Annotated in this window: 52 protein-coding genes, 1 tRNA gene and 2 pseudogenes (1 of these 55 only partly in view); 30 read left to right on the top strand and 25 right to left on the bottom strand. The window is 71.6% G+C overall.

Annotated elements, in window-relative coordinates:
- Together ABT342_RS19960 and ABT342_RS19955 are read right to left on the bottom strand one after the other, a co-directional pair.
- Positions 1–600, bottom strand: partial view of an ATP-binding cassette domain-containing protein gene (locus ABT342_RS19960; protein WP_351575206.1) — the 5' portion only. It extends 1794 nt beyond the left edge of the window; only the first 600 of its 2394 coding nucleotides appear in the window; it begins with the start codon at positions 598–600; its stop codon lies beyond the left edge, outside the window.
- Between the two features lie 127 nt (positions 601–727).
- Complete coding sequence (locus ABT342_RS19955) at positions 728–1813, bottom strand: branched-chain amino acid aminotransferase (protein WP_351575203.1); 1086 nt, start codon at positions 1811–1813, stop codon at positions 728–730.
- 225 nt (positions 1814–2038) lie between these two features.
- On the opposite strand from ABT342_RS19955, the gene acpS reads away from it, so the two are divergent.
- The gene (gene acpS / locus ABT342_RS19950; RefSeq protein WP_351575200.1) at positions 2039–2710 is read left to right on the top strand and encodes a holo-ACP synthase; all 672 of its coding nucleotides are present in this window, start codon (positions 2039–2041) and stop codon (positions 2708–2710) included.
- An 83-nt stretch (positions 2711–2793) separates the two neighbouring features.
- Here the strand turns inward: acpS and ABT342_RS19945 are convergent, their stop codons facing one another.
- Entirely contained in the window at positions 2794–2949 is a 156-nt protein-coding gene (locus ABT342_RS19945) for a hypothetical protein (protein WP_351575197.1), read from the bottom strand.
- A 24-nt stretch (positions 2950–2973) separates the two neighbouring features.
- Between ABT342_RS19945 and ABT342_RS19940 the strand changes: the two genes are divergently transcribed.
- The 13 genes from ABT342_RS19940 to ABT342_RS19880 all read left to right on the top strand — a co-directional run bounded on the left by ABT342_RS19940 (position 2974) and on the right by ABT342_RS19880 (position 16218).
- On the top strand, positions 2974–4020 hold the full coding sequence (locus tag ABT342_RS19940; protein WP_351575194.1) for a DUF6421 family protein: 1047 nt from the start codon (positions 2974–2976) through the stop codon (positions 4018–4020).
- Positions 4013–5101, top strand: coding sequence for a branched-chain amino acid aminotransferase (locus tag ABT342_RS19935; protein WP_351575192.1), 1089 nt, complete (start codon positions 4013–4015; stop codon positions 5099–5101). Before ABT342_RS19940 ends, ABT342_RS19935 begins: the two co-directional genes overlap by 8 nt.
- Positions 5102–5116: 15 nt before the next feature.
- Positions 5117–5707, top strand: a complete 591-nt coding sequence (locus ABT342_RS19930) for a type 2 periplasmic-binding domain-containing protein (RefSeq protein WP_351575189.1) — start codon at positions 5117–5119, stop codon at positions 5705–5707.
- On the top strand, positions 5704–6936 hold the full coding sequence (locus tag ABT342_RS19925) for an MFS transporter (RefSeq protein WP_351575186.1): 1233 nt from the start codon (positions 5704–5706) through the stop codon (positions 6934–6936). Before ABT342_RS19930 ends, ABT342_RS19925 begins: the two co-directional genes overlap by 4 nt.
- Complete coding sequence (locus tag ABT342_RS19920; protein ID WP_351575183.1) at positions 6933–8075, top strand: GNAT family N-acetyltransferase; 1143 nt, start codon at positions 6933–6935, stop codon at positions 8073–8075. The genes ABT342_RS19925 and ABT342_RS19920 overlap by 4 nt, the downstream gene beginning before the upstream one ends.
- Complete coding sequence (locus ABT342_RS19915) at positions 8069–9292, top strand: ATP-grasp domain-containing protein (protein ID WP_351575180.1); 1224 nt, start codon at positions 8069–8071, stop codon at positions 9290–9292. Before ABT342_RS19920 ends, ABT342_RS19915 begins: the two co-directional genes overlap by 7 nt.
- Entirely contained in the window at positions 9289–10392 is a 1104-nt protein-coding gene (locus ABT342_RS19910; protein WP_351575177.1) for a branched-chain amino acid aminotransferase, read from the top strand. Before ABT342_RS19915 ends, ABT342_RS19910 begins: the two co-directional genes overlap by 4 nt.
- Positions 10393–10460: 68 nt before the next feature.
- Positions 10461–10748, top strand: a complete 288-nt coding sequence (locus ABT342_RS19905; protein ID WP_351575174.1) for a 4Fe-4S dicluster domain-containing protein — start codon at positions 10461–10463, stop codon at positions 10746–10748.
- A gap of 62 nt (positions 10749–10810) precedes the next feature.
- Positions 10811–12346 carry a coproporphyrinogen-III oxidase family protein gene (locus ABT342_RS19900; RefSeq protein ID WP_351575171.1) on the top strand — a complete coding sequence of 512 codons (1536 nt, stop codon included), beginning with the start codon at positions 10811–10813 and terminating at the stop codon, positions 12344–12346.
- A 1-nt stretch (position 12347) separates the two neighbouring features.
- Entirely contained in the window at positions 12348–12635 is a 288-nt protein-coding gene (locus ABT342_RS19895) for an acyl carrier protein (RefSeq protein ID WP_351575168.1), read from the top strand.
- A gap of 7 nt (positions 12636–12642) precedes the next feature.
- The gene (locus tag ABT342_RS19890) at positions 12643–13263 is read left to right on the top strand and encodes an RBBP9/YdeN family alpha/beta hydrolase (RefSeq protein WP_351575165.1); all 621 of its coding nucleotides are present in this window, start codon (positions 12643–12645) and stop codon (positions 13261–13263) included.
- A complete protein-coding gene (locus ABT342_RS19885) occupies positions 13260–14846 on the top strand; it encodes an amino acid adenylation domain-containing protein (RefSeq protein ID WP_351575162.1) in 1587 nt (528 codons plus the stop codon). The genes ABT342_RS19890 and ABT342_RS19885 overlap by 4 nt, the downstream gene beginning before the upstream one ends.
- On the top strand, positions 14836–16218 hold the full coding sequence (locus ABT342_RS19880) for a S8 family serine peptidase (RefSeq protein WP_351575159.1): 1383 nt from the start codon (positions 14836–14838) through the stop codon (positions 16216–16218). The genes ABT342_RS19885 and ABT342_RS19880 overlap by 11 nt, the downstream gene beginning before the upstream one ends.
- On the opposite strand, the gene ABT342_RS19875 is transcribed toward ABT342_RS19880, so the two are convergent.
- The 4 genes from ABT342_RS19875 to ABT342_RS19860 all read right to left on the bottom strand — a co-directional run bounded on the left by ABT342_RS19875 (position 16215) and on the right by ABT342_RS19860 (position 22899).
- Positions 16215–17042, bottom strand: a complete 828-nt coding sequence (locus ABT342_RS19875; protein ID WP_351575157.1) for an MOSC domain-containing protein — start codon at positions 17040–17042, stop codon at positions 16215–16217. The genes ABT342_RS19880 and ABT342_RS19875 overlap by 4 nt on opposite strands.
- Positions 17043–17058: 16 nt before the next feature.
- The gene (locus ABT342_RS19870) at positions 17059–17727 is read right to left on the bottom strand and encodes an O-methyltransferase (RefSeq protein ID WP_351575155.1); all 669 of its coding nucleotides are present in this window, start codon (positions 17725–17727) and stop codon (positions 17059–17061) included.
- Between the two features lie 173 nt (positions 17728–17900).
- Entirely contained in the window at positions 17901–20906 is a 3006-nt protein-coding gene (locus ABT342_RS19865) for a helix-turn-helix transcriptional regulator (RefSeq protein ID WP_351575153.1), read from the bottom strand.
- 193 nt (positions 20907–21099) lie between these two features.
- Positions 21100–22899: a S8 family peptidase gene (locus ABT342_RS19860; protein WP_351575151.1), complete on the bottom strand. Its 1800-nt coding sequence runs from the start codon at positions 22897–22899 to the stop codon at positions 21100–21102.
- A gap of 506 nt (positions 22900–23405) precedes the next feature.
- On the opposite strand from ABT342_RS19860, the gene ABT342_RS19855 reads away from it, so the two are divergent.
- On the top strand, positions 23406–23825 hold the full coding sequence (locus tag ABT342_RS19855; protein WP_351575149.1) for a DoxX family protein: 420 nt from the start codon (positions 23406–23408) through the stop codon (positions 23823–23825).
- A gap of 193 nt (positions 23826–24018) precedes the next feature.
- Here ABT342_RS19855 and ABT342_RS19850 read toward each other — a convergent pair whose 3' ends face one another.
- Positions 24019–25005, bottom strand: coding sequence for a helix-turn-helix domain-containing protein (locus tag ABT342_RS19850; protein ID WP_351575146.1), 987 nt, complete (start codon positions 25003–25005; stop codon positions 24019–24021).
- A 59-nt stretch (positions 25006–25064) separates the two neighbouring features.
- On the opposite strand from ABT342_RS19850, the gene ABT342_RS19845 reads away from it, so the two are divergent.
- Complete coding sequence (locus tag ABT342_RS19845; RefSeq protein ID WP_351575143.1) at positions 25065–26258, top strand: MFS transporter; 1194 nt, start codon at positions 25065–25067, stop codon at positions 26256–26258.
- A 121-nt stretch (positions 26259–26379) separates the two neighbouring features.
- On the opposite strand, the gene ABT342_RS19840 is transcribed toward ABT342_RS19845, so the two are convergent.
- A complete protein-coding gene (locus ABT342_RS19840; protein ID WP_351575140.1) occupies positions 26380–26829 on the bottom strand; it encodes an SRPBCC domain-containing protein in 450 nt (149 codons plus the stop codon).
- A 311-nt stretch (positions 26830–27140) separates the two neighbouring features.
- Between ABT342_RS19840 and ABT342_RS19835 the strand changes: the two genes are divergently transcribed.
- The 4 genes and pseudogenes from ABT342_RS19835 to ABT342_RS19820 all read left to right on the top strand — a co-directional run bounded on the left by ABT342_RS19835 (position 27141) and on the right by ABT342_RS19820 (position 31414).
- A complete protein-coding gene (locus ABT342_RS19835; protein ID WP_351575276.1) occupies positions 27141–28316 on the top strand; it encodes a cytochrome P450 in 1176 nt (391 codons plus the stop codon).
- Between the two features lie 24 nt (positions 28317–28340).
- The gene (locus ABT342_RS19830; RefSeq protein WP_351575137.1) at positions 28341–29060 is read left to right on the top strand and encodes a (Fe-S)-binding protein; all 720 of its coding nucleotides are present in this window, start codon (positions 28341–28343) and stop codon (positions 29058–29060) included.
- Positions 29057–30463, top strand: a pseudogene (locus ABT342_RS19825) (lactate utilization protein B); the annotation flags it as partial. The gene ABT342_RS19830 and the pseudogene ABT342_RS19825, both read left to right, overlap by 4 nt.
- Before the next feature lie 135 nt (positions 30464–30598).
- Positions 30599–31414: a LutC/YkgG family protein gene (locus ABT342_RS19820; protein WP_351575274.1), complete on the top strand. Its 816-nt coding sequence runs from the start codon at positions 30599–30601 to the stop codon at positions 31412–31414.
- On the opposite strand, the gene ABT342_RS19815 is transcribed toward ABT342_RS19820, so the two are convergent.
- Entirely contained in the window at positions 31404–31895 is a 492-nt protein-coding gene (locus ABT342_RS19815; RefSeq protein WP_351575135.1) for a DUF309 domain-containing protein, read from the bottom strand. The two genes, ABT342_RS19820 and ABT342_RS19815, sit on opposite strands and share 11 nt — an antisense overlap.
- 186 nt (positions 31896–32081) lie before the next feature.
- Between ABT342_RS19815 and ABT342_RS19810 the strand changes: the two genes are divergently transcribed.
- The 4 genes and pseudogenes from ABT342_RS19810 to ABT342_RS19795 all read left to right on the top strand — a co-directional run bounded on the left by ABT342_RS19810 (position 32082) and on the right by ABT342_RS19795 (position 36273).
- A tRNA-Pro gene (locus tag ABT342_RS19810) sits at positions 32082–32155 on the top strand.
- Positions 32156–32475: 320 nt separating this feature from the next.
- Positions 32476–33228, top strand: a pseudogene (locus ABT342_RS19805) (ABC transporter ATP-binding protein); the annotation flags it as partial.
- On the top strand, positions 33225–34202 hold the full coding sequence (locus ABT342_RS19800) for an iron-siderophore ABC transporter substrate-binding protein (RefSeq protein WP_351575132.1): 978 nt from the start codon (positions 33225–33227) through the stop codon (positions 34200–34202). The pseudogene ABT342_RS19805 and the gene ABT342_RS19800, both read left to right, overlap by 4 nt.
- A gap of 4 nt (positions 34203–34206) precedes the next feature.
- The gene (locus ABT342_RS19795) at positions 34207–36273 is read left to right on the top strand and encodes an iron ABC transporter permease (RefSeq protein WP_351575129.1); all 2067 of its coding nucleotides are present in this window, start codon (positions 34207–34209) and stop codon (positions 36271–36273) included.
- A gap of 89 nt (positions 36274–36362) precedes the next feature.
- Here the strand turns inward: ABT342_RS19795 and fusA are convergent, their stop codons facing one another.
- From fusA to ABT342_RS19760, 7 genes are all read right to left on the bottom strand, one after another.
- Complete coding sequence (gene fusA / locus ABT342_RS19790; protein WP_502965581.1) at positions 36363–38486, bottom strand: elongation factor G; 2124 nt, start codon at positions 38484–38486, stop codon at positions 36363–36365.
- 447 nt (positions 38487–38933) lie between these two features.
- On the bottom strand, positions 38934–40031 hold the full coding sequence (locus ABT342_RS19785) for a baeRF2 domain-containing protein (RefSeq protein ID WP_351575127.1): 1098 nt from the start codon (positions 40029–40031) through the stop codon (positions 38934–38936).
- A 169-nt stretch (positions 40032–40200) separates the two neighbouring features.
- The gene (gene frdD, locus ABT342_RS19780) at positions 40201–40557 is read right to left on the bottom strand and encodes a fumarate reductase subunit FrdD (RefSeq protein ID WP_351575125.1); all 357 of its coding nucleotides are present in this window, start codon (positions 40555–40557) and stop codon (positions 40201–40203) included.
- A 4-nt stretch (positions 40558–40561) separates the two neighbouring features.
- Positions 40562–40948 (bottom strand): succinate dehydrogenase/fumarate reductase transmembrane subunit, encoded by a 387-nt coding sequence (locus ABT342_RS19775; RefSeq protein ID WP_351575122.1) that lies wholly within the window; start codon positions 40946–40948, stop codon positions 40562–40564.
- On the bottom strand, positions 40945–41694 hold the full coding sequence (sdhB, locus tag ABT342_RS19770; protein WP_351575119.1) for a succinate dehydrogenase iron-sulfur subunit: 750 nt from the start codon (positions 41692–41694) through the stop codon (positions 40945–40947). The genes ABT342_RS19775 and sdhB overlap by 4 nt, the downstream gene beginning before the upstream one ends.
- A 2-nt stretch (positions 41695–41696) precedes the next feature.
- Entirely contained in the window at positions 41697–43445 is a 1749-nt protein-coding gene (gene frdA / locus ABT342_RS19765; RefSeq protein WP_351575116.1) for a fumarate reductase (quinol) flavoprotein subunit, read from the bottom strand.
- 10 nt (positions 43446–43455) lie between these two features.
- Positions 43456–43713, bottom strand: coding sequence for a hypothetical protein (locus ABT342_RS19760; RefSeq protein WP_351575113.1), 258 nt, complete (start codon positions 43711–43713; stop codon positions 43456–43458).
- Positions 43714–43849: 136 nt separating this feature from the next.
- Here ABT342_RS19760 and ABT342_RS19755 point away from each other — a divergent pair, with 136 nt between their 5' ends.
- Entirely contained in the window at positions 43850–44140 is a 291-nt protein-coding gene (locus ABT342_RS19755) for a DUF1876 domain-containing protein (RefSeq protein ID WP_351575110.1), read from the top strand.
- A 76-nt stretch (positions 44141–44216) separates the two neighbouring features.
- On the opposite strand, the gene ABT342_RS19750 is transcribed toward ABT342_RS19755, so the two are convergent.
- The 3 genes from ABT342_RS19750 to ABT342_RS19740 form a co-directional block, all read right to left on the bottom strand.
- Positions 44217–44678, bottom strand: a complete 462-nt coding sequence (locus tag ABT342_RS19750; RefSeq protein WP_351575270.1) for a Crp/Fnr family transcriptional regulator — start codon at positions 44676–44678, stop codon at positions 44217–44219.
- A gap of 152 nt (positions 44679–44830) precedes the next feature.
- Positions 44831–45697 (bottom strand): DUF8017 domain-containing protein, encoded by an 867-nt coding sequence (locus ABT342_RS19745; RefSeq protein ID WP_351575107.1) that lies wholly within the window; start codon positions 45695–45697, stop codon positions 44831–44833.
- A 165-nt stretch (positions 45698–45862) separates the two neighbouring features.
- Positions 45863–46303 (bottom strand): rho GDP-dissociation inhibitor, encoded by a 441-nt coding sequence (locus ABT342_RS19740; RefSeq protein WP_351575104.1) that lies wholly within the window; start codon positions 46301–46303, stop codon positions 45863–45865.
- Between the two features lie 113 nt (positions 46304–46416).
- Here ABT342_RS19740 and ABT342_RS19735 point away from each other — a divergent pair, with 113 nt between their 5' ends.
- From ABT342_RS19735 to ABT342_RS19725, 3 genes are all read left to right on the top strand, one after another.
- On the top strand, positions 46417–46821 hold the full coding sequence (locus ABT342_RS19735) for an STAS domain-containing protein (RefSeq protein WP_351575102.1): 405 nt from the start codon (positions 46417–46419) through the stop codon (positions 46819–46821).
- 2 nt (positions 46822–46823) lie between these two features.
- Positions 46824–47435, top strand: a complete 612-nt coding sequence (locus tag ABT342_RS19730) for an ATP-binding protein (RefSeq protein WP_351575099.1) — start codon at positions 46824–46826, stop codon at positions 47433–47435.
- Positions 47436–47526: 91 nt separating this feature from the next.
- The gene (locus ABT342_RS19725) at positions 47527–50508 is read left to right on the top strand and encodes a hybrid sensor histidine kinase/response regulator (RefSeq protein WP_351575096.1); all 2982 of its coding nucleotides are present in this window, start codon (positions 47527–47529) and stop codon (positions 50506–50508) included.
- A gap of 140 nt (positions 50509–50648) precedes the next feature.
- On the opposite strand, the gene ABT342_RS19720 is transcribed toward ABT342_RS19725, so the two are convergent.
- Together ABT342_RS19720 and ABT342_RS19715 are read right to left on the bottom strand one after the other, a co-directional pair.
- On the bottom strand, positions 50649–53156 hold the full coding sequence (locus ABT342_RS19720) for a SpoIIE family protein phosphatase (RefSeq protein ID WP_351575093.1): 2508 nt from the start codon (positions 53154–53156) through the stop codon (positions 50649–50651).
- Between the two features lie 47 nt (positions 53157–53203).
- The gene (locus tag ABT342_RS19715) at positions 53204–53389 is read right to left on the bottom strand and encodes a DUF6381 family protein (RefSeq protein ID WP_351575090.1); all 186 of its coding nucleotides are present in this window, start codon (positions 53387–53389) and stop codon (positions 53204–53206) included.
- 150 nt (positions 53390–53539) lie between these two features.
- Here ABT342_RS19715 and ABT342_RS19710 point away from each other — a divergent pair, with 150 nt between their 5' ends.
- Both ABT342_RS19710 and ABT342_RS19705 read left to right on the top strand, forming a co-directional pair.
- On the top strand, positions 53540–53965 hold the full coding sequence (locus tag ABT342_RS19710) for a CBS domain-containing protein (protein WP_351575087.1): 426 nt from the start codon (positions 53540–53542) through the stop codon (positions 53963–53965).
- 32 nt (positions 53966–53997) lie between these two features.
- Complete coding sequence (locus ABT342_RS19705; RefSeq protein WP_351575084.1) at positions 53998–54321, top strand: plasmid stabilization protein; 324 nt, start codon at positions 53998–54000, stop codon at positions 54319–54321.
- 49 nt (positions 54322–54370) lie between these two features.
- Here the strand turns inward: ABT342_RS19705 and ABT342_RS19700 are convergent, their stop codons facing one another.
- The 3 genes from ABT342_RS19700 to ABT342_RS19690 all read right to left on the bottom strand — a co-directional run bounded on the left by ABT342_RS19700 (position 54371) and on the right by ABT342_RS19690 (position 56262).
- Positions 54371–55255, bottom strand: a complete 885-nt coding sequence (locus tag ABT342_RS19700) for a SigB/SigF/SigG family RNA polymerase sigma factor (protein ID WP_351575081.1) — start codon at positions 55253–55255, stop codon at positions 54371–54373.
- Positions 55256–55389: 134 nt separating this feature from the next.
- Positions 55390–55584: a hypothetical protein gene (locus ABT342_RS19695; protein WP_351575078.1), complete on the bottom strand. Its 195-nt coding sequence runs from the start codon at positions 55582–55584 to the stop codon at positions 55390–55392.
- A 255-nt stretch (positions 55585–55839) separates the two neighbouring features.
- Positions 55840–56262 (bottom strand): DUF350 domain-containing protein, encoded by a 423-nt coding sequence (locus ABT342_RS19690; RefSeq protein ID WP_351575075.1) that lies wholly within the window; start codon positions 56260–56262, stop codon positions 55840–55842.
- Between the last annotated feature and the right edge of the window lie 83 nt (positions 56263–56345).

Below are 56345 nucleotides of genomic sequence, written 5' to 3'. Positions count from 1 at the left end.
GTCGTCGTAGAGCTGGGTGAGGTCGATGTCGGAGACCGCGCCACGGCCCTCGCAGCGGTTGCACATGCCGCCGGTGCGCTCGTACGTCGCCTTCTGGGCCTTGGTCTTGGCGCCGCGCTCGACCGTGATCGCGCCGCTCGCCCTCACCGAGGCGGTGTTGAAGGAGTACGCGCTGGGCGGGCCGATGTGCGGCTTGCCGAGCCGGCTGAAGAGGATGCGCAGCATCGCGTTGGCGTCGGTCGCGGTGCCGACCGTGGAGCGGGGGTCGCCGCCCATCCGCTGCTGGTCGACGCTGATCGCGGTCGTCAGCCCGTCGAGCACGTCGACCTCGGGCCTCGCCATCGTCGGCATGAAGCCCTGGACGAAGGTGCTGTACGTCTCGTTGATCAGCCGCTGCGACTCCGCGGCGATCGTGTCGAACACCAGCGAACTCTTGCCCGAGCCGGAGACGCCGGTGAACACCGTCAGCCGGCGCTTCGGGATCTCGATGCTGACGTCCTTGAGGTTGTTCACACGGGCGCCGTGCACGCGGATCAGAGCGTGGCTGTCGGCGTCGTGCGGCGCGGACGACTGTGTATCCGTGCTGGTGGCCCTGCTCATCGTGTCTCCATCTGTCAGCGGGCCGCCTTCGCGGTCTCCGTGGCGTCGCCCGGTCCGATTCAACCAGCAGTCGAGGCGGACCGACGCGACGAAGCCCCGCCGGACCGTGCGGGCTCGTAGGGGGTGTTCAGACGAGGCGGCGCATCCAGTCGTACGGGTCCGCGGCCCGGCCGTACTGGATGTCGATCAGCCGGCGGCGCAGCCGCATGGCCACCGAGTCCTCGGCACCGGACCGCGGTGAGACCGCCTCCCCGCCGTCCCAGGCCAGTCGGCCGACCGGGGTGACGACGGCCCCCGTGCCGCAGGCGAACACCTCGGTGACGGCTCCGGAAGCGACGCCGTTCTGCCACTCCGTGATCTCCACGGGGCGCTCCTCGATGTCCAGCCCCAGGTCCTTGGCCAGGGTGAGGATCGAGGCACGGGTGACTCCCTCGAGAATCGTTCCGAGCTCCGGAGTGACCAGCCGGCCGTCGGCGGTGACGAAATACAGGTTCATCCCGCCGAGTTCCTCGATGTAGCTGCCCTCGGCGGCGTCGAGGAAGCAGACCTGTTCGCAGTCGTGCTCGGCGGCCTCCACCATCGGGGCCAGGCTCGCGGCGTAGTTGCCGCCGCACTTCGCCGCTCCGGTGCCGCCGCGCGCGGCCCGGGTGTAGGCCGACGAGAGCCAGATCGACACCGGCTTGACCCCACCGGAGAAGTAGGCGCCGACCGGACACGCGATGAGCATGTACGTGACCTCATGGGCCGGCCGCACGCCGAGGAACGGCTCGGAGGCGAACATGAAGGGCCGCAGGTACAGGCTCTGTTCGTCCTGGTCCGGCACCCAGACCGCGTCGGCGCGCACCAGTGCCTCCACCGAGGCCAGGAAGTCCGGCGCCGGCAGCTCGGGCAGGGCGAGGCGCCGGGCGGAACGGACGAACCGCTCCGCGTTGGCCTCCGGCCGGAACGTCCAGATCGACCCGTCGGCGTGACGGTACGCCTTCATCCCCTCGAAGATCTCCTGCGCGTAGTGCAGGACCGCCGCCGCCGGGTGCAGCGAGATCTCGGCGAACGGGACGACCGCCGGGTCCTGCCAGCCGCCGTCCTTCGTCCACACGGCGCGGGCCATGTGGTCGGTGAAGTACTTGCCGAATCCGGGGTCCGCCAGGACATCGGCCCGTCGCTCCGGGCTCGCCGGACTGGGGTTCGGCTGAATCGGGAACAGCAGGCTCATCGCAGGGTTCCTCTCGGTCGGCCGCGTTGCCCAGCGGGTGCCGTCAACGAGCCTCAGGGGTAAGGGAGATCGCGTCGTCGATGTGCGTGAGGGAGCACGGGGCCCGGACTCATGACTACCTGACGCGCACCGGGGTCGCCAGGAAAGCACCGGTTCGCGTCGTCGTGTCATCGGCGTTTCGACAACATATCGGCCGGGACGGGAGCCGGGCAACGATGTCCGATCATGACGGCGCCGACCTGCCGGACACGCCGACCGGGCGGGCCGCGACCGCGCCGGGCGGGGCCGTCCGGGGCCACCTGGCACGATCTGCGGGCGAAGGGCGACCCCACCAGGAGGGGCGCCGCCCACCGGGAGGACGTCGAGGAAATGGTGGATCCGCTCAGTGCAACGCCGCCTGACGGCAGTGCCGGTGAAGAGCTCGGCAGAACCGTCGAAGCCGCCGCGGAACGACTGGTGGGCCGACTCGTGGTGAGTGTGGGAACCGATCTGGTCGACATCGACGAGATACGGACGGTGCTGGCGAGGCAGCCCCGCTTCGCCCATCGCGTCTTCACCGCCCGCGAGCGCGCCTACTGCCAGATCCCGGACGACCCGGCCGAACGGTTCGCCGCCCGCTTCGCGGCCAAGGAAGCGGTGCTCAAGGCGCTGGGAGTGGGGATCGAAGGCGCCGCTCTGACGGACATCGAGGTGGTACGCCTCGACTCCGGCCGCCCCCGGCTGGAACTGACGGGGCGCGCCGCCGCGCGCGCCGAGGCGGCGGGCATCCGGTCGTGGCTGCTCACGATGAGTCACAGCCGCCATCTGGCCCACGCCTTCGTGGCCGGACTCGCCGAATGCTCCCATCCGAAGGCCTGCGGATCACGGACGGATGATACGAACACGCCCTCGGCGTAAGCCTGTTCGTCCTGCTAAGCTCCGGGCGCTTTGAGGGGCACCCCGAGGCAACCAACATCGCTGTGGGTGCGTCATCTCAGGTGTCAGTACTCCAGGGGGGAGGACGCGTGCACCCACGCGCCGTCGCACATGTCTTGGAATTCGAGCGTCACATCGTTCCCGTCGTCGACCGGATCCGGGCCGCACAGGTTCGTGGAGAGGTCCAAGGGCTGACCACCGAAGTCGATGAGCTCTGTCATGCGATCACACGACTCGACAGCCTCATGCCGGAACGTCAGATCCGGGCGACCATCGACGACCTGAACGCCTGGTCGAGGTCCGGATTCGTGGGCGGTCCGCAATTCGACGCGACCCGGGACACCGTTCCGGCTCCGGAGGACGGACGGCCCGCCGCCTTCGTCGGGCCCGTGACCCTGCCCAACAGTGATCGCCGAGGCGCCTTCCTCGAAGCCTTCACGGTCGTCAGGCAGGAGACGGACCACCTGGCCGACCTCCAGGCCGCCTATCCCCACCCGAAGGCGGTGTTCCAGTCGACCAGGCTGCTGTCCGCCTCACAGGGACTGCGGGAGGGGAACTGCGTCGTCTTCTTCCCCGAGAACATCCCGACCGCGCACCCGTGCACGCACCAGAACTTCGCCTGGTTCTTCTTCAACCGGCACGTGGGCATCTACGCCCACACCCTGGCCATCACGGCCGAACTGTGCGGTGCCGGCACGCCTTTCGCCGGAGAGTCGCGCCTGCGATCCGCGGACGTGGACCCCGAGGACGTGTACCAGGCCCGGTGCATCTGGGGCTACATGCACGACTACTTCCACCACACCGGGCCCCGGCCGCTCGACCAGAACCTGGCACTGAAGACGAAATGGCGCCCAGGGCTCTTGGAGGAGCTCAAGGTCGACATGAAGTCGGCGATCGCGTGCCATGAGGAGCAGGTCCCCTACGGCGACATCATCTTCGAGTACATCATGCTCGAACGGCTGTTCCGCTATCCGGCCCAGCCGGAGCCGCTGCGCAACTTCGACGCCGGTACCGGCTTCGCCCTGGGCACCTGGCTCGCCGACCACGGGCTGCTCACCGTCGACGAGCAGGGGCGGCGCAGGCTGGGCAGCAAGTCCGACATCGTGGCGTCGGTCCGTGAACTCGTCCAGCTGATCGAGGAGATCGAGACGATCTCCGAGGACGACACCTACCGCAGCAGTGCCGAGGACTTCCTGTACAGCACCTTATTGCTGAAGCCCGAGACCAAGGGCCACAGGTACGGCGGGCCGCGCGCACCCCTGAGCCTGTGGGGTGCCACCGTACATGTCTGACGTCCTCACACAGGCCCTCAAGGATCCCGGGTTCTGTCAGTTCCACACCGACCGCACCGTCGTCGTCGACTGGGACGCGGAGACGGGATGGTCCGGCGGGTCCCTGGAGCCCTACGGTTCGACCGTCATGGACCCCGCCTCTCTCGTCTTCCACTACGGACAGGCGATCTTCGAGGGCCTCAAGGCCTACCGGCAGCCGGACGGTTCGGCGGCGCTGTTCCGGCCGGCGGATCACGCCCGGCGGATGCGGCGATCGGCCTGGCGACTGGCCATGACCGAGATGCCGGCCGACCTCTTCACGCGTGCGTGCGCCGACCTCGCCGCCGCCGAGGACCACTGGATCCCCGGGGCACTCGGGCAGAGCCTCTACATACGGCCGATCATGCTCGCCACCGAGCCCCAGCTCGGACTGCGTGCCTCGCACCGCTACCGCTGCACCTTCCTGGCCTATCCCGCCGACCCCTGCTTCGGACGCGACTTCCGCCCCATCTCCGTCATGGCCGCGAAGGACATGGTGCGCGCGGTGCGCGGCGGAACGGGGGAGGCGAAGTGCGCAGGTAACTACGCAGCCAGCTTGCTGGCCAGGGGAGAGGCCGTCGCCGACGGCTACGACGAGGTGCTGTGGCTCGACGGCGTCGAGCGGCGGTGGGTCGAGGAACTCAGCGGCATGAACGTCTTCTTCGTCTGGCGTGACGCGGACGGCGTCAGGCTCACCACCCCGCCGTGCCAGGGAACCATCGTCCGGGGGATCACCCGCGACTCACTGCTCACGCTGGCCCGGGATCTCGGCCTTCCCGTCGCGGAGGAACCCACCGCGATCGACGACGCCGTCGAAGGGGCCCGGTCCGGCCGGCTGGTCGAGATGTTCGCCTGTGGCACGGCCGCCGTGGTGGTGCCCGTGGGGCGGGTGGCCTTCGACGGACGGGACCGGACCATCGGTGACGGCGGCGAGGGCCCGGTGACGGCACGCCTGAGGCAAGCACTGATCGAGGTCCAGCACGGCGTCCGGCCGGACGAGCACGGCTGGCTCATGCCCGTCCCGGGGGACGGTGCGACCGCACGTACGACCACCGAACGATAGCGAGGGGACACGCTCGTGCATGCCAGCAGTCGCGCGACCACAGGCCACGACCGAACGCCGGTGTCGCGCGTCACGACGATTCACACCCTGGGACCCGCCGGGACCAACCTGGAGAAGGCCGCCCACCACTGGTTCGAGGAGCAACGGCGCGACGGCAGAGTCGTCCTGCACACCGAGGTCGAGGACGGGCTCGACGTGATGCGGTTCGACGGCACCGAAGCCATCCTGGCCTGCGCCGTCTACCCGCGCCTCCATGACCTCGTGTTCGGGAATCTGGACCGGCTGGCGATGGTCGACACGTTCATTCTCGACACGTACGACATGGTGCTGGCCAGCCGGCCCGAGCAGGACTCCATCGCCACCATCGTCACTCACCCCGCCCCGAGCTGCCTGGTGACGTCACGGGGCGAGATCTCCTTCGCCAGCAGCAATTCCCACGCCGCGGCGCTGTGCGCCTCCGGGCTCTACGACTCCTGCGTGACCACCGACCAGGCGGCGCGGTCCGAGGGGCTGCGCGTCGTCGAGAACTTCGGACCGGTCCCCATGGTGTTCACCGTGCACGCGGGCAGGCCCGGACCGGGCCCCGCCCTCGGGGAGGCCCGATGACGCAAGCCGAACAACCGACCGCCCCTCGGCGCCTCCCTCCCGCCTTCCGGGTCCTCGCGCTGAGCGAGGCCATCTCCGCGGCGGGCTCTCAGTTCACGCTGATCGCGGTGCCCTTCCTCGCCGCGACCGCGCTGGACGCCACGCCGTCCGAGGTGGCGCTGTTGTCCGGCGCCCAGTTCATTCCGGCGCTGATCGTCACCCCGATCGCCGGGAAGCTGGCCGACGTCCGCGACCGGGCCTTTCTCCTCTACGCCTCCCACTACGGGCGCTGCCTGCTGCTGATCGCCGTCGTCGGGCTGGCCGCCGCGTCACTGCTGAACTACGAGATCCTCTTCGCGGCGTCCATGCTCCTGGGAGCCTGTACCGCACTCTTCGACACGGCGCTGCTGGCCTACATCCCCGACACCGTCGAAGCCGAGGAGCTGACCCGTGCCAACGGACAGCTGGCAGCGGTCTACGCCGTCGCCCAGACCGCGGGCCCCGCGGCCGGCGGCCTGATCATCTCCGGGATCGGACCGGTCCTGGCGCTGTGCATCGATGCCGTCTCCTACGCCGGTGGCGGCACCGCGCTGCGGCTTCGGCGGCAACCGTCGCGCCACCGGGCGAGCAAGCAGTCCGCGGGCATCATGGAGGGCTTCTCGGCCGTCGTCCGGTCCGACGCGCTACGACGCCTGGTGAGCGCCGGTTCCCTGTTCAACCTGGCCGAACAGGTCGCCCTGAGCGTCCTGTTCATCGCCGTGGTGAAGGAGGCCGACCGCTCCGTCGCGGTCATCGGCTTCGGCTTCAGCGCCGCCGGAATCGGCAGCCTCATCGGCGCCTGGGCGTCGCGCCGGTACGGCGGCGGCGACCGTGCCCGGTCCTGGGTGTGGGCGCTGGCCCTGTCCCAGGCGGCCCTGCTGGCGGCTCTGTGGTCGTTCACCCTCGTCAGCTGGGGCGAGCCGCTGTTCCTGCTGACGATGCTGGTGTACGGCGGGACGCTCGCGTACTACAACGTCCATTCCCTGACCCGGCGCCAGATCCTGGCTCCGGAGGGAATGCTGGGACGCGTCAACGCCGCCTACCGGACGATCGCCTTCGGCACCATCCCCGTGGGTGCCGGCGTGGCCGCGCTCCTGCTGACGCTCACCACCGCCCCGATGGCGGCGACGCTGGTCGCGGGGCTGAGCGTCGTCGCCACCTGGATCCTGGCCACCGGAACCTACTCGACCGTCAAGCAGGAGAGCGCATGAGCCCCCCAGAGACCGGCCTCGTCGTGCGGGAACACCGAGAACTCGACTTCCTCGACGAGGACACCGCGTGGCTCGACCGCCCCGGTTTCTACAGCTCCCGGCGATGGACCAGGTCACAGGAGGGTGACCGCGGCTTCGACACGCGGTACCTCACGTCGCACGACCGGGAATCCGGCAGGCTCCTCGGGCTCGTGCCCTACCACCGTCTGTCCGGCGGCGACAGCAATCCGCTGTACAACGAGGCGACCGTCCTCGCCGGTGCCTCCGGAGTCCAGGTGCTGGCAGGGTCCCGCACCGGCTACGACAACAGGATCCTGCTGCACCCCGACTGCACGCCGTCCGAGCGCGCCGCAATGCTGGCGGCGTTCACCGAACGTCTGCTGGAGCGCGCCCGTGAGGCCGGTGCCGGCCATGTGACGTGGTGGTACCTGCCGGTCGAGGACACCCAGGAGCTCGTCCGCCTGACCGGCTACGCGACGGCGACGACGCCCTGCCTCCCGTCGGCGGTCATCGAGCTGAAGGGTGGACTGTTCGACGAGCACGTGGCCGGCCTCACCGCGTCGCGGCGTTCCCTCGTCCGGCGCGACCTGCGACGGCTGAGCGCGGCGGGCTACCGGTCCCGTACGATCCCGGCCGAGCTCGACACGATCGAACGCTACGCACCGCTCGTCGTCCAGGTGCAGGTCCGCCATGGCGAGGACCTGAGTCACGAAGGAGCGGTCCGCTACCTGCGGCGCTGCCTGAGCTTCGGCCTCGGGCGCGACGCGATCGTCACCGAAGTCCTCGACGCGCGCGATCAGTTGGTGGCGTTCAGCCTCGGCATCGTCGACGGCGGGACCCTGCATCTGAGGGTCTTCGGCTGCGACTACGCGTCGGGCCACGGCCGTTCGGGGGAGTACTTCGAGGCCACGGTCTACGGACCCATGCGCCACGCCCTCAGCCGGGGACTGGGCGCGGTGCACCTGGGGGTCACCTCGTACCGGGCGAAATCGCTGCGCGGGGCCAGGCTCCGGGAGCGCCGGGTCGTCGTGGTGGCTCCCTCGTCCCGGGAACTGCCGGCGCTCGGCGCCGACTGGGGGTTCCTCGGGGACGACGAGCGGTTCCTGGGCGGCCGGCCGCCGGAGGTCGCCCCGTGCTGATCATCGTCCAGCCCCTCTCGGCCGGGGTCCAGCTGGCCCTCCGGGCCGTCGAATCCGGCCATCGCTGTCTCATCCCCACGCAGTTCCCCGAACTGCTGCCCGCCGAGGTCCACGCGTCCGCCCGTGTCGTCGACTGGCACCCGGACCACGGCGTGCCCGCCCTCCTGCACCACACCGAGCAGGCGAGGACCGCACCGGCCGGGGTGGTCGCCGGGTTCGAGTACATCGTCCCCGAAGCGGCGGACCTCGCGCGGGCTCTGGGACTGCCGGCGCTGAGCCGGGCCACGGCGCTCGCCGTGCGGCAGAAGGACGTCATGCGTGGCCGGTGCGCCGAGCGGGGCATCGCCGTCCCGGGCTCGGCCCTGGTGACCTCCGGATCGAGGGGCGAGCCTCCCTTCCCCTTCCCGGTGGTCGTCAAGCCCGTCGACTGCGGCGGCAGCCTGATGGTGAGCCTGGCCCGCGATCCCGAGGAGTACGCCCGCGCGTGCGCGGAGATCCACCGGGCCGATGAGGTGAAGTTCCACAACAACCCGCGACGGACGGCACTCGTCGAAGAGTTCGTCGAGGGACCCGAGTTCTCCGTCGAGGGCTGGGTCGACGACGCCGGGGTGCACGTGGCCAGCATCACGACGAAGTTCGTGTCGCAGCCGCCCCAGTTCTTCGAGATGGGCCACATCGCCACGGCCCCGGAGCAGTCGCCGTACGGCCGCCTTCTGGCGGACTTCACCCACCGCGTGATCGACGCCTTCGACATCGACGTCGGACCGTTCCACGTGGAGGCGCGCCTCGACCGGGGCGGCCGGCCCGTGCTGATCGAGGTCGGCGCCCGCCTCGCCGGCGACTGCATCCCCGAACTGATCCATGCCGGGCCCGGTGTGGATCTCTATCTGGCGGCCATCGCCGCCGCCTGCGGCGAGCGGTACGAGGAGGGGGAGTCCTCCCCGCAGAGCGCCGGTGTGGCGTTCGTCACCACCGACCGGCCGGGTGAGTTCGCCGGGAGCGTGTCCGGCCTCGAACCCCACCTCGGGACGCCCGAGTTCCAGAGCCTCGTCTGGGAGGCCGACAAGGGAATGACGCTCGATCCGGACGACATCTTCACCAACCGGGTCGCCCAGGTCCACTTCAGGGGTGATCTCGCCCGGGTCGACGAGCTCGTCGGCGCGGTACTCCGGGAGGCCGAGGTCGATATCACGGACAAGGAAGGCATCCGAGCATGAGCAAGGACAACGAGCTGGTCGTCAAGCCCACGACCGCCCCCCGCCCGAAGCCGGAAGCGGATACACCACTGGTTCTCGGCCGCCACTTCACCGACCACGCGTTCTCCATGCGATGGACCAAGCGGCGCGCGTGGCAGGGCCTGACGATCGCCGACCGCAACGAACTCCCCGCCCTCCGGCCCACATCGGCGGCGCTGAACTACGGGCAGACGGTGATCGAAGGCATCAAGGCCTACCGCATGAACGACGGGGGCATCGCGGTGTACCGCCCCGACAGCCACGTCAAGCGGCTGAACAACGGTGCCCGCAGGCTGGCCCTCCCACAGCTCGACTTCGACCGGGTGTGGGGCGCCCTTCGCCGGCTGGTGGACCTGGACCGCGACTGGATTCCCGAAGGTCCGGGCGCGGCGCTGTACCTCCGTCTGGTCCTGGCCGGCAACGGAGGGACCCTGGACCTGGCCCCGGCGGACGAGTGCCTGTTCTACGCCCTGGCCGGCCCGGTGGGCAGCGCCGCCGAGCAGGGCGACCGATCCGCCCGGTCCATGGTCGTGGACGGCTACGCCACGGCCTGGCCGGGGGGAACCGGAAGCGTCAGGGCCGCCGGGAACTACGGGCCGAACGTCGTTCCGGGCGAGATCGCCGCGAACTACGGCTATGACCAGGTCCTCTGGCTCGACGCGGAGCACCAGCGCTTCGTCAAGCAGCTCGGGACCATGAACGTCTTCTTCGTCATCGACGGTGTCCTGACCACACCGCCCCTCGACCCCGGCATCCTTCCCGGCGTCACCCGCGACTCGGTCATCAAGCTCGCGCGGGACGCCGGGGTGACCGTCGACGAACGCCCGGTCGAGCTGGCCGAGGTACTCAAGGGCATCGACGACGGCCGGGTCACCGAATGCTTCGGCACAGCCACCGAAACGGGGATCACCGCGGTCTGCGAGATCGGACACAAGGGCCAGGAGCACAGGATTCCCGGCAGTACACCCGGTCCGGTGACGGCTCGTTACCGCGACCTCCTCGACGGGCTCCACCGCGGGGACGCCCCGGACCGCTTCGGCTGGATGCGGCGCCTGACCGAGGTGTCCCCGGTGCATGCGTGACCGCGTACCCCCGCCCGGAATCCGGGCGGGGGAAAGCATCGCCACAGACGTCAGGAGGAATCAAGGACATGGCTTACGTCGTCACCGACGAGTGCATCGGCTGCAAGTACACGGACTGTGTGGATGTCTGCCCGGTCAGCTGCTTCCACGAGGGTCCGGAGATGCTCTACATCAACCCTGAGGAGTGCATCGACTGCAACGCGTGCGTCACGGAATGCCCGCCCGAGGCCATCTGGGCCGACATCGATCTGCCCGAGGACAAGTTCCAGTGGATCGCGATCAACGGAGAGATGAGCCAGAAGTACCCCGTCATCGACGTCAGCAGGGGCCACAAGGGGGAACCGGCCGACGGATGACCTCCGTCCACCGGCCCGTCTGTCCAACCGGTCCGTCCAATCGGAAAGTTGGGATGTAAGGCATGACGACACAGATCGAGAATTCGTTCATGCTCGGGCTCGACTCGAACTTCTACCTGAAGGACGATTTCGAGAGCCCCGAGAAGCGCACCAACGTCACCTGGTTCTACCCCAAGATCTGCGCCTTCCAGGACGCGCTCAAGACCGAGGAGGAGAAGGCCGAGTACTTCTCCTTCCTCGACCGGCAGAGCCACCCGCGGCAGACCGACATCCTCCTGTACTTCCACATCCCCTTCTGCGAGGCGTTCTGCAACTTCTGCGCATGCTTCAAGGAGTCCGCGGCGAAGTACCAGGGCGAGCGGCAGAAGCGGTTCGTCCGGGCCATGGTGCGGGAGATCGAGCGCAACGCGCGGTCGAAGTACTTCGAGGGCACGAAGATCAAGTACGTCCAGTTCGGCGGCGGGACGCCGTCGGCGCTGGAGCAGGAATCCATGAGCACCATTCTCGAAGCGGTGCACCGCGAGTTCGACCTCAGCGAGGTCAGCGGCATATCCCTGGAGGGCAGCCCGCTCGGCCTCTGCCAGGACGGCTACATCGAGATGCTCAAGTCGCTCGGGATCACCCGTATCTCGTTCGGCGTGCAGACGCTCGACGAGGACATCAGGCGGAAGCTGACCATCAAGGCCACAGTCGACCAGGTCCATCAGACCGCCGAGAACATCCGCAAGGCGGGGATCCGCACCTTCGCCCTGGACCTCATGTACAACCTGCCCGGCCAGACGGAGGAGGTCCTCGCCCGGGACGTCGAGGGGATCTGTGCCGAGCTGCGGCCCAGCTTCGTCCAGACGTACCGCTTCAACCAGTGGGAAGGGACGCGCCTCGACCAGCAGATCCGCTCCGGCAAGGCGGGCGACGTCAAGCCGTCGGGAAGCATCGAGCGGACCCAGTACCGCCAGATCAAGGAGAGTCTCGCCGCCTACGGCTACGACAAGCAGCTCCTGATCAACTTCTTCACGCACCTCGACGACCCCGGCGAGATCGGGCTGGACCACGCCTGCGGCGGGAACGGCTACCGGGCGAGCTACACCCTGGGCATCGGGCCGGCGGCCGAGAACTACATGGGTGAACGCAGCTACCGGAACCACACCAGCGTGGACCGCTGGATGCAGGACGTCGAGGCCGGCATCCTCCCCATCGAGCAGGGGCGCATCTGCAGCGAGGACGAGGTCGAGAACCGCGTCATGGTCTTCTTCCCCGTGTTCGGCAGCGTCCGCAAGGCGGATGTCGCCAATCTGGAGAAGTACCGCCGGGAGATCGACTGGATGGTCGAGCGCGGCTACGCCGTCGAGACCGACGAGGAGATCAGCCTGACCGAGGTCGGGCGGGAGAACGCGGGCAACATCGCCTTCCTCTTCTACTCCGACGAGGAGAAGGCACGGGCGCGCCGCACGATGTACCTCTCGCTGAAGAACAAGCGCAACCCGTTCCACCAGGACGAGATGAACATCCCGCGGACCCCGGTCTTCCTGCAGACCCGGAAGGCGGAACCGGCTGAGGCGCCCGCGGCCGAGAAGCCCGCGACGCCGGAGAGGAGCTGAGTTGAGCACGGCCGGCGAGAAGACCCGCGGGGACATCGAGGAAGATCTGCGCAAGATCATCGCCGAGATCTTCCCGAACCGTCAGGTCGATCTGACCTCCGCGACACCCCTGTTCAACGGGGGGCTCTCACTGAACTCGACCCAGATGATCGAACTCACCCTGGCCTTCGAGACCTTCTACGACATCGAACTCGAACCGGAGTTGCTGACCGTGGAGAACTTCGCCACCCTGGGCTCGTTGGCCGAGCTGCTGGAGGATCAGCTGGGCGACGAGATGTACACGGTCTGACGGCGCCATGACCTTCGAAGCAGACGCACACGACGCTCACGACGGACGCGACGTGCGGATCGTGCTGATCCACGGGAACGCCGGAGCGACCATCGACGGGATCTGGTTCCCCTATCTCAAGAGGGAGCTCGAGAGCCGCGGCCACCACGTGGTGGCCAAGACCTTTCCGGATCCGATCAAAGGGCGTATGCGGTACTGGCTGCCGTTCCTCACGGACGTGATCTGCCCGGACGAAAGGACCGTCATCGTCGGGCACTCCTCCGGGGCGCTGGCGGCGTTCCGCTATGCCGAGTCGGCGCCCCTGCTCGGCACCTTCGCCATCGCCGGGCACCACACCGACTGCGGTTTCGAGCTGGAACGCCGCAGCGGATTCTTCGACAGCCCGTGGGACTGGGACGTCATCAAGCGGAATCAGCGATTCATCGTCCAGTTCCACTCGAAGGACGACCCATGGGTCCCGGTGGAGGTCGCCGAGGAGCTCCACCGGCTCACCGACAGCCGGTTCACCCTCATGGAGGGAATGGGGCACTTCGGTTCCTACGACCAGCAGATGGAGACCTTCCCCGAGCTCCTGGAGGCGGTGTGCCACGAACTCGACGGGCCACGGGGTCGGGAAGGAGGCCGATGACCGACGCGACTCCCCGGTCCCCCCGGCTGGTGGACGAGGTCCTCGAACGGCGCCACGACAGTGACGCCGTGGCCGTGGTCGACCTGGCCACCGGTGAACAGGTCTCGTACCGGACCCTGGCCAGGCGGACCCAGACCCTGACGGACCTCCTGGCTCGTCAGGGGGTCGGCAGACACGGGACCGTGGCCATGGTCATGGACAAGTCCGTCGACTCCGTGGTGTGCATGTGGGCCGCTCTCCGGCTCGGCGCCCGGTACGTACCCATCGACGAGTCGCTGCCGCCGGCCCGGGTCGCGCTGCTGCTCGGCACGTGCCGTCCGGCAGCGACCGTGGTCCACCCCCGCCACCTCGGCCTGATCGCCGGCGCACCCGCCGGCACGGTGGTGACCGCTCTGCGGGACGCCCCGGAGGACGCGGTCGGCGAGCTCTGGGACCCCGAGGCCGAAACCGACCACGTCCGGCCGGCGGACGGCGATCGCCACCCGGACGACCACGCGTACGTCATCTTCACCTCGGGCTCGACCGGCGGTCCCAAAGGCGTCGTCATCAGCCACCGCAGCGTGTGCGCACTGCTCGCAGGCGTACAAGAGGTGGTCGGTTTCGACGAGGGCATGCGCTACCTGAACGTGGCGCCGCTCTTCTTCGACGCGTCGGTCGTCGACCTCTACTCGACGTTCCTCGTCGGGGGCAGCGTGCACCTGCTGCCACGCCTCACGATGCCGACCCAGATCACCCGGGCCTGCGAGGAACGGCGGATCAGCGACACCCTGCTGGTGCCCTCGGTCATCCGGATGCTCGTCGGGCGGTTCAGCGACATCGACCGCCGCGACCTGAGCGCGCTGCGGCGCGTGTGGTTCGGAGGCGAGTCGTGCCCGGTCTCGCTGCTCCGGGCCCTGGACAAGAAGCTGCCGGGGCTCACCTTCGTCCACGGCTACGGACCGACCGAGACCACGCACAGTGCGACGCTCTACCTCACCGACGACCTCGCGTCCCACGACGAGGAGTTCCTGCCCATCGGCACGCCCCTTCCGGCCGTCGACGTCCTGGTCGTGGACGACCGTCTGAGCCCCGTCCCCGAGGGCGAGGTGGGCGAGCTGCTCATCGGGGGAGCACAGGTGATGGAGGGGTACTGCGGCGACGCGGCACGGACCGAGCAGGTGCTGGTGACGATACCGGGCGCGACCGGAGGCCCGTACTACCGCTCGGGCGACCTGGTACGCGGCCGGAGCGACGGCCGGCTCATGTTCGTGGGCCGGCGCGACGACGCCCTGAAGATCAACGGAAACCTGGTCCATCTCTCCGAGGTCGAGGCGGCGGCACTGTCCGTCGCGTGGGTGACGGACTGCTGCGCGGTGCCGACCGAGCACCCCATCACCGGCAAGGCCATCACCCTGTTCGTGCTCGGCGGGTCCGGCAGGGGACCGGAACTGCTGAGCGCGCTGGCCGAGGTGCTGCCCCCGTACATGCTCCCTTCGGAGGTCGTCGTGATGTCCGGGGGAGAGGTGGGCCTGACTCCCTCGGGCAAGCTCGACCGGAAGCGCCTGCGCGCACGGGTGGAAGGACAGCGCCGTAGTGATCGATGACGAGGTCTCCCTGTTCTCCCGGCACGGCGTGCTGACCGTCGTTCCCCGTTCGGCGTCCGGGCAGTGTCTGGGCGCCGAACCGGCCAAGCTGCTCCAGCACGGCGTCGACGCGTTCCTTCCCGCACCCGGCGCCGTCGACCGGCTGGTCGACGCGTTCACCCGCGAAGGCCTGCTCGTCGAGGCGCACACCGAGGTCGGTCTCACGGTCAGTGGCGAGCACACTCTGCTCGCCGAGGTCTTCGGCCATTCCGTCGCACCGGTACGCAACAAGTACATCAGGGAGTCGCAACGGTACGACCTGATCGCGCGGGGCCCGCTGCGCTCCCGGGTGTGCCCGGAACTGATCGCGGAGGTCTCACCGCCGCGCTCGGGCTTCGAGCTGGCCGCGACCCCGACCCCTACCGCGAGCGCTGTGGCACCGGAGCTCGACGCGGGGCACTATCTCCGGCTGCCCGACGACGTGGTGCGCCTGTCGGGGGCGGATCGTCTGCACGCCGCCGGGATCCGAGGCGAGGGCGTGAAGGTGGTGATGGTCGACACGGGACTGTACGACCACCCGCACCACCGGAGCCACGCGTACGCGACGACGGTGGTCCCCGCCCTGTCGCTGCTCGACCCCGGGGCCGACGAACGGGGACACGGCACGGCCATGTCGGCACTGCTGCTGGCCGTCGCACCGCGCGTCGACCTCACCCTGGTCAAGATGGCCAACGAGGGATTCTCCTTCCCCGTCGCCGCGTTCCAGCGAGCCGTGCGGCTCGGGCCCGATGTCATTTCCTGCAGCTGGGGCACGATGCGGTCCGAACCCCACCTCCATCTCGAGGTGGCGAACGCCCTGCGCCGTGGCATCACCGTGCTCTTCGCCGCCGGGAACGGCTCGACCGACCGGCCCACCGCGATGTTCCAGTCCGTCGCCACGCCCGGCGCCCTCACCGTCGGCGGGGTCCACGTGGGCCCGCACGGCGAGCTCAGGGCGTCCGACCTCGCCTCCAGCTACCGGTCGGCCGTCTTCCCCGGCCGGGCGGTTCCCGATGTGTCCGGCCCGTGCGGCATGCTCCCCCATGGCAACTACATCGTGTTCCCGACCCAACCCGGCTGCCTGTTCGACCGGAGGAACAGCAGCTACGACGGCACCGCACCCGACGACGGCTGGCTGGTGTCGAGCGGAACATCGGGCGCGACGGCCTACGCCGCCGGAGTGGTGGCCCTGGCCGTCCAGCAGGGCGTGGGCAGAGGCGCGTCGATCGAACCGGCCCTGCTGGCCGCGAGCTGCGTGCCGGTGAGGGAAGGCCGTTCCCTCACCGGAGACGAGTGCGGCGGTACGAGCCCGAACCCGGCGGTCGGCCACGGTCTGCTCACGGCCAGGACCTAGAACTCCGCTCGGCTCCATGCCGTGACGGTCACCTCGTCGCCGACGGACATCTTTCCGGGGCTGAGGACGGCGAACTTCGAACCGAACGCGATGCCGCCTTCGGCGGCTCGCCGGTAGGTGGCCAGCGTGCGCAAGGGTTCCGGGCCGTCTCTTGTGCCCGACTCCTGGTCGACCATGGTGACGGCGCAGCGGATCGCCGGCTTGGCGTAGCCGAGTTCGGCCGCACCGATGGTGAGGCGGTGGGCGCTGTCCTCGGTGTGCGGATCGTCCCAGCCGTCGACGACGATGTTGGCGCGAAAGCGGTTCGCGGGGACGGGCGGGGCGCCGCGGGCGGCCAGTCTTGAGTCGAGCAGGTCCAAGGTGGCGCGGGAGACGACATGGAGCGGGCAGCTGTCGGCGTAGCCGGAGGTCCCGGGGGTCCTGCCGTCGGTCACACGGTCGTGTTCCGGGGGCACGCGCACCAGGCGGCTGGGCGTACGGAGTACGTCCGAGAACCACGCAGCCGAAAGGTCGCCCTGGTCGATGCCCCGGTACGGGTCGCCGAACAGGTCCACCGCCCGGCGGGCACCCGAGGTGTCCACGTCGATCGTGAGCGGTTCGGTGCCGGGGGAGTGGAGGGTGAGCCGTCGCCCGTCCGGGTCGAGGGCGGGCCGGATCAGGGCCAGGCGGGGGTCGCGGCGCTGGGTGCGGAACACGCCCTGCTCGCTGACGACCATGAAGCTGCGGTCGTGGGCGAGGCCGGCGGGCGTCAGCAGGGTCTCGGACACCGACGTACCGGCGCAGCCCTTGACGGGGTAGTACGACAACTCGACGACGCGGGCCATCGGGCGGGGCCCCGCGTCAGTCGGTGACAAGGGCGAGGGTGAAGCCGTCGTGGCCCTTGGCGCCGACGGTCTGCACCGTGGTGGCGGTCAGCCGCGGGTGAGCGGCGATGAGTTCGGTGAAGCGGCGCACGCCCTGGACCCGGGGATCGCTGCTGTTCGGGTCGGTGACAGCGCCGTCGCGGACGACGTTGTCGCCGACGATGACGCTGCCGGGGCGGGTCAGCTTCAGGGCCCACTCCAGGTAGTCGGGGTTGGAGGGCTTGTCCGCGTCGATGAAGACGAGGTCGAACGGACCCACGCCCTCCTCCGCGATCCGGGGCAGCGAGTCGACGGCCTTGCCGACCCGGACGTCGACGACGTGCTCAAGTCCGGCGCGCGCGATGTTGGCAGCGGCCACGGTGGCGTACTCCTCATCGGCCTCCAGGGTCACCAGGCGGCCGCCTTCCGGGAGGGCCCGGGCGAGCCAGATGGTGCTGTAGCCGCCGAGGGTGCCGATCTCCAGGATCGTGCGGGCGTTTCGGAGCCGGGCGATCAGGTGCAGTAACTTGCCCTGATTGGGGGCGACCTGATGCGACGGGAGTCCGGCCGCGTCACTCTCCCTGGCGGCTGCGAGCAGGGGGCCGTCCTCCTGCACGAGGAGCTCGTTGAAGTAGTCGTCGACCGCTGTCCAGAGGGGCAGGGACACAGTGGGATTCCTTCCGACGCTCATTGAGTTCCGAGAGGGAACCTACTAGGGGCTGTCGGTGGGCAGTCAACGGCTTTCTGGTGCGGAACGATGGGTGCGTGGCGCGCGTGGCCGACGACACCCGCGGAATCGCGCAGGCCGCGGCGGTCGCCGGTGCTTTCCGTTCGCCGACGTCAGGCGTTGAGCGCCGTCGCCAGCTGGGCGCGGGAACGGACGTCCAGCTTCTGGTAGATGCGGGTCAGCCGGGCCTCGACCGTCTTCACGCTGAGGTACAGCTTGGCCGCCGCCTCCTGGTTGCTGGCCCCTTGGCCGACCAGGCGCGCGAGGCGCAGCTCCGCCTCGGTGAGCTGGGCGAGGGCGGCGCCGCCACGGGCCGGGGCGGGATCGGCCGCGGCGGGCGGGGCCTCCGTGACGAGGCCCAGCCAGGGGGCGGCCCCTGCCTGTTCGAAGACCGCGGCCGCGGAGCTCAGGGCCTGCTGAGCGGCCGAACGTCTGCGGCGGCGGCGTTCCACGCGGGCGAGCGCGATGAGGGCGCGCCCGTGTTCCAGGGGCAGGCCCGCGTCGGCGAACCGCCCGGCGGTCCGGGTCAGCAGCTCCGCCGCCTCCCCGGGCCGTCCTTGCGCCGCCAGATACAGGGCGTGCGCCCGGTCGCAGCCGAGCAGCACGGTCGTACGGCCGAGGCGCTCCGCGACCGGACGCACCTCGGCGAGCAGGGCCGTGGCCTCCTCCGGGGCGTCGTTCGCGAGCAGCGCCTCGGCGAGCTCCTCGTGCCAGCGCAGCATGGACGGGTCGACGGCCGACTGCGCCTCCTCCCCGGTCCGTACCCGGCGCAGGGTCTCCAGCGCGTTCGCCACGTCTCCCGTGAGCAGTTGGACCCGGCCGAGCGCGTACAGACTGCGGGAGAGGAAGACGCGGTCGCCCTCCTCCTCGGAGGCCTGCGCGCTGCGCCGGGCGTAGCTCGCCGCCCGCGCGAAACTGCCGCCCGCGGTCTCCGCGAGCGCCAGCGCGTACCAGGCGGGCCCGGGGGAGAGGCCGGCCTCCAGCGTCAGGGCGAGCGACCGTCCGGCGTGGTCGAGCGCCACGGCGCACTGGCCCTGCCGGCCGTCTATCTCGGCGAGGGTGCGGTACAGCTCGATCGCGTCCTCGACCGTGCCGCGCCGCTCCACCAGCGGCAACAGGGCGCTGAGCTGGTCGCGGGCGTCGGTGAGCCGGTCGTCGAACAGGGCGTGACGGATCGTCAGGATCTGTGCGGCGTTGCGGATGCCGAGTGGCCGCTCGGCCATCTCCAGGGCGCGGGCCTCGGTCAGCACCCGCTCCGCATCGGGCGAACCGAGCACGCGGTCCATCCGCGCCTGGACGGTCAGCGCCCTGGCTGCCGTCATCCGGTCGCCCACGGAGGCGGCGAGCGCGGCGGACGCGACGGCGGCGGCCCGGGACCGTTTCGGATCGCCGTCGGCCAGCACGTACTTGACCGCCAGCCGCAGCTGTACGGCCGCCCGCAGCGCCGTGTGGCCCTCGGAGTCCTCCATCGCGTGGACGTAGCTCTCGTCGAGGCCGGTCAGCCCCTGCCCGGCGGTGTCCAGCACCGCGAGCCGGGCCCGGACCCGGTCGGCCGGGGAGGCGTCCCGGGCCAGCAGATCGGTGGCGGCGCGCATCGCGAGGTCGGCGCGGGCCGCGCGGGCGGCCTCCTCGGCGGCCTCGACCAGCCGGGCGATGCGCCGGTCGCCGTGCCGGCCGGGGGTGGACTCGGCGGCCAGCAGGGCGAGTTCGGCGGCCAGGGTGCTGTTCCCGCGGCGCCGCGCGGCTTCGGCGGCCGCCGTGACCTCGGCGGCCAGCTCCTCGTCGGGGACGTCCGTGGCCAGCGCGCGGTGGCGGACCTCTTCGACGGGGTCGTCCACGACCCGTGCGAGCGCCACGTGCCCCTCGCTGCGCGCGGTCCAGCACGCGTCGTGCACCAGCGTCGACGGCAGCACACCGGCCGTGAAGGCCACCGTGCCGTCCTCGGTGAGCGAGATCAGCCCCGCCCGCTCGGCGGCGGCGAGCTCCGCCTCCGCGGTGGGGCGGCCCGCACGGCGGATCAGCGACGCGGTCGGCCGCAGCGCCAGCGCGGCCAGCAGCAGCGTTCCGCGTACGTCGGGGGCGACCGCGCCGAGCAGCTGGCGGGCGACGTCCCTGGCGCGGCCCGACAGGGACAGCGCCTCGGCGTGGTGCACGGGGGTCCGCGCGTCGGCGATCGACCGGCCGACGGCGAGCGCGAGCCGCGGGTTGCCGCCGCTGGCCTTGTGGATACGTCCGGCCATCCGGGACGGGAGCCGGTGGTGGATGAGGAGCTCGGCGACCTCGTCGGCGTGCAGCGGCGCCACGTTCAGCACGTCCGCCTCGGACGGCACCCACAGGGGCTCCGGGGCGGCCGGGTCCGGGGTCTCGACCGCGATGACCCGCAGGTTCTCCGGGGCCAGGTGCAGGGCGAAGCGCAGCAGTCCGGCGCTGTCGTCGTCGATGAGCTGCACGCCGTCGACGACGAGCAGAACGGGGCCGCGCGCGGCGACGGCACGCAGGATCCGGGCGAGGCCGAGCCGCAGGGCGATGGGGTCCCATCCGTGTTCCGGTACGGGCGCCTCCCGGCACAGCATGGCGACGGCGGCGCGCTGCGGACCGGGGAGCGCGTCGAGAACGCTGTACGGGGCGGGGCCGCCGGGAGCGTCATCCTGTGCAGCGGGGTCGCCGGGGCTCGGCTGCGGCGTGCCGCGGTCGCGAGGGGCACCGGGGGCACCGGAGTCGCCGGGGTGGGCCTGGCCGCTGTGCGCGGCACCTTCGGGCTCGCCGACGTCGCGCACGGGGGAGTCGTGGGGACCGGCCGCGGTGCGGGCGGGGCCGCCGGGAGCCAACCGTTCGCCCTGCGCGGCGGCCCGGGGCCATGACACCAGGGCCGAGATCGAGGCGACCAGCGCGGCCGCCGCCGCGCCCGGGATGGTGCGGTCGGCGGGGAGGACGGTGAGCCGGAGGACGGTGTCGCCGCGGGACTCGGCCTGGGCGGCGGCGGCGAGGGCGACCTCGGTCTTGCCGATGCCGACGGGGCCGGTGAGCAGGGCGCGGCCTCGGGTGTGCAGGACTCGTTCGAGCCGGCTGATGAGCTCGGCCCGGCCGACCGGCCCAGGGGAGTACGCCGCGGATGTCACGTACCCACCACCACCTTCCGGCGTGCGCGGGCCCCCTGCCCGTTCGAGCAGAGGATACGAAGCCACTCGGCGCGGTCCAGGTACCGCGTCCAGGATACGGACAGGTCTGGACCTGGACCGCCGACGGGGCGCGCCCGTGGCATATGCCATGAACGCGCCCCTGACCAGCGGTAATACCAGCTTGACGGCCGTCTCAGAAGGTGAGACTCCAGGAGTTGATGTAGCCGGTGTCACCCGAGGCCACGTCGCGGACCTGAAGCTTCCACGTTCCGTTGGCGACCTCGCTCGACGCGTCGACCGTGTACGTCGCGAGGACGTTGTCGGCGCTGTCCGAGCCGGAGGACGCCTTGAGGTTGCGTACGGTGCCGTCCGGGGCGATCAGGTCGATGACGAGGTCACCGCGCCAGGTGTGCTTGATGTCCACGTCGACCTTGAGGGCGGCGGGGGCGTTGCCGGTGCGGCCGGTGACGGCGATCGAGGACGAAACGGTGGTGTTGTCCCTGATCGTGACGTCGGTCCCGTTCGTGAACGTCGTCCCCCCCGGGGTGGTGCCGGTGACGGCGTTCACGGTCTTCGCCGCATCGGCGATACCCGCGCCGCAGCCGCCGGAGCAGGTGCCGGGCAGCGGACGGGCGTTGGTCTTGATCGCGGACTCGATCTCGGCCGGGGTCAGCGCGGGCTTGGCGGACTCCAGCAGCGCGGCGAGGCCGGCGATGTGCGGGGCGGCCATCGAAGTGCCCTGGTAGGGCTGGTAGTTCTCGGCCGACTGCACGGTGGCGCCGGAGTTCAGCGTGGAGAGGATGCCGTTCTCGGGCGTGGTGACGGTGCCGGGCGTGTCCGTGCCGCGACGGGTCTCGCCGCCGGGCGCGGCGACATCGACGATGCTGCCGTAGTTCGAGTAGAAGGAACGGTTCCCCTCACGGCTCGACGACGCCACGTTGATGATGTTGGCGCAGTTGGCGGGAGTGAACCCGGACGCGTTGGCGTTGCTGTTGCCCGCCGCGACGACCACGGTCGTGCCGCGCGACACGGCGCCGTTGATGGCGTTCTGGTACACGCTCGGGCAGGTGGAGCTCGCGCCGCCCAGGCTCAGGTTGATGACCTTCGCCGGGGTCGCGTTCGCCGGGACGCCCGGAACGCTGCCGCCGGACGCCCAGGTGATCGCGTCGGCGATGTCCGCGGACGAACCGCCGCACTTGCCGAGCACGCGCACCGGCTGGATCTTCGCACCGTACGCGATGCCGGCGACGCCCTTGCTGTTGTGGGTCGTCGCGGCGATCGTGCCCGCCACGTGCGTGCCGTGCCAGGAGGAGTCACCCGCGGTGGAACCGGGGCCGCACTCGCCGTCGGTGGCGTTCCAGTCGCCCTCGTCCTTGGCGTCGGCGTCGCGGCCGTTGCCGTCGCGGGCGTCGGCGGACGTCGAGATGAAGTCGTAGCCGGAGACGACGTTTCCGGCCAGGTCCGTGTGGGCGGCGTACCCGGTGTCGATGACGGCGACCGTCACACCGCTGCCGGTGGTCTTGTCCCAGGCGCCCGGGACGTTCATCCCGCCGGTGGCCTCGAACAGGTCCCACTGCTTGGTGTACTCGGTGTCGTTCGGGGTGACCGCCATCGCGTAGGCGCGGATGTCGGGCTCGACGGACGCCACCGACGGGTCGGCGCGGAAGGCGGCCATGACCTCGGTGACGTCCTTCTTGGACGCCGCGTCGCCCAGGTCGACCAGGGCGGCGCCGCCGGCGAGCCGGCGCTCGAAGAGGAGGCTCTCGCCCGTCTCGGCGCCCTTGGCCTTGGCGTCGCCCGCGGCGGCCGCGTTGGAACTGGCCTCGGCCGTCTTGGACTTGTAGGTGACGATGACCTTCTCGACCGGCGCGGTGGGCAGCGCGTTCATGGACTGCGCGGCCGGGGCGGGGGTCGGGGAGGGGTTCGCCGGGGCGGCGGCGAGCGCCACGGCGGATGTGGCTGCGACGCCGAGGATCGTGGCGGTCGCGGCCACGACGGATATGAGTCTCCGTCCGGAACCGTTCAAGGTGGTTGATCCCTTTCAACTGATGTGGGGGTCCGGCGGCAGCGCGCGGGAACCGCGGTCGCGATGTGGGGTGTCGCGACCGCGGTTCCCCGGGCCGGGTGTGCCCGTGCGCCGCCCCCGGCTGACGGCCCCTGGTCAAGGGCCGTCACCGGACGAAATCCAGCGTTTACATGCACCTGACAGCTACAGGCCGGAGGCTGGAATTCGCCGGTGCGGCAGACAGTAGGGAACGCGGAGATGAACCCGATACGGGGAAAACCCTTGTCGCCCCCCGCGTCGGGAGGCGAGGGGCGACAAGGGGACGGGCGAGGGGGCCGGCGCGGCCGCGGGTGACCGCGGGTAGTACGCGGAGGAGGAGCTTACCGTCACACGCGTGTGACCCTGCGTGGCGACGTTGCGCCATCGACGGCCCTCACGCCGGGAGGAGTGGGAAAATAGAAGCGAATTCCCAACCCCGACTCAGGGAGGCCGGGATGGATGTCCTGGTGCTCGTCGGACGCATCCTCTTCGCCCTGGTGTTCCTCGTCTCGGCCGTGGGGCACCTCACCCAGCGCGAGGCGATGGGCGGGTACGCCGCGTCCAAGGGCGTCCCCGCACCGGTCCTGGCGACCGTCTTCAGCGGACTGCTGCTCCTGGTGGGAGGGCTCAGCGTGGCGCTCGGAGTCTGGGCGGACGTGGGCGCCCTGCTGCTGGCCGTCTTCTGCTTCCCGACCGCGATCGTCATGCACGACTTCTGGAAGGTGGGCGAACCCCAGACCCGTCAGACGGAACAGGTGATGTTCCTGAAGGACCTGGCGCTGGGCGGAGCCGCGCTCGCCCTGTTCGCGTTCTTCGCGTACGTGGGCGACGACCTCGGCCTGACGATAACCGGCCCGCTCTTCACCATCAGCTGAGCCGCGTCGACCGTGTCGGCTGTGTCGCGTGGGCCGAGCCCGTGGGCTGAACCGCATCGGCCGAGTTGCGTGGGCCGAGCCGCGTCGGCTGCGTCGCGTCGGCCGACACGACACGCGCCGAGCCGTGTCGGCTGTGTCGCGTGGGCCGAGCCCCGCGGGCCGAGCCGCATCGGCCGGTCGTGGCCGAATCGCGTCAGCCGACGCGCGGGTCCCCGGCCTCCAGCAGGACGTCCCCGGCGTCCGTGCGGTAGTACAGCACCGACCGCCCGGCCCGACGCCGCTCGATCAGCCCCGCGTCGTACAGCACCTTGAGGTGGCGTCCCACCGAGCCCAGCCCCTGGCCGGTCAGCGCCACCAGCTGTGTCGTGCTCTTCGGAGTGCCGAGCAGGACGAGGACGCCCGCCCGCGCGGGCCCGAGCAGCCGCCCCAGGGACTCGGGCACCGACGTCCGGTCCGCGTCGGCCAGCGTGCCCGAGCAGGGGAACACCACGGCATAGCGGTGCGGGGCGTCCCAGGAGACCCAGCCGGTGCCCGGGGTGACCGGGACGAACAGCAGCCGCGCCCCCGCCGAGATCTCCCGGGGCGGATGGTCGTAGGTGTTGATCTGGAGCCGGCTGCCGCCCAGCCAGCGCAGCTTTCCCGGCCGGAGGGTCTCCAGCGCCGCCGCCCAGCCGCCCCGGCTCAACTGCTCCGTCCGCGCGAGGACATCGGCCTCGATGATCCGCCGCCGCCGGGGCCAGTACGGCAGCACCGTCTGTCCCCACACCCACTCCAGCAGACCGGCCGCCCGCTCCGGCAGATCGGACCGGTCGCGCAGCGCGGCGGGCAGCGGACCGCCGAGCGCCACCTCCACATCGGCGCGCGCCGCCTCGGCGGGGGTGTCCCGTATCCGCGCCAGCTCGTCATCGAACGCCGGATCGCCCTCGCCCGACGGCGTCGGGGTCAGGAAGTCCGCGTTCCAGCGCGGCGCGAGAGCGGACCGTATGAGCAGCGCCGTCAGCGGATCGGCGGCCAGCCGCGCCCGGTAGGCGGGCAGATGGGCGTCGAGCCACGCGCGCTCACCGGGATGCCCGGCCGCGCCCCGCTCCAGCGCCTTCAGACTGGCGATCGCCTCGGCCAGCGGCGACACCACGAACCGGCTGCCCGCGAGGGTGTCCGCGCCGACCTGCCACCACCCCATGGTTTCGCCTCCCCGCGAAACAGTAACGCCCGCGCGGCATCGCCCCCGAGCCTCTCGCCATGCGCACCTACCGAGAACTGTTCCAGGCGCCGGAGTTCACCCCGCTCTTCCTGAACACCACCGTGCAGATCGCCGCCTCGACCGTGAGCGGGCTGGCCATGGGCAGCCTGATCTACGCCTCCACCGGCTCCCCGCTGCTCTCGGCCCTCGCCATGTTCGGGCCGTCCCTCGCCCAGGTGATCGGCGCGGCGACCCTGCTGTCGGCGGCCGACCGGGTTCCGCCGCGCGCCGCGCTGACCGCAATGGCACTGCTGTTCGGCCTCGGCACCGCCGCCCTGGCCCTCCCCGGCCTGCCGGTCTGGGCGGCCTTCGCGATCCTCCTCGGCCTGGGATCGGTCGCCGCCGTGGGCGGGGGAGTGCGCGGCGGACTCCTGAACGAGATCCTCACGACCGACGGCTATCTGCTCGGCCGCTCCGTCCTCAACATGGCCGTCGGCACCATGCAGATCTGCGGATTCGCGATCGGCGGTGTGCTCGTGACCCAGCTCTCGCCGCGCGGCACCCTGCTCACCGCCGCCGTTCTGTACGGCGCCGCCGCGGCGATCGCCCGGTTCGGCCTCGGCCGGCGGGCGCCGCGCGGCACCGGACGGCCCTCCGTCGCCGAGACCTGGCGGAACAACGCCCTGCTCTGGTCGTCCGGGCCACGGCGCTACGTCTATCTCGCCCTGTGGGTCCCCAACGGCCTGATCGTCGGCTGCGAGGCCCTCTTCATCCCGTACGCGCCGACGCACGCCGGGCTCCTCCTGGCGTTCGCCGCGTTCGGCATGCTGATCGGCGACACGGCGGTCGGGCGGTTCGTCCCGCAGCGGTGGCGGGCGCGGATCGGCGCACCGCTGAGGCTGCTGCTCGCCGTTCCGTACCTGCTCTTCGCCCTGCGGCCGGGGCTGCCGCTGGCCGTGGCGGCCGTGGTGCTCGCCTCGGTGGGATACGCGGCGAGCCTGCTGCTCCAGGAACGGCTGATGGCGCTCACCCCGGACGAGTTGAGCGGGCACGCGCTCGGGCTGCACGGCTCCGGCATGCTCGCGATGCAGGGCGTCGGCGCCGCCCTCGCGGGCGGTCTCGCCCAGTACACGTCGCCCGCGACGGCGATGGCCGTGATGGCGGCGGCGTCCGTCGCGGTCACGCTCGCACTGGCGCCGGGACTGCGTCCGGGGGCCGTCGCCGAGGCTCCCGTCGGCGCACCGGTCCGCTGAGCCGGGCGGCACGTATCGTTCCCGGCGGAGGTCGGCGGAGGTCGGCGGAGGTCGGCGGAGGTCGGCGGAGGTCGGCGGAGGTCGGCGGAGGTCGGCGGAGGTCGGCGGAGGCAGCAGGGGGTCAGGCCGCCCCCGGGCAGTCCGGGAGCTCCGGAAAGCGCAGCGGCTCCCCCGTCTCGACCAGGCTCTTCAGGCTGGACAGCAGCATCGGCCAGCGCGGTTTGACGATCTTGAGGAACTCGCCCTCCGGGTCCAGCCCGCCGTGCACCACGTTCAGATGCGTGACCTCACCCATCGGTTCGAGCTCGAAGGACACGACGGACATCCGGCCCCCGTTCGGATCCGGCTCGTCGGTCTGGTGCCAGTCGTAGACCAGGTGCTGCCCCGGCACCGCCTGCTGGACGCTGCCCTCGCCGTCCGGCGACCGGGTGGTCAGGGGCGAGCCCGCCTGCCAGTCGGTCTCGAACGTCATCCCGAAACGCCAGCGCGGAACCATCGCCGGATCGGTCAGCGCGGTCCACACCTCCCGGGGTGTGGCGCGCAGGTACAGGTCAAAGTCAAGACTCGTCATCGAGGCTCCAGCGGCGGCCGCGTTCGTCGGTGCCTCAGCGTGCCACGGCGAGCCGGGACGTATCCCGTCCCGGCGCGGGACATGCCGAAGTGATCACGCGTCCAGTCGGACGCGCCGGACGGGCCGCGCCCTTCCCCGGGGCGGCGGGCCTCGGGCACGATGGCCGGACGCCCCCCGCCCCGTACCTGACGCGCCAGTCCAGGAGGCACCGCGTGGAGCCGACCGACCACGACAGCTTCGCCGGCTCCGGCACCGCCGCCGGCGTCGCCCGATTCGCCGCTCTCGACGCGCTCCAGCGCGACCCCTACCCGCTGTACGCACGGGCCCGGGAGACCGAAGGGCTCCTGTACGTCCCCGAACTCGCCGCCTGGCTCGTCGCCCGTGACGAGGACGTACGCGAAGTGCTGCTGCGCGCGGACGACTTCTCGTCCGCGCAGGCGCTGCGGCCCGACGCCGTTCCGTCACCCGCCGCACTGGCCGTGCTCTCGCGCGGCTTCGGCCAACGCCCCACCGTCGTCTCCACGGACGGCGCCGCCCACCGGCGGCTGCGCGCCCCGCTCAACCGCGCGCTGTCCGCCGCCCGGATCGCCGCCCTCGTCCCGTACGCCGCCGAGTGCGCCGCGGCCCTCGTCGACGGCTTCGCCGCGGACGGCTCCACCGAGCTGATGGGGGCGTACGCCCGCAAGCTCCCCGGCGCGGTCATCGGGAAGCTGATCGGGCTCGACCCGCAGGACGTCCCGGCCGCCGTGCACGGCAGCCACCGCACCGAAGAGCTGCTGTTCCGCCCGCTGACGGAGGAGGAGCAGGTCGCCGCCGCGCACGACGTCGTCGCGCTGCAGCAGCTCCTCGACCACTACGTACGCGAGCGGCGCGCGGACCCCCGCGACGACCTCGTGTCCGGCCTCGTCGCCGCCCTGGCTCCCGGCACCGGCGAGCTCACGCTCGACCAGCGCCATGAACTCGTGTCCAACCTGCAGAACTTCCTCATCGCCGGGCACCTGACGACGAGCGCCCTCATCGGCACCACCCTGTTCCATCTGCTGAGCCACCGCTCCCAGTGGGAGCTCGTCCGCCGCAAGCCGGAGTTCGTCGCGGCGGCGGTCGAGGAGGCCGTCCGCTACGACACCGCGGTCCAGGGCTTCAGGCGCACCACCACCCGGCCCGTCACCGTCGCCGGCACCGAACTGCCCGCCGGGGCGACCGTCTTCGTCGCGTACGGATCGGCGGGCCGCGACGAGCGGCGCCACGAGCGGGCCGACGAGTTCGACATCACCCGCACGGCCCCGAGCAGGCACGTCTCCTTCGGACACGGACCCCATGGCTGCCCCGGCTCGCTGCTCGCCCGCGAGCAGCTCCGGCTGAGCGTCGAGCTGCTCGGCAGCAGGCTCCCGGAGCTGCGACTCGCCGACGACACGGACGGCGCGCGGACCATCATGCGCCCGACGCTGATCCACCGCTCGCCCGAGGCCCTCCACCTGGTGTGGTGATCCGGCGGGGCATATCCTCCGCCCATGCGCGTCGCCCTCTTCGTCACCTGCGTCAACGACGCCGTCTACCCGTCCACAGGCGTGGCCACCGTCCGCCTCCTGGAACGGCTGGGGGTGGAGGTCGACTTCCCCGCCGGGCAGACCTGCTGCGGACAGCCCCAGTTCAACACCGGCTACCGGCGCGAGGCCGAGCCCCTGGTGCGGCGCACGATCCGGGTCTTCGAGGGCTACGAGTACGTCGTCACCCCCTCCGGCTCGTGCGCCGCGATGGTCCGCCACCACTATCCGCGCCTGGGCGGCGCCCCGGCCGCCTCGCTGGCGTCGCGTACGTACGAACTGACGGAGTTCCTCGTCGACGTCCTTGGCGTCACCGACGTCGGCGCGTACTTTCCGCACAAGGTCACCTATCACCCGTCCTGCCACGGACTGAGGCTCCTCGGACTCGGGGAGCGGCCGCGCAGGCTCCTGGAGGCGGTCAAGGGCCTGGAGCTGCTGGAGCTGCCGGGCGCCGAGGAATGCTGCGGCTTCGGCGGCACCTTCGCCGTCAAGAACGCGGACGTGTCGACCGCCATGGGCCGGGACAAGGTACGCGGCGCGGTGTCGACCGGGGCCGAGGTGCTGTGCGGCGCCGACAACTCCTGCCTGATGCACATCGGCGGCATCCTGCGCCGTGAGGAAGCTCCCCTGCGCGCACTCCACATCGCCGAGATCCTCGGCAGCACCGAAGAGGAGCCCCTCGTATGAGCGGTACGTATCTCGGCATGCCGTCCTTCCCGGCGGCGGCGCGCGAGGCGGTGCACAACCCGACCCTGCGGGCCAATCTGCGGCATGCCACGCACACCATCCGCGACAAGCGGGCCAAGGCCGTGGCCGAACTCGACGACTGGGCGCTGCTGCGCGAGGCCGGAAAGCAGATCAAGGACCGCACGCTCCGTCATCTGGATGCGTATCTGCTGCAGTTGGAGGAGCGCGTCACGGCGGCGGGCGGCACCGTGCACTGGGCGGCCGACGCCGCCGAGGCCAACCGGATCGTCGCGGACCTGGTGAAGGCCACGGGAGAGCGCGAGGTCGTCAAGGTCAAGTCCATGGCCACCCAGGAGATCGGCCTCAACGAGGCCCTGGAGGCCGAGGGCATCGCCGCGTACGAGACCGACCTCGCCGAGCTCATCGTGCAGCTCGGCGAGGACCGGCCCTCCCACATCCTGGTCCCCGCCATCCACCGCAACCGCGGCGAGATCCGCGACATCTTCCGGGACCGGATGGGCGACTGGGGGCGGCCCGCGCCGGACGGGCTCACCGACACACCCGGCGACCTGGCGGAGGCGGCGCGCCTCCACCTCCGCGAGAAGTTCCTGCGGGCGAAAGTCGCCGTCTCCGGCGCCAACTTCATGGTTGCCGAGACCGGCACGCTCGTCGTCTTCGAGTCGGAGGGCAACGGCCGGATGTGCCTGACCCTGCCCGAGACGCTGATCTCCGTCGTCGGCATCGAGAAGGTCCTGCCCACCTGGCGCGACCTGGAGGTCTTCCTCCAGACCCTGCCGCGCTCCTCGACCGCCGAGCGGATGAACCCGTACACGACGATGTGGACGGGCACGACGGAGGACGACGGCCCGCGCGCCTTCCACCTCGTCCTCCTCGACAACGGCCGCACCCGCACCCTCGCCGACGAGACCGGCCGCCAGGCGCTGCGCTGCATCCGCTGCTCGGCCTGTCTGAACGTCTGCCCCGTGTACGAGCGGGCCGGCGGCCACGCCTACGGCTCCGTCTACCCCGGCCCGATCGGCGCGATCCTCACCCCCCAGCTGCGCGGCACGTCGAGCGAGATCGACGCGTCGCTGCCGTACGCCTCGTCGCTGTGCGGGGCCTGCTACGACGTGTGCCCGGTCGCCATCGACATCCCCGAGGTGCTGGTCCACCTCCGGGAGAAGGTCGCCGAGCGGGGCGGCAAGGGCCACCGCCTGGAGAAGGCCGCGATCAGGGCCGCGGGCTGGGTCCTGGACCACCCCGCGGCCCTCGCGGCGGGCGAACGCCTCGTGTCGAGGACCCGCCGGTTCCACCCGGCCGGCCTTCCCGGCGCGGGCGCCTGGACCGAGGGCCGGGACCTGCCCGCGTTCCCGCCGGAGCCCTTCCGCGACTGGTGGAAGAAGCACCACGCCCCCACCGGGTCCGCGCACCGGGACCCCGGGCCCGCGCGACCGGCCGCGGGCGCCGGGCCCGCAAGCGGCGCCACCGGGCCGGTCGTCGGTCCGGATGCCCTCGCGGCCGTCGAGGCGTCCGGCGACGTGCCGGGTGTGGGAGAGGGCGGCTCCGGGGCCGACGGCCTCGGGCACGTCCAGGCGTCCGGCGAGGCCGGCTCCGGGGCGGCCCCCGAGGCCGGTGGGCTCGGGCACGTCGATACGCCTGGTACCGCGAGCGCGACGGGTGCTGACCGGGTCGGTGCGGAGGGCGCCGGGGCCGGAGCCGGGGCAGCGGGAGCCCGGGAGCGGATCCTCGGGCGGGTGCGGGATGCCGTCGCCGGGGCGGCGCCCGTGCCCGAGGTGAGGCGGGACTACCGGGAGACGCACACGGCCGACGACCCGGCCGCGGTGCTCGACCTGCTGCACGAGAACCTCGCCGACTACCGGGCGATCGTGCACCGCACGGACGCCGCCGGGCTGCCGGGCCTGCTGGCGCGGCTGCTGGCCGGGCGCGGGGCGAGGAGCGTGCTCGTGCCGCCCGGTCTCCCGGCCGGCTGGCTGACGGAGGCGGACGTCACCCGGGTGGACGACCGCGCCGAGTCCACCGCCCACGAGCTCGACGCCGTCGACAGCGTGGTCACCGGATGCGCGATCGCCGTCGCCGAGACGGGCACGATCGTGCTGGACGGCGGCGCCGGTCAGGGCCGCCGCCGGATCAGTCTCATCCCGGACCATCACATCTGCGTGGTCCGGGCCCCGGAGCAGGTCGTCGCCTCGGTACCGCAGGCGCTGCCCCGGCTCGACCCGGCCCGCCCGCTCACCTGGATCTCCGGACCGTCCGCCACCAGCGACATCGAGCTCGACCGCGTGGAGGGCGTGCACGGCCCCCGGACGCTGGAGGTCGTCCTCGTCACCGGCTGACGCGCAGCCGCGGCGCCCGCTCCGCCGCGGACACCACCACCGTGTCGTCCCGCCGCAGCTCGTCGGCCAGCTCGTGCGCCCAGCGGGACAGCCCGCCGATGTCGACGGCGTACGGCGGCGCCGCGGCGTACGGAGCGATGGACCGGGCCCCGCGCGCCAGCAGCGCCGCGCCGCCCGTCGGATTGCCGCGGGCGGCGTGTGTCAGCCCCACCGCCAGCTGGGCGAGCCCCCGCCACAGCTCGCGCTCCTCGCGGGGCCCGGACTTCCAGGCGTCCTCCAGCACCTCGTGCGCGTGGAACGGCATCCCCGCGTCCAGCAGCCGCTGGGCCTCCACCAGGGTCTCCTCCGGCGTGCGGACCACGCCCTCCGGCTGCCGGGCCACGCCTTCCTCCCCGTACGGAAGGGGGCGGCCCAGCCCGTCACGGGGGCGCGCGCTGCGGGCCCTGCCCTCGGTGTCACGGTCCCTCGGCGTCCTGTTCACGCCCCGATTGTCACCCGCCCGACAGATGTCGGCAGAACGGTCGCGACGGGCCGCGCCCTTGGGGCGCGGGCCGGAGCGCGCCGCTGCCGAACGCGCCCGGTGGGCCCGCGCGTCCACCCTGCGCGCGGAGTGCGGTAATGTTCTCCTGCGCGCACAGCCGGGGGCCATCCCGACTGGATCGCGCACCGGGACGTGGCGCAGCTTGGTAGCGCACTTGACTGGGGGTCAAGGGGTCGCAGGTTCAAATCCTGTCGTCCCGACTCGAAAGAGTCGTACATCAGGAGCCGTTTTGGAGTGATCCGAAACGGCTCCTTGGTCGTTTTTGGGTACATGTGGGGGCCGGTGCCCCCCGAGGGTTGCCCCGGGCCGCCAAGTCGGCCTGTACTCACCTTGCTTATGGCCGGTTTTCGCCTTGCTTGTCGACGTTCGCCCCTGCCTTTATTTATTGGTTAGGCTAGGCTAACCTTCAGCCGTGCAAGCAGGTGAAGAGACATCCGCGGTCAGACATCCCCGCGGCCATGAACTGTCGGCCACGGGTGTCACCGTGGCGTACGAAGGTGTCGACGTCGTGCACGACGCGTCGTTGGCGCTGCGACCCGGTGAAGTGACCGTCCTGGTGGGCCCGAACGGCTCCGGGAAGTCGACACTTCTGCGTACGCTCTCGCGGCTGCAACAGCCCCGGACCGCCACGCTCGTCATCGACGGCGACACCGACGGGCTCGCGCTGTCCCCCCGTGAGTTCTCGCGCCGTGTGGCCCTGTTGACCCAGGGACGCCCCACGCCCAGCGGGCTGACCGTGCGGGACGTCGTCGAGTTCGGCCGCTACCCGTACCGCAGCCGCTGGGGCAAGGCGGACCCGGGCGGCCGGGCCGCGGTGGACCGGGCGCTCGCCCTGACGGGCGTCGCGGAGTTCGCCGAACGAGGCGCCGAGCACCTGTCCGGGGGACAGCTCCAGCGCGTATGGCTGGCCGGCTGCCTCGCCCAGGAGACGGGCGTGCTGCTCCTCGACGAACCGACGACCTACCTGGACCTGCGGTACCAGGTCGAACTCCTGGACCTCGTCCGCGACCTGGCGGACGACCACGGGATCGCCGTCGGCGTGGTCCTGCACGACCTCGACCAGGCCGCGGCCGTCGCCGACCGGATCGTCCTGCTCCACGCGGGACGGGTCGTCGCCGACGGCCTGCCCGAAGACGTCCTGACCGCACCGCGGCTGACCGACACGTACGGCATCCGCATCGAAGTCGACCCCGACCCCCTCACGGGCCGGCTGCGCACCCGCGCCATAGGCCGGCACCACACCCGAAGCGAAAGGCTCAGCACCACCTCATGAGACGCCTCCTCCTCACCGCGGCCGCCGCCACCGCCGCCCTCACCCTGACCGCCTGCGGCACCACCGAGCCCGCCGCCGACGACAAGACGAAGAAGACCGCCGAGCGCATCAGCCTCACCGACGCCTCCGGCGCGAAGGTCGAGCTCGACGGGCCCGCCAAGAAGGTCGTCGCCACCGAGTGGAACGTGGTCGAGAACCTGGTGTCGCTGGGCGTCGACCCCGTCGGCGTCAGCGACGTCAAGGGTTACAAGACCTGGGACACCGCCGTCCCGCTGAAGAACGAGCCCAAGGACATCGGCACGCGCGGCGAGCCGAGCATGGACACCATCGCGGGCCTGGCGCCGGACCTCATCGTCGCCACCACCGACCTGCCGCCGGCCGCCGTGAAGCAGCTGCGCAAGGTGGCCCCGGTCCTGGAGGTGCGGGCGGCCGACGCCAAGGACCCGATCGGGCAGATGACGAAGAACCTCGACCTGATCGCCCAGGCCACCGGCACCACGGGCGAGGCCGACAAGCTCAAGAAGCAGTTCGACGCGAAGCTCGCCGAGGGCAACAAGGCCCTCGCCGCCGCCGGTCTGGGCGGTACGAAGATTGCCTTCGCCGACGGCTACGTCGTCTCCAACCAGACCTCGATCCGGCCCTTCACCAGCGGCTCGCTCATCGGCGCCGTCAACGAGAAGCTCGGCCTGAAGAACGCCTGGACGGTCAAGGGCGACGAGGCCTACGGCCTGGGCACCACCGACGTCGAGGGCCTCACCAAGATCGGTGACGTGCAGTTCGCCTACATCGGCAACGCGAGCGACAAGAACAGCACGCCGTTCACCGGCGTCCTGGCCAAGGACAAGGTGTGGACCTCGCTGCCGTTCGTGAAGAAGGGCAACGTGCACCGGCTGCCCGACGGCATCTGGATGTTCGGTGGTCCCGGGTCGATGAACAAGTACGTCGACTCCCTCGTCGCCGCGCTGACGAAGTAACACCATGGCCGTCACCGCAACAACTCCCGCCACCCGTCCGTCGGCGGCCACGTCCCGGACGGGCGCGGCCGCGGTGACGGCCGCACTGGTCCTCCTCGTCGGGGTCCTCGCGATCGTCGACATCACCCAGGGCACGGCCGCGGTCGGCGCCGCCGAGGTGTGGAAGGCACTGACCGGCCGGGCCGACCCGGCCGACGCGTCCGTCGTCATCGCCTCCCGGCTGCCGAGGGCGGCCGCCGGGCTCCTCGTCGGCGCCGCACTGGGCATCGCCGGCGCCACCCTGCAAGCGGTCACCCGCAACATCGTCGCCTCGCCCGACACCCTCGCCGTCAACGCGGGTTCCTACCTGGCCCTCGGGCTCGCCGCCGTCACCGGAGTGTCGCTCCCGCTGCTGGCCTCCTCCGGAGTCGCGTTCGCCGGCGGCCTGCTCGCGGCGGGCGTCGTCCTCGGACTGTCCGGCCTCGGCGCGGGCACGGTCCGGCTGGTGCTCGCTGGTAGCGCCCTCACCCTCGGCCTCACCGCCGTCACCGAGGCGCTGCTGCTGCTCTTCCCCCGGCAGACCGCGGGCATCTACCAGTGGAACCAGGGCAGCATCGCCCAGAACGGATTCGACGGCGTGCTGCAGATGGCGCCGGTCGGCCTCGTCTGCCTCGTCGGGCTGCTCCTCGTCGCCCGCCGGGTCGATGCCCTGGCCCTCGGCGACGACGCGGCCCGCGGCCTCGGCGTCCCGGTGCGTGCCACCCGGGTCACGGCGGTGGTGCTCGCGGCGCTGCTCTCCGCCTCAGCCGTCACCCTCGCCGGACCGGTCGGCTTCGTCGGCCTGTGCGCCCCCGCGATCGTCCGCTTCCTCAGCCGCAGGTTCCACGGATTCGCCCGGTCACGGACCGCACTGCCGGTCGCGGCCCTGACCGGTGTCGCGCTGGTCCTCGGCTCCGACGTGCTCCTGCGGGCCGTCGTACCGGCCGATGTGGCCGTCGCCGTACCCACCGGCGTCGTCACCAGCGTGATCGGCGCTGTCTTCGTCATCGTGATGGCCGCCCGGGCCCGGGACACCGGCGCGACCGCCGCCCAGGACCGGCTGCGGATCAAGAGCCGGGCCGTGTTCCTGATCACCACGGTCGTCCTGACGGCCGTGCTGATCGGTGTGACGATCGCCGCCGTGCTCGTGGGCGACACCACGCTGCTGCTGGGCGACGTGGTCAACTGGCTGCAGGGCAACGCGGGCCGGGCCGTCACCTTCGTACTCGACACCCGGGTCCCCCGGGTGCTCGCCGCCCTGTGCGCGGGCGCGGCCCTCGCCCTGGCCGGCACGCTGGTGCAGGCCGTCACCCGCAACCCGCTGGCGGAGCCCGCCTACCTGGGTGTATCCGGCGGCGCCGGGCTGGGTGCCGTACTGCTCGTGACGACGGTGCCGCTGGCCGGGTCGTGGAGTGTGGCGGGCGCCGCCTTCGCGGGTGCCGCGCTCAGTGCCGTGCTCGTCTTCGGGCTCGCGGCGCGAGACGGATTCCAGCAGAACCGGCTCATCCTCGTCGGCTTCGGTGTCGCGTTCGGGGCGTCTGCCCTGATCAGCCTGCTGATCATCCTCACCGACCCGTTCAACGCGACGAAGGCCCTCACCTGGCTGTCGGGTTCCACCTACGGGCGGACCTTCGCCGACGTGGCGCCCCTCGCGGCGGTGCTCGCCGTGGGCGTGCTCATCGCCGTCCTGCGGCGGACCGAGCTCGACCTCGTGTCGCTCGACGAGGACACCCCGAGGCTCCTCGGGCTCGACCTGGGACGGGGGCGCCTGGGCTTCCTCGTACTGTGCGTCCTGCTCACCGGCGCCGCCGTGGCCGCCGCCGGCACGATCGGCTTCGTGGGACTCGTCGCCCCGCACGCCGCCCGTGCCCTGGTGGGCCGTCAGCACGCCCGGGTCGTGCCTGTGGCGGTGCTCCTCGGCGCCGCGCTCGTCTGCACCGCGGACCTGGTGGGCCGCACCGTGATCGCACCGGCCCAGCTCGGCGCCGGCATGATGACCGCCGTGATCGGCACCCCGTACTTCATCCATCTGCTCATCCGCAGCCGCCGGTAGAACGGGAATCCCACGCGCCGCCGTGAACGGCCGGCGACATGACGACGGGGACGGCCCCGCCCGCGTGCGGGCGGGGCCGTCGTCGTGCGCTACCGGCGCGGTGCCGGCGCCGGGGCGTAGCCGATGGCGCGGGTGGTGAAGGTGCCACGGCCCTGGGTCCGGCTGCGCAGCCGGGTCGCGTAGCCGAACAGCTCGGCCAGTGGCACGACCGCGGTGATCACCGCGGTGCCCTCCCCCAGCCTCCGGCCGGGGGGACCCCCATCTCGCTGCGCTCGCGAGGCCTGGCCCGAGACCCGGCCGCGGCGTGCCGCCAGGTCACCGAGCACCCCGCCCACGGCGTCGTCGGGCACGGTCACCGTGACCTCGACCACCGGCTCCAGCAGCGCCATCTCGCCCGTGCGCAGAGCCTCCCGGAGCGCGAGCCGGCCGGCGGTCCGGAACGCCATCTCCGAGGAGTCCTTCGAGTGGGTGGCCCCGTCGGTCAGGGTGACCCGCACCCCGGTCACCGGGTGACCGCCGAGCGGTCCTTCGGCCAGGGCGTCCCGGCACCCCGCCTCCACCGCCCGGACGTACTCCTGCGGTACGCGTCCGCCGACGACGGTCGAACGGAACGCGAAGCCCACCGCGCTGCCGCCCCCGTCGTCATCGGCGGCCTCCAACGGCTCCGTGTCGATGACGACATGGGCGAACTGCCCGGCGCCGCCGTCCTGCTTGACGTGCCGGTACACCAGTCCGGACACCCCGCGGGCCACCGTCTCCCGGTAGGACACCTCCGGCCGGCCGACACCGACGTCGAGTCCCTGCGCGCGACGGATCTTCTCCACCGCGACCTCCAGATGCAGTTCGCCCATCCCCGACAGCACCGTCTGGCCGGTCTCGGGGTCGGTCCGGACCGCGAGCGAGGGATCCTCCTCGACCAGCCGTGCCAGGGCCGACACCAGTCGGTCGGTATCGGTGGTCCTGCGGGCCTCGACCGCCACGGAGACGACCCGATCCGCCACGGCGGGCGGTTCGAGGAGCACGGGCGCCGAGGGCAGGCACAACGTCGCCCCGGCGCGGGCCGCCTTCAGCCCGATCACGGCGACGATGTCCCCGGCCACCGCCCGGTCCACGTCCTCGTGCCGGTCGGCCTGCACCCGGAGGATCCGGCCGATCCGCTCGGTGCGCCGCGCGCCCACGTCCAGCACCGTGTCTCCCTTCCCGATCGTGCCCGAGTACACGCGCAGGTACGTCAGCCGCCCCGTGGGGGTCGCGTTCACCTTGAACGCGAGCGAGGCGAACGGCGCCGCGGGGTCGGCGACCCGCTCCTCCACCGCGCCGTCCAGGGTGCCGCGAACCGCCGGCACGTCCAGCGGCGAGGGCAGATAGGCGACGACGGCCTCCAGCAGCGGCTCGATCCCACGGTTGCGGTAGGCCGACCCGCACAGCACGACCACGCCCTCACCGGTACGGGTCAGGTCGCGCAGCGCGGCCCCGAGGGTCCCCGCGGAGAGTGCCGACTCCGCGCAGAACTCCTCCAGCGCGACCGGATGGAGTTCCGCCACCGTCTCCTCCAGCAGCCGGCGGCGCCGCCGCGCCTCGTCCCGCAGGGTGTCGGGTACGGGGCCCTCCTCGAACGTCTCCTTCGTGTTCCGGCCGCCCGCCCACACCAGCGCCCGCATCCGCAGCAGGTCCACCACCCCGCTGAACCCCTCCTCCTCGCCGATCGGCATCTGGACCACCAGCGGGGTCACCCGCAACCGCTCCCGGATCGACGCGACCGCCGCGTCCAGGTCGGCGCCGGCCCGGTCCAGTTTGTTGACGAAGGCGATCCGCGGCACCCCGTGCCGATCGGCCTGACGCCACACCGACTCGCTCTGCGGTTCGACTCCCGCGACGGCGTCGAAGACCGCGATCGCGCCGTCGAGCACCCGGAGCGAGCGCTCGACCTCGTCGGCGAAGTCGACGTGACCCGGGGTGTCGATCAGATTGATCCGGTGCCCGTCCCAGACGCAGCTCACCGCGGCGGCGAAGATGGTGATGCCCCGGTCGCGCTCCTGGGAGTCGAAGTCGGTGACGGTCGTGCCGTCGTGGACCTCGCCCCGCTTGTGGGTGGAGCCGGTGAGGTACAGGATCCGTTCGGTGATGGTGGTCTTGCCGGCGTCGACGTGGGCGAGGATGCCCAGATTGCGCACGCGGGTCAGCGGACTCGCGTTCAACGGGCTCGCGGTCAGCGGGCTGGTGTTCGGTCGATTCGTGAGGTGACGGTGCAGGTCGGTACGCACGGCCCTTGGCCTTTCGGGTGATCCGGAATGAGGTGGCGCGATTTCCGGACGAGGGCCTGTGGTCAGGCCGGGCAGAAACCCCTGAAGCGGTGCATGCCTGGGGCACGTACCGGAACCTGGCGGCACAACGCCGGGCAGGCAGGGGTCAGATGGTCGTCACGGACGTCCGGTGCCGGCCGCGCAGCGGGCACCGGGCGCACGAAGACACCAGGATCACCTCGTACCGTGACGGGGGAACGACGGCAACGGTGCGGTAGCGCACGGCCGGTCTCCCCTCTCTTGTCACGGAGCGCACCGCGAGGACGTGGCAGCGCGCGATCTTGTGGTGAGTGTAGTGAGCGCCGGCGCGGGCGGGGAACCGGTTTTTCTCCGCCCGGCACCGTGCCCGACACGGCGTCATGAGGGCGTCCCCGGATCCGTGTACCGCAGCAGCGCACCCACCCCCTCCCGCAGGGGCAGCTCGCTGCCGGGTACGACGACCAGTTCGGCGCCGGTGCCCACCAGAGCCCGTACCAGCGCCTCGTCGGCGTGGTCCTCGTGGGGCGCCCGCACGCCGAAGGTGCGCAACTCCTGCTCGCTCAGGGCGAGTTGAGTGGGTCGTGGGCCGGTCCACAAGTGCAGGGAGGAGGCCGGAGGGTGGTTGAGCAGCAGCGCCGCGACCTGGCCGCGCTGGAGCGCTGCGACGGTGGCGGACAGACCGTCGGCCGCGGCTCCGGAGCGGGCCCGCCGGGCGATGAACCGCTCCACGAGGGTCCGGTCGTGCGCGGCCATACGGCCACGGAAAACGCTGTCGAGCTGCGGCTCCAGGAGGCCACGCCCGGTGTCCGCCGGGGTCGGGCCCCCGACGCGTACGACCCGGCGGCGCAAGGTGCCCGGCAGCCGCCGGATCAGGACGTTGCACGCCCACCCGTCACCGCCGATCACGAGGGCGTCGGCGCCGTCGTGCCGCGCCCATTCGTCGAGCCGGTGGCCGAGCCGGACGGCCGACTCGTGCCACTCGGAGACCGGGACCCGCCGCAGGAGCCGCTCTCCCGGGGCGACGACGGAGGCCGGCCACATCCCCGCCTCGGCGGCCACCGTCACGGTGCCGTGGGTCTCGGCCGTGGGCAGCCCGCCGTAGTGCACGACGACGGCCAGGTAGGGGATCTCCGGCAGGTGCTGGGCCACCAGCGGCATCGCGTCCGGCAGGGTGCCGTAGCGGGCGGAGTCGTGCGCGGGCGGTGCGGGCAGCTCGCCGTCCAGCACCAGGGCCCCGTGCGCGGTGAAGACGGCCTGGCCGTGCAGACCGGGCACGTCCGTGTCCGCGCCGACCACCCGCTCCAGGGTGCCGAGGGTCGGCCGGTCCGCACCCTGCCGGGCCAGGGTGTCGCGCAGCCGCTGCCAGCGCAGCGCGATCGCACGCTCCGGATGCTCGACGTCACGCGAGGTGTCGAGGTAGACGGAGGCGAACGGGCCCGGCTCCGCGTACAGGGGCTCCAGGAACGACAGTCGCATCACCACCACTCCACCCTCGATGATGACGCTCCCGGCTCTCGATCCGGAACAGGACGGCTCTCGATCCGGAACAGGACGGCTCTCGATCCGGAACAGGACGGCTCCCGATCCGGAACAGGACGGCTCCCGATCCGGAACAGGACGGCTCCCGATCCGCGCCCGGACGGCCTCAGATCCGGAACAGGATGACGCCGGCCACCACCGACCCCACCAGCGCACCGCCGTAGCAGAACAGGCTGATCACGGTGCTCAGCCGCTTGAGCTGCAGACCGTCGTACAGCGTGTAGCGGAACCGGTGCGCCCAGTGGAACAGGCCCAGCACGCACAGACCGAAGAGGACCGCCTTGACGAGCGGGTTGTGCAGCACCGAGAGCAGGTGCGCGTGGTCGGGGGCCGGCAGCCAGCCCAGCGGGAAGGCGATGCCGAACAGGAACAGCAGGGCGGGCACGAGCAGGGCGGCGGCCAGGCCGCCCGCGCTGAAGAGCAGCCACAGGAGGGGTTCGGGCGAGAACGGCCTTCTGCTCATCGCGCTACCCGCTCAGGATCAGCCAGGCCGTGGCCGCCGACAGCAGCGCCCACAGCACGTAGTGGAGCGCCAGGATCGAGCCCGGCCGTACGCGCCTGCCACGCAGTCGTACGACCATGGCGCGCGGCGCCAGCCCGAACCAGGTGACGGTGTGCAGCAGCACGAAGAGCAGGGCGACCGTGTTCACAAGGACGGCCCACCACTGCCCGCTCCAGTCCAGGAACCGCTCGTACGCGCCACCGCCCTCGGCGACCGCACCTGCCATGAGCAGCAGGAACACCACGAACCAGGCGACGAAGACACTGCTGAGCTCCCGCAGCACGAAGACGAAGTAGGCGCGTCGCCGCAGCCACCAGAAGACAGGGACGGGCCTGCGGTACGTCTGGCTCATCGCGCCCCCCAGGGCCACAGGAGGTCCTTGAGCGAGCGCGTCGCCGCCGTGAGCTTGTAGCGCTGGATGGCGCCCGCCGGATCGACCCCCTTGGGGCAGGCCGTGGTGCACTCACCGACCAGCGTGCAGGCCCATACGCCCGAGGCGGCGCTCAGGACGTCCCGTCGCTCCTCGGCCCCCTCGTCACGCGGGTCGAGGTTGTAGCGCTGGGCGAGGGCGATGGCCGCCGGGCCGAGGAAGTCGGGATCGAGCGCGTACACCGGGCAGGCGGCGTAGCAGAGCATGCAGTTGATGCACATGCTGTACTGCTTGTACGCGTCCATCTCGTCCGGGGTCTGGAGGAACTCGCCCTCGTCGAGGGGCTTGTCGTCGTCGCGGATGATCCAGGGACTGACCTCGGGCAGCTTGTTCATGAAGTCGCCGATGTCGACGACCAGATCGCGGATCACCGGAAAGTGGTTCAGCGGCTCGACGCGCACGGGGCCCGGCGCGCAGTCGGTCAGGAAGACCGAACAGCTCAGCCGGGGCTCGCCGTTGACGGTCATGCCGCAGCTCCCGCAGATGCCCATCCGGCACGACCAGCGGTAGGAGAGCGTGCCGTCCAGGTGGTCCTTGATGTGGTTGAGTCCGTCGAGGACCGTCCACTCCTTGCGCAACGGCACCTCGTAGGACTGCCGGACCGGTTCGGTCTCCTGCTCCGGCCGGTAGCGGGCGACCTGCAGAACGATCCGGTCGGTATCCGGCATGGCTACCGCCTCCCGTAGACACGTTCCCCGGGGGACCAGCGGGTGACGGTCACCGGCAGATACTCCACCCGGCCGGTGCCGTCGGGTTCACGGCGGACGAGCGAATGGGCGAGATACCGCTCGTCGTCCCGCGCGGGGAAGTCCGTGCGCTGATGCGCCCCGCGCGACTCCTCGCGGCGCAGTGCGCAGTCGACGATGGTCGCGGACACGTCCAGCATGCACTCCAGCTCCAGCAGGGCGATCAGATCCGTGTTGAACGTCCGGCTGTGATCGCCGATGGCCACCCGGCCGTACCGCTCGCGCAGATCGCCCAGGACATCGGCCGCGTCGGCCAGGGACCGCCGGTCGCGGTAGATTCCGGCACCGCGCTCCATCGCGTCCTGCATGGCGGTACGGATGTCCGCGAGCCGTTCCCCGCCCCCGCCCTCCCGTGCCACCACGCGCTCCAGGCGGCGCCGCTCGTCGCGGGCCTGCGCCAGGACGGCGGCGTCCGGGCCGCCGCCCGGCGCGGCGCGGGCGTACTCGGCGGCGGCCCGTCCGGCGCGGGCCCCGAAGACCAGCAGTTCCGGAAGGGAGTTGGAGCCCAGCCGGTTGGCGCCGTTGATACTGACGCAGGCCACCTCGCCGGCGGCGTACAGACCGTCGAGGCCACTGAATCCGTCCAGGTCGGTGTGGATGCCGCCCATCATGTAGTGCACCACCGGACGCACCGGGATCAGCTCGGTGACCGGGTCGAGGTTCTGGTACTTCAGGCACAGTTCGCGGACGAACGGCAGCTTGGTGTCGATGAGTTCGGTGCCGAGGTGGCGCAGGTCGAGATGGACGACCGGCCCGTGCGGCGTCGGAATGGTCCGGCCCTTGTCGAGCTCGTGGACGAACGCCTGGGACAGCCGGTCCCGTGGCCCCAGCTCCATGCTGCGCAGCACCGGCACCGGTTCGGGCCTGCCGAGGTCGTAGTCCTGGAGGTAGCGGTAGCCGTCCTTGTTGAGCAGCAGGCCGCCTTCGGCGCGCGCGGCCTCCGTGACGAGGATGCCGGTGAAGGGCAGCCCGGTGGGGTGGTACTGGACGAACTCCATGTCCTTGAGCGGTGCGCCGGCCCGGTAGGCGAGGGACATGCCGTCGCCGGTCTTGATGCTGGCGTTGGTGGTGAACGGGTAGACCCGGCCGCAGCCCCCCGTACACATGATGACGGCGCTCGCGGTGATGGTCTCGACCCTGCCGGTGGCGAGCTCGACGGCCACCACGCCGCGCACCTTCCCGTCGTCGACCAGCAGGGTGCTGACGAACCACTCGTCGTAACGGACGATGTCCCGGTACGACAGGGCGGTCTGGAACAGCGTGTGCAGGAGATGGAAGCCGGTCTTGTCGGCCGCGAACCAGGTGCGCTTCTTCTTCATGCCGCCGAACGCCCGTACCGCGATGTGTCCGTCCGGCCGGCGGCTCCACGGGCAGCCCCAGTGCTCCAGCCGCAGCAGTTTGCGCGGTGCCTCCTGGACGAAGGCCTCGACGGCGTCCTGGTCGCACAGCCAGTCGCCGCCGGACACGGTGTCGTACGCGTGCTCGTCGAGGCTGTCGTCCGCGCCGGCGACGGCGGCCGCACCGCCCTCGGCCGAGACGGTGTGGCTCCGCATCGGATAGACCTTCGAGACGACCGCCACACTCAGCCGCGGATCGGTGCGGGCGACGGCGATCGCCGCACGCAGCCCCGCGCCTCCGCCCCCGATCACCACGACGTCATGGGAAGCGGTCATGGCACCTCGCTCAGGCCTCGTGTTCGGCGCTGTGCTCCTCGTACAGGACCGTGCCGTCGTGACCGACCGCCTTCACGCGCACGCTGCCGTCGTGGAATTCATGGCGGATCCGGCGGCAGCCGCACGCGTAGGTGACCTCGTCGACGGACAGTCCCGCGTCGTCGTCCTCCAGGTAGCGCAGCCCGTCCACGATCCGGCCGCACGGAGCGCGCTCATCGGTGAAGTCGATCGTGTTGCCGACCACCACGCCCACCTCCCGGGCGGTCACGGCCCGTGGCCACAGGGGCAACTGACGTCTACAGCGAGCGTACCGCCGCCGCACAGCGCCCGCAGGCGGGCCGGATCGCCACCGGACCCGCATCGCGGGATCCTTGGGGCAGGACCGTGGGTGAGGAGGTCGGGCCATGACGCGGACGCTCGAGTGGCAGGTCGGGCTGGTGCTCGTCGAGGAGGACGGGACGACGAGGGCCCGGGCGGTGCTGGACACCGGCACGGAGACGTACACGGGCAGGGGGGTCGCCCGGTGCAACCCGCAGGACGTGGACGTGCCCGAGATCGGGGACGAGCTCGCGGCCAGCCGCGCCATGAAGGATCTCGCGACGCAGCTGATGCGGGTGGCGAACCGTGATCTCGAGAGCGTCGGCGCCGGGCCGGAGATCGGGGTCCCGTACGGCTGGCCGGAGGCGGCGACGTGACCGGTCGGACGTGACCGGTCGGATGCCCGCCGGCCGCCGGTTCCGAGGGCTCACCGTTCGGGAGCGACGCCCCCCGTCACAGGGTGAAACCGCTCCCGTACGGGGCGTACAGATCGAGCAGGCGGACCCGGGCCGCGTGCAGCCGGTGGGCGATCACGCGGCCCACCCACTGGCCGATCGCGGAACCGAGGGCGGGGTCGGCGTCCATCATCATCCGTACGGTCAGCGCGTCGAACTGCTGCGCGCGGACCGGGGTCATCGCCTCCGCGCCCAGCTGCCACACATAGGGCGGGAACAGCCATGACCAGCCCACGAGTTCGCCGAAACCGAGGTTCTCTATCACGGCGGGGCGCCGCCCGGGGACCGGCATGTGCAGGGTGATCGTGCCGGACCGGATGATCCAGAAGTGGTCGGCGCGCCGGCCCTCCTCGAAGACCCGGGCGCCCTCGGGAAACTTGACGTCCTCGGCGATCTCCAGCAGCCGGGCGCGGTGCTCGGCGGACAGGGCGGCAGTCATACGGATGGACGAGTTGGTCATCGCGGGGCCTCCGATGTCGAGCACCGACTCCTTCCAGCGTCGCACGGCGCGGCGGCGGACGCGGAGGTCAGGACACCCCTAGGCCGTGTCTGACAAATACCGCCGTCCGCCCGCAGGGCGGGGCGCGCCAGGCGGGATTTGTCAGACACGGCCTAGGCCAGCCGGACCGTGGCGAGGATCTTGCGGACCGTCTCCTCCGGCACCTCCTCGCCCACACCCGTCGCCCCGACGAAGGTCCAGGACACGATGTCGCCCTTGGTGTTCTTGAAGGCGAACGTGGTGGCCTTGCCGTCCGTATCGCACTTCCCCTTCTTCGCGACGCCCGAGGACGAGGCCGTCGCGACACTGCCCTTCAGCCCGGACGCGGAGGTGTACGACTCCACCGGCCCGGCCTTGATCTTCGTCTTGTCGGGTTGGGTGTACGCGCCGTAGAGCCACGTGGACACGCTTGAGCGGGCCGCCTCCTCGGGGCTTCGGGCGCCGTTCTCACCACGGGAGCCGGCCGTCGCGAGAGCCGTGTCCTCCTTGCTGCCGTCCAGATCGTCGTCGGACTGGCACCACTTCTCCTTGAGCATCGCCGGCGCCGAGAAGCCGATGAGGGGCTTTTCGTCCGGGTCGCTCTCGTCGACGACGTAGCTGCTCCAGGTCGGCGACTTGAGCGTCCACTGCGGCGGTACGTCGAAGGCGATGCCGTGCTTGGGGTTCAGCACGGCCTTCCAGCCGGGAATCGTGGGCTGCGGCCCCTTCTCCTCCGAGCGCGCGTCCTCGGTGGCCGGTGCGGTCGGGGACGTCGAGGGCCCCGCCGGCTTCGTCGTGTCGTCCTTGTTCCCTCCCAGCAGCAGGAACCCGGTGACGCCGGCACCCACGACGACGGCCGCGGCGACGGCGACCGCGATGACCGAGGTCCAGTTCCTGCCGCCGCCGCGACCGCCCGGCGCGGCGGGCGCACCGGCCGTGACCGTCGGCGCCTCCCAAGGTGCCTGCCCGGGCGGGCCGGTGGGCTGACCCGTGGGCTGCATGTACGGATTCTGCTGAGGGTGCTGCCCGCCCTGGGGCGGCTGCTCTTGTCCTGGCCACATGGGAAGTCAGCCTAGGACTGCCCTGAATCCAGCGGGCAGCCGCCTCCCGCAGCGCATCGACCGGTGCGCGGGGACACGGGAGTGGCGGCGCCTCGCCCCACCGGATCAGTGCGGGTGCGGCCACTCCTTCGTGATCTCGAAGCTGTGCCGCTCCTGGCCGAGGACCCGGCCCTCCCCGTCCAGAAAGGTGCCGGTCGCGTCGTAGACGTCCCGGGCCACGTGGCCCATCGGGAGCCGTTCCGACGGGAGGACGACCTCGTACGGGCCGCCGGGCCGGTAGTCGCCCAGATGGATCTCCTGATGGGCGACCGGTACGCCCCGCCGGTGGCGCTCGTCGACGAACTTGAGGCCCACCAGATCCTCCGGGCTCCGTACGCGGAACTCCAGCCGCACCCGGAAGTCCGCGCCCTCCTTGAGGACCAGCGGCGCGGGCGGCGACCAGTCGTCCTCCGGGGTGTCCGCGGGAGGCAGGGGCACGGGAATGTCCGGACGCCCTTCCAGCTGGATCGTCACGGCGAGGATCTCGAAGTCGCGGGGTGAATTCATCGGGTATGCCAGCTTTCACCGCTCAGAGGAAGGATGGCCGATATGTCAGCCTAGCCATGCGGTGACATAGTCGGGTGTGTCACCGGGTGTCGGACGGACCAGGAGTCGCGGGCATGGCGTCAGCAGGGGCCGGGTGGCCGGAGGGCACCGGCGGAGGCCGGGGCGGCCGGTTCTCCGTGGAGGTACGGCCGGAGCCCGATCCGGACATCGTCGTACTCACCCTCACGGGCGAGCTGGACCACGACACGGCGGAGCCGCTGCGAGCGGCCCTCGACGAGGCGATCGCGACGGGCGCACGGCGCATCGTGGCCGACTGCCACGGCCTGCTCTTCTGCGACTCCACCGGGCTGAACGTGCTGCTGAGGGCACGGCTCGCCGCGCAGGACACCGACGCCAGGGTGGAGCTGGCGGCGCTGCGCCCCCAGGTCGCCCGGATGCTCACCATCACCGGCGCCGGGGCGGTCTTCCCCCGCTACGCGAGCCTCGGCGAGGCCCTGGCGGGGCGACGGCAGGAGTAACCGTGAGCGCGGCCCTTCCGGATCGGGGGCAGACCCGCAGGCTCGGCATCTCCGGGACCCGGGGCGTGGTCGGGCGCTGCCGTGACTTCAGCCGCACGGCGCTGGCCGACTGGGGATGGCTCCCGGACAGCGGCTCCGGGAGCTCCCGCGAATCCGAGCCCTCTTCGTACGGCACACACGGTGACACGGACGCCTCGTACGGCGGTCTCGACCGGGATTCCGCCCCGGACCTCGACGTGGACTTCGGCCACGACCTCGGCCGCGACTTCGGCCAGGACTTCGACATGGACCTGGACGAGGACTTCGACTGGGACGACGAGCGACGGGCCGTCGCCGAGGACGTCCTGATGGTGGTCTCCGAGCTGGTCACCAACGCCTGTCTGCACGCCGGAGGCCCGACGCAGCTCGTGCTCCACTGCACCGCCGAGCGGCTCCGCATCGAGGTCACCGACGCGAGCCCGGTGCCTCCCCGCCCCCGCCCCCGCGCCGACCCGGCCCTGCCCGGAGGGCACGGACTGGTGGTACTGGGGCGGCTCGCCCGCGCCTGGGGGTCGGTGCCGAGCGGCTCGGGAAAGGCCGTATGGGCGGAGATCGCCGCCCCCCGCCGCAGATGACCCGGTGGCACCGTCCGGGGTGTCGGCGCCCGTCGGGGCGTGCGAGAGTCGAGAGGGACGAAGACGCCGAACGAGCGACATGAGGTCGGCGATGGACGAATCCGGTCACTCACGGGCATACGCACAAGGCGGCGCCGAGGGGAACGCCCGGCCACCGGCGGAACTGGGCGAAGAGGGCCTCAGGAAGCTCCTCGCCGGACTCACGGCCGTACGAGACGGGGACTTCTCCGCCCGGCTCCCGGACGACGCCGGCGGGATCATGGGCGAGATCGCCGGGGTCTACAACGGCATGGTCGACCAGCTCTCCCTGGTCACCTCGGAGGTCACCCGGGTCGCCCGGGAGGTCGGCGGCGAGGGCCGGCTCGGCGGCCACGCCCGGGTCAAGGGCGTCGGCGGTGTCTGGCAGGACCTCACCACCGGCGTGAACACCATGGCCGACAACCTCACCTCCCAGGTGAGGTCGATCGCCCAGGTCGCCTCCGCCGTCGCACGCGGCGATCTGACCCAGAAGATCCGCGTCGACGCGCGCGGCGAGATCCTGGAGCTGAAGGAGACCATCAACACGATGGTCGAACGGCTCTCCTCGTTCGCCGAGGAGGTCACCCGGGTGGCGCGCGAGGTCGGCACCGAGGGCAACCTGGGCGGGCAGGCGACCGTACGAGGTGTATCGGGCACCTGGAAGGACCTGACCGACAACGTCAACTCCATGGCGAACAACCTCACCAACCAGGTCCGCAACATCGCCCAGGTCACCACGGCCGTCGCGCAGGGCGATCTGACCCGCAAGATCGACGTGGACGCGCGCGGCGAGATCCTGGAGCTCAAGACCACCATCAACACGATGGTCGACCAGCTGTCCTCGTTCGCCGCCGAGGTCACCCGGGTCGCCCGGGAGGTCGGCAGCGAGGGCCGGCTCGGCGGCCAGGCCGAGGTCGAAGGCGTCTCCGGCACCTGGAAACGGCTCACCGAGAACGTCAACGAACTGGCCGGCAACCTCACCCGGCAGGTCCGCGCGATCGCCGAGGTCACCAGCGCCGTCGCCGAGGGCGACCTCACCCGGTCCATCGCCGTCGAGGCCCCGGGAGAGGTCGGCGACCTCAAGGACAACATCAACTCGATGGTCGAGTCGCTGCGCGCCACCACCCGCGCCAACGAGGAACAGGACTGGCTCAAGACCAACCTGGCCCGTATCTCCGGCCTGATGCAGAGCAGCGGAGACATCACCCGGGTCGCCGGGGTGATCATGGACGAGGTGCCGCCGCTGGTCTCGGCCCAGTACGGGGCCTTCTACCTGGCCGAGTACCCCGACGACGCCAACGGCCCCGAACTCGTGATGATCGCTTCGTACGGTGCCCCGGCGACGCCGCCGCAGGCGCGCTCCCGCTTCCGCCTCGGCGAGACCCTCGTCGGCCAGGCCGGGCTCAGCCGCCGCACGATCGCCGTCGACGACCTGCCACCCGGCTATGTGACGATCTCCTCCGGGCTGGGCGCCACCGACCCCGGAGCGCTGATCGTGCTGCCCATCCTGGTCGAGGAGCAGGTGCTCGGCGCCGTCGAACTGGCCGCGCTGCGCCCCTTCACCGGTATCCACCGCGACTTCCTCGACCAGTTCATCGAGACGGTCGGCGTCAACGTCAGCTCGCTGATCGCGCACGCCCGCACCGACGAGCTGCTGGAGCAGTCCCAGCGGCTGACCTCCGAACTGCGCGCCCGCTCCCGGGAGTTGCAGGCCCGTCAGGAGGAACTCCAGCGCTCCAACGCCGAGCTGGCCGAGAAGGCGGCCCTGCTGGCCGACCGGAACCGGGACATCGAGCGGAAGAACCTGGAGATCGAGCAGGGCAGGCAGGAGCTGGAGGAACGGGCCAAACAGCTCTCCCGCACCTCGATGTACAAGTCCGAGTTCCTCGCCAACATGAGCCACGAGCTGCGCACCCCGCTCAACAGCCTGCTCATCCTGGCCCAGTTGCTGGCCCAGAACCCCGAGGGCAACCTGACGGAGAAGCAGGTCGACTACGCCGAGGTCATCCACTCGGCCGGCTCCGACCTGCTTCAGCTGATCAACGACATCCTCGATCTGTCCAAGGTCGAGGCGGGGAAGATGGACGTGCACCGGGAGCGGTTCCCGCTGCAGCGCATGCTGGAGTACGTCGAGATGACGTTCCGGCCGCTGGCGAGCGAGCGGAACCTGGACTTCCGGGTGGTCGCGGCGGCCGACGTGCCCGACGAGATCATCACCGACGAGTCCCGGCTGCGGCAGGTGCTGCGCAACCTCCTCTCCAACGCCCTGAAGTTCACCGAGCGCGGCAGCGTCGAACTGCGGGTCGACCCGGCGACGGACGACGAACTGCCGGGACCGCTGCACGGCGTACCGGTCGTCGCGTTCCGCGTCCGGGACACCGGCGTCGGGATCGCCCCCGAGCATCTGGAGGCCATCTTCGGAGCGTTCCAGCAGGGCGCCGTGACCACTGGCCGGCGCTACGGCGGCACCGGGCTCGGGCTGTCCATCAGCCGGGAGGTCGCCCAGCTCCTCAGCGGTGTGATCGTCGCCGAGAGCCGCCTCGGCGAGGGCAGCGTCTTCACCTTCTACGTCCCCGTCGGCGGCGAACTCCCCGAGCACCCGCCCGTCGGACTCGCCGCACGCGGGTCCGCGCCGGACGCGCACACGGGAACGGGACACGCGCCCACCCGCACCGGGACGCTGGCCGGGCGGGTGGTGCTGATCATCGACGACGACGTACGCAACGTCTACGCGCTCACCGAGATCCTGCAGGCCGAGGGGGTGCGGGTGCTCACCGCCGACGACGGGCGCTCCGGCATCGAGCTGCTCACCGAGCACCAGGACGTCGACCTGATCGTGATGGACGTGATGATGTCCGGGATGGACGGCTACAGCGCCACCGCCGCCGTCCGCGCCATGCCGCTCTTCGCCGACGTACCGATCATCGTCGTCACCGCGAAGGCCATGCCGGGGGACCGCGCCAAGAGCCTCGAAGCCGGGGCCAACGACTACATCACCAAGCCGGTCGACGCCTACGACCTCCTGGCGCGCGTACGCAAATGCCTGCGTCGCTGAGGCCGGCGGCCTGCACCGTCACCGGGCCCGTCCAAGAGCCGGGTCCCGCGGCCGGGTTCCGCTGCCGGGTCCCATAGAGGCGGGCCCCTCGGCCGGGGCCGAGAGACGTGGCCCGGCCGGAGCCGCGGGACGGCCCCGGATCACGACACGCCGAGGATCACCAGGCTCGTGTCGTCGTCGGTGTCGCCGGCGACGGACCCCAGCAGCCGGTCCGCACGTTCGTCCAGGCCGCCCCGCCCGAGCCGTTCGGCCGCGCGGCGCAGGTTCGTCAGACTCTCGTCGAGCCCGGTGTGGCGGCGCTCGACCAGTCCGTCCGTATAGAACATCAGCGTGTCCCCGGGCGCGAGCGGCGTCAGCGTCTCCTCGTACTCGGCCCCCGGCACCGCGCCCAGCAGGATGTTCCCCGGCGCGTCGAGGAGGCGGGCCCGCCCGTCCCGGAGCAGCAGCAGCGGCAGGTGTCCCGCGCTCGCCCAGCGCAGTGTCCGGTCCGCGGGGTCGAACAGGGCGCACACGGCGGTGGCCGTCGGATGGCCGTGCGTGTCCAGGGTGACCGCGTTCAGCCAGGCCATCAGGCGGGCGGGGGAGTGGCCGGTGAACGCCAGCCCGCGCAGCGCGTTGCGCAGCGCGACCATGCCCGTCGCCGCGTCGATGCCGTGCCCCGCGATATCGCCGACCGCGACCAGCACCCGGCCGTTCGGCAGCGGCAGCACGTCGTACCAGTCGCCGCCGACCCGGTACTCCTCGGCCGCGGGACGGTAGCGGGCCGCGACCTGAAGGCCGGACAGCCGCCGCAGCACCGGCACCTCGGGGACGCTCGCCTGCTGGAGCTGGATGGCCAGCTGGTGGCCCAGCGCGGCCTGCCGCTGCGCGGCCGTCAGCCGGTCGAAGGTCGCGGTGAGCGCGGTCTCGGTGTGGTGCTGCGCCGAGACGTCCTGGAACACCCCGGTGATCCCGCTCGGGACGCCCCCCGTCAGCAGCGGCTCGGCGGAGATCCGGACGTGGCGCAGCCCGCCGTCCTCCTCCCGGATCGCGCGGACGACCGTATGGGCGCCCTGATGGCGCTCGGTCAGCTCCGTCAGCAGATCGTTCAGTTTCCCGGCCTCGTCGCGGTGCAGCCGCCGCGCCAGGCGGCGCAGCGGCACGGGCTCACTGCCCGGATCGAGACCGAAGATACGGAACGCCTGCTCGCTCCACCGGGACGTGCCGGTGATCAGGTCGTCCTCGAACGTGGCCAGATTCTCCAGCCGTCCGAGCACCCGCCCGAGCGACATTCCCGGGTGGGTGGAGCCGTGCCAGAACACGACGATCCGGCCGGGGCCGACGGGCAGCACCCGCACGTCGTGCAGCGGGTCGGGGTCACCGGCCCGGTGCTCGGCGGGCAGCCGGGCCACCCGCCGCGGCGCCGCCGACTCCCGCGCGTCCCGGGCGAGGCGCACGAGATCCTCGTGAAGGGCCGGGAACACCTGGGCCAGCGGGCGTCCCGCCGGCCCGTGCAGCAGATGCGCCGAGTCCAGCGCCGCCGCGTTCAGATGCTCGACGTGGAACGCGCCGGTCTCCGGCTCGGCGCGCAGGGCCATCGCCGGATGCGTCAGCAGGTCGAGCAGCGGCGCGAGCATCCCGGGCTCCGCCGGGTCGGCGGCGGCGCCCGCGTCCAGGATCCGCGCGGCCGGGAGCGCCAGCGCGGTGAGCGCACGCCGCACCGGTTCGTCCAGTGCTCTGGGACCCGGCCAGTCGGCGAGGGCGAGCCCCGTCACCGTGCCGCGCCGACGCAGCGGCAGTACGGCGCGGGCCGCGCCCGGGGCGGCACCCGGCAGCCGTTCCCCCTCGGGCGCTCCGGTCGGCAGCCACGCCGGGGCGGCCTCCGCGAGCACCCGGTGCAGCGTGCTGCCCGCCACCGGGGGCACCCAGCGCCAGTGCGAGGCCTCCAGCGGGCTCACGCCGGCGTGCCCGGCCAGTTCCAGGCAGTCGGTCTGCGTACGCCGGAACAGCCACAGGCCACGGACGCCGAGCGGGCTCAGCCCGCCGTCCAGCAGGGTCCGTGCGACGTCGGCGATCGTCCCGCCGGTCTCGGCCTCCGCCTCCGCCGCCGCCTCCGCGCGGCGTGTCCGCCGGGCCTCGGTGAGCAGGGCCTCCGGAACGGGATCCGCCTCGGCATCCACCACGGCAGGCGCCGGCCCCGTGCCCGATGCGGCGTTGACGATGTCGGCGGCGAGGTCCTCGGGGGCGACGTCCATCGTCGCGGCCAGCAGCGTGAGGTGGTCCACGGCGTCGGCGGGCGCGAGGGAGCGCTGCGCGACCAGGACGCCCGACGCCAGGTCGAGCAGATGGCGGCGCGCGACATCGCGCCGCAACTCGGCGAGTTCGGCGGTGAGCCGGATAACCGCGCCGGCCAGCTGGTCCCGGTCCTGACCTCGGTCCGGGCCCTGGTCGTGGCTCGGGTCCTGACCCTGGCTCGGGCCCCGGTCCCGGTCCTGACCCTGGCTCGGGCCCCGGTCCCGGTCGGCGCCCGGACTCTGGTCCTGGCCTGTAGCCCGGACCTGGTCGCGGCCGGGGGCCCGGTCCCCTTCCCGGGTCCGCTGCCGGTCCTGGTCCTCGTCCGGTTCCGTGCCCGGCTCCGGTCCGTCCCGCTCGTGATCGGGCAAGATCATGTCGTCTCCAGCGTGACGAACCGGATTCTACCGGGACGTACCGCCCCTCACCCTGCGGGGCGCTGCGGGCCCCGCGACGGGCCGTGCTCGTACCGCAGGCGCAGGGCCTCCGCTTTGCGGCGAAGGCGCAGCCGGTGCTCGGGGTCGTCGCACCGATCCGCACCGCGGATGAGCTCCTCGGCCATCGCACGGAGCTCTTCCGGCGTCCGAACCGGTTCGCCTGCTGTCGTCATGGCTCTCAGGCAAGCACGCCGGGGTCACCCGCGCATGTCCTCCCGTCACTCCATGTGACGGGCGGCGAAGCGCCCGGGCTTTCCCGGGCAACCCGGATAACCCGGCTCCGCCGGGGCAGGCGATGTACGTCGGCGAAGGGAGTGACAGCCATGACGCAGCTGGTGAGGGACGTCATGACCAAGGGTGTCGAGGCGTTGCCTCCGGAGGCCACGCTCGTGGAAGCCGCTCGGATCATGCGCGACAAGGACATCGGGGATGTGATGGTCGCCTATCACGGGCGACTTCTCGGTGTGCTGACGGACCGTGACATCGCGGTACGGTCGGTGGCCATGGGCTACGACCCGCAGCTGATGCCGGTCCGTTCCGTGTGCACGCCCGATGTGCTCACCGTCCGCGCGGACGACGAAGCGGCGACCGCGGTGCGACTGATGCGGGAGCACGGTGTACGGCGGCTCGCGGTGCTCGAGGGCGGGCGGCCCGTGGGCGTCATCACCCTCGGCGACCTGGCGAAGGCCCGCGATCCGCAGTCCGCCCTGGCCGGCATCAGTGCGGCCCCGCCGAACAGCGGCGCCTAGCGTGCCCGCAGATACGAGAGGAGGGAGGGGCCATGCCCCGAGGTTCCAGTCCCAAGCGTGAACGCCAGTACGAACACATCAAGGAGAGCGCGCTGGAGCGCGGCGAGAGCCGGGACCGCGCGGAGGAGATCGCCGCGCGTACGGTCAACAAAGAGCGCGCCCGCCACGGTGAGTCCAAGACCGCGAGCCGCACCTCGACCGAGGACATCTCCTCCGGCCGGCGTGGCGGCCTGCGCTCCCATAAGGGTGCGCAGGGTCCGACGTACGACCAGCTCTACGAAGAGGCCAAGAGTCGCAACATCGAAGGCCGTTCGAAGATGAACAAGAGCGAGCTGGCGCGCGCACTCGGCCACTGAACGGCTGAATGCAGCTGAATACCTCCCGCTGGGCTGCTCGCGGTGCGCGCTACGCGTCCGCGAGCAGCCCCTCCCGCAGCCGCCGCAGCACCCCGGCCAGCAGCCGGGACACATGCATCTGCGAGATGCCGAGTCGCGCCCCGATCTCCGACTGCGTCAGTTCCGCGCCGAACCGCAGCGACAGGATGACCCGCTCGCGTTCCGGCAGTTCCGCGATCATCGGCTTGAGCGACTCCAGGCACTCCACGACGTCCAGTGCCGGATCCTCCGCGCCCAGCGCCCGTTCGAGCGCTCCCGGGGTACCGAGTGTCTCGGCGGTCTCCAGCGGCTCGATGGACCGTGCGACATAGCCGTTGGCCGCTCGCTGCCCCTCCACGGCCTCGGCCTCGGTGACCCCGAGCCGGTCCGCCAGCTCGGCGGTGGTGGGAGGGCGTCCGAGGTCCTGCTCGAGGCCGTCGTACGCCTTGGCCAGATCCAGCCGGAGTTCCTGGAGGCGCCTGGGTACGCGGACCGCCCAGCTGGTGTCCCGGAAGAAGCGCTTGATCTCGCCGACGATGGTGGGCAGCGCGAAGGTGGTGAACTCCACCTCGCGCGTGACGTCGAAGCGGTTGATCGCCTTGATCAGGCCGACGGTGCCGACCTGGACGATGTCCTCCATGGGTTCGCTGCGACCGCGGAAGCGGGACGCCGCGAACTTCACCAGGCTCAGATTGAGCTCCACCAGTGTGTTGCGGACGTACGAATACTCCGCCGTCCCCTCCTCCAGCGTGCGCAGCCGCCGGAACAGGCAGTCCGACAGCGCGCGGGCGTCCGCGGTGCTGACGGTCCGCGGGTCGGGGAGGTCGGGAAGACCGTCCAGTGCCGCAGGCCGCCCCGGCCGGGCGGCGCATACGGCACGGACGGTGGGATCACGGGTGAGCGGGAAGCTGGGCATGAGGATGACGCTCCTGCGGCTCTCTTGACGGGGCAGGGCCTGCGCCGGTGGATCCGGCGGGACCGTCGGTCGAGCTTCACCCGTTTGATACCCGTCTGTCCGCTTTTGAAGCTCTTGGTGCTTCCCGCGCGTGGTCAGGGCAGGTAGATCTCCAGTGCTGCGGCGCCCTTCTCCTCGATCAGCTTCCGGGCACGTTCCACATTCGCGGGTGTGGGCTCACGGCCGGACGCCATCACCAGATCCTCAGGGTCGAAGGGGCGCTCCGATCCGGTGTAGACGCGCATCGGCCCACGCGTGCTCTTCGGTTCTTCGCTCTTGTCTTGCGTCATGTTGTGCCTCCGGGCGAATCCCGTTGTCGAGGGACTTGCCTACAAGCATCACGCCGTATCGCCGGTCATGCAGCCCGGACGGGTGAACGGGCCGGGGTGAACAGGCCGTGGCGAACGGTTCGTGCTGAACGGGCCGCGGTGAGCGGCCGGAAAGTCAGTAGGGGCCGAAGACGGCGACGGGCCGGGACGCCGCGTGCGCGGCGCCCCGGCCCGTGTCGGCCGGAGGAGGTCCGGTCCGGCGTGCGCGACCGGCGGTCAGGCGATCGACGCCGAGACGATCGCGGCCACCGCGATGTTGCAGGAGGCCGTCACCCACACCGCCGGATGCGGCTCCGGTTCGACCAGCGTCGCTCCCAGCCGCCCCGGCGTGACCAGGTCCACGACCAGGAACGCCACGGCCATCAGCACCAGCCCCAGCACACCGAAGGCGGCCGTCGACACGAGACCCTTGGTGAAGTCGGTGTACGTCGTCCAGATCGAGGTGAAGACGATGCCGCCGATCCCGAGGAGGGCCGAGCTCAGCAGGATCGCCGCGTTGCGGTTGCGCTCCTCCCAGATCTGCCGGCCCAGCTTGCCGGGCGTCAGCATGTCCACGAGGACGATGCCGAGGATCAGCAGGACCACGCCGAGGGCACCGTAGGCGGTGGCCCGGCCAAGTCCATTGACTATGTCGCTCATTGGGAAGCCAGTCTCCGTGTCGAAAAATGATCGTGGTCAAGGCGCCGCAAAATGTATCGCACGCCCCCCGCGCATCCCCTGGG

The organism is Streptomyces sp. NPDC000410, from assembly GCF_040300305.1.
In the GTDB taxonomy this organism is placed as follows: Bacteria; Actinomycetota; Actinomycetes; order Streptomycetales; family Streptomycetaceae; genus Streptomyces.
This window is presented reverse-complemented; position numbering and strand designations above follow the sequence as displayed.

Bases quoted from the DNA above. Each gene is read 5' to 3' on its own strand.
- ABT342_RS19945 (WP_351575197.1), bottom strand. From the start codon at position 2,949: ATGACAGAGCTCATCGACTTCGGTGGTCAGCCCTTGGACCTCTCCACG.
- ABT342_RS19755 (WP_351575110.1), top strand. From the start codon at position 43,850: ATGACGCGGACGCTCGAGTGGCAGGTCGGGCTGGTGCTCGTCGAGGAG.
- ABT342_RS19710 (WP_351575087.1), top strand. From the start codon at position 53,540: ATGACGCAGCTGGTGAGGGACGTCATGACCAAGGGTGTCGAGGCGTTG.
- ABT342_RS19830 (WP_351575137.1), top strand. From the start codon at position 28,341: ATGCGCGTCGCCCTCTTCGTCACCTGCGTCAACGACGCCGTCTACCCG.
- ABT342_RS19695 (WP_351575078.1), bottom strand. From the start codon at position 55,584: ATGACGCAAGACAAGAGCGAAGAACCGAAGAGCACGCGTGGGCCGATG.
- ABT342_RS19740 (WP_351575104.1), bottom strand. From the start codon at position 46,303: ATGAATTCACCCCGCGACTTCGAGATCCTCGCCGTGACGATCCAGCTG.
- ABT342_RS19845 (WP_351575143.1), top strand. From the start codon at position 25,065: ATGCGCACCTACCGAGAACTGTTCCAGGCGCCGGAGTTCACCCCGCTC.
- ABT342_RS19875 (WP_351575157.1), bottom strand. From the start codon at position 17,042: ATGGCCCGCGTCGTCGAGTTGTCGTACTACCCCGTCAAGGGCTGCGCC.
- sdhB (WP_351575119.1), bottom strand. From the start codon at position 41,694: ATGCCGGATACCGACCGGATCGTTCTGCAGGTCGCCCGCTACCGGCCG.
- ABT342_RS19900 (WP_351575171.1), top strand. From the start codon at position 10,811: ATGACGACACAGATCGAGAATTCGTTCATGCTCGGGCTCGACTCGAAC.
- ABT342_RS19715 (WP_351575090.1), bottom strand. From the start codon at position 53,389: ATGACGACAGCAGGCGAACCGGTTCGGACGCCGGAAGAGCTCCGTGCG.
- acpS (WP_351575200.1), top strand. From the start codon at position 2,039: ATGACGGCGCCGACCTGCCGGACACGCCGACCGGGCGGGCCGCGACCG.
- ABT342_RS19775 (WP_351575122.1), bottom strand. From the start codon at position 40,948: ATGAGCCAGACGTACCGCAGGCCCGTCCCTGTCTTCTGGTGGCTGCGG.
- ABT342_RS19690 (WP_351575075.1), bottom strand. From the start codon at position 56,262: ATGAGCGACATAGTCAATGGACTTGGCCGGGCCACCGCCTACGGTGCC.
- ABT342_RS19925 (WP_351575186.1), top strand. From the start codon at position 5,704: ATGACGCAAGCCGAACAACCGACCGCCCCTCGGCGCCTCCCTCCCGCC.
- ABT342_RS19800 (WP_351575132.1), top strand. From the start codon at position 33,225: ATGAGACGCCTCCTCCTCACCGCGGCCGCCGCCACCGCCGCCCTCACC.
- ABT342_RS19890 (WP_351575165.1), top strand. From the start codon at position 12,643: ATGACCTTCGAAGCAGACGCACACGACGCTCACGACGGACGCGACGTG.
- frdA (WP_351575116.1), bottom strand. From the start codon at position 43,445: ATGACCGCTTCCCATGACGTCGTGGTGATCGGGGGCGGAGGCGCGGGG.
- ABT342_RS19725 (WP_351575096.1), top strand. From the start codon at position 47,527: ATGGACGAATCCGGTCACTCACGGGCATACGCACAAGGCGGCGCCGAG.
- ABT342_RS19905 (WP_351575174.1), top strand. From the start codon at position 10,461: ATGGCTTACGTCGTCACCGACGAGTGCATCGGCTGCAAGTACACGGAC.
- ABT342_RS19935 (WP_351575192.1), top strand. From the start codon at position 4,013: ATGTCTGACGTCCTCACACAGGCCCTCAAGGATCCCGGGTTCTGTCAG.
- ABT342_RS19700 (WP_351575081.1), bottom strand. From the start codon at position 55,255: ATGCCCAGCTTCCCGCTCACCCGTGATCCCACCGTCCGTGCCGTATGC.
- ABT342_RS19735 (WP_351575102.1), top strand. From the start codon at position 46,417: ATGGCGTCAGCAGGGGCCGGGTGGCCGGAGGGCACCGGCGGAGGCCGG.
- frdD (WP_351575125.1), bottom strand. From the start codon at position 40,557: ATGAGCAGAAGGCCGTTCTCGCCCGAACCCCTCCTGTGGCTGCTCTTC.
- ABT342_RS19705 (WP_351575084.1), top strand. From the start codon at position 53,998: ATGCCCCGAGGTTCCAGTCCCAAGCGTGAACGCCAGTACGAACACATC.
- ABT342_RS19720 (WP_351575093.1), bottom strand. From the start codon at position 53,156: ATGATCTTGCCCGATCACGAGCGGGACGGACCGGAGCCGGGCACGGAA.
- ABT342_RS19955 (WP_351575203.1), bottom strand. From the start codon at position 1,813: ATGAGCCTGCTGTTCCCGATTCAGCCGAACCCCAGTCCGGCGAGCCCG.
- ABT342_RS19840 (WP_351575140.1), bottom strand. From the start codon at position 26,829: ATGACGAGTCTTGACTTTGACCTGTACCTGCGCGCCACACCCCGGGAG.
- ABT342_RS19885 (WP_351575162.1), top strand. From the start codon at position 13,260: ATGACCGACGCGACTCCCCGGTCCCCCCGGCTGGTGGACGAGGTCCTC.
- ABT342_RS19750 (WP_351575270.1), bottom strand. From the start codon at position 44,678: ATGACCAACTCGTCCATCCGTATGACTGCCGCCCTGTCCGCCGAGCAC.
- ABT342_RS19850 (WP_351575146.1), bottom strand. From the start codon at position 25,005: ATGGGGTGGTGGCAGGTCGGCGCGGACACCCTCGCGGGCAGCCGGTTC.
- ABT342_RS19785 (WP_351575127.1), bottom strand. From the start codon at position 40,031: ATGCGACTGTCGTTCCTGGAGCCCCTGTACGCGGAGCCGGGCCCGTTC.
- ABT342_RS19855 (WP_351575149.1), top strand. From the start codon at position 23,406: ATGGATGTCCTGGTGCTCGTCGGACGCATCCTCTTCGCCCTGGTGTTC.
- ABT342_RS19940 (WP_351575194.1), top strand. From the start codon at position 2,974: ATGCCGGAACGTCAGATCCGGGCGACCATCGACGACCTGAACGCCTGG.
- ABT342_RS19910 (WP_351575177.1), top strand. From the start codon at position 9,289: ATGAGCAAGGACAACGAGCTGGTCGTCAAGCCCACGACCGCCCCCCGC.
- ABT342_RS19795 (WP_351575129.1), top strand. From the start codon at position 34,207: ATGGCCGTCACCGCAACAACTCCCGCCACCCGTCCGTCGGCGGCCACG.
- ABT342_RS19920 (WP_351575183.1), top strand. From the start codon at position 6,933: ATGAGCCCCCCAGAGACCGGCCTCGTCGTGCGGGAACACCGAGAACTC.
- ABT342_RS19745 (WP_351575107.1), bottom strand. From the start codon at position 45,697: ATGCAGCCCACGGGTCAGCCCACCGGCCCGCCCGGGCAGGCACCTTGG.